Source organism: Pseudoalteromonas sp. SR43-3 (assembly GCF_014163875.1).
In the GTDB taxonomy this organism is placed as follows: Bacteria; Pseudomonadota; Gammaproteobacteria; order Enterobacterales; family Alteromonadaceae; genus Pseudoalteromonas; species Pseudoalteromonas distincta.
In genome coordinates, this window is the sequence record NZ_JACJEC010000006.1 from 181,083 (window position 1) to 222,140 (window position 41,058).

General features: G+C 39.3%; 35 protein-coding genes, 10 tRNA genes and 1 pseudogene. 20 read left to right on the forward strand and 26 right to left on the reverse strand.

Annotated features, from left to right (window positions below):
* Positions 1 to 49 precede the first annotated feature (49 nt).
* The 3 genes from H5088_RS10135 to H5088_RS10145 all read right to left on the reverse strand — a co-directional run bounded on the left by H5088_RS10135 (position 50) and on the right by H5088_RS10145 (position 458).
* A tRNA-Glu gene (locus H5088_RS10135) sits at positions 50 to 125 on the reverse strand.
* Positions 126 to 269: 144 nt separating this feature from the next.
* Positions 270 to 345: transfer RNA gene (locus H5088_RS10140), tRNA-Glu, on the reverse strand.
* Between the two features lie 37 nt (positions 346 to 382).
* Positions 383 to 458: transfer RNA gene (locus H5088_RS10145), tRNA-Ala, on the reverse strand.
* Between the two features lie 1,126 nt (positions 459 to 1,584).
* Here H5088_RS10145 and H5088_RS10150 point away from each other — a divergent pair.
* The 8 genes from H5088_RS10150 to H5088_RS10185 all read left to right on the forward strand — a co-directional run bounded on the left by H5088_RS10150 (position 1,585) and on the right by H5088_RS10185 (position 4,765).
* Positions 1,585 to 1,660: transfer RNA gene (locus tag H5088_RS10150), tRNA-Val, on the forward strand.
* Between the two features lie 152 nt (positions 1,661 to 1,812).
* Positions 1,813 to 1,888: transfer RNA gene (locus tag H5088_RS10155), tRNA-Val, on the forward strand.
* Between the two features lie 50 nt (positions 1,889 to 1,938).
* Positions 1,939 to 2,014 (forward strand) — tRNA-Val (locus tag H5088_RS10160).
* Positions 2,015 to 2,167: 153 nt separating this feature from the next.
* Positions 2,168 to 2,243: transfer RNA gene (locus tag H5088_RS10165), tRNA-Val, on the forward strand.
* Between the two features lie 48 nt (positions 2,244 to 2,291).
* A tRNA-Val gene (locus H5088_RS10170) sits at positions 2,292 to 2,367 on the forward strand.
* 32 nt (positions 2,368 to 2,399) lie between these two features.
* A tRNA-Val gene (locus H5088_RS10175) sits at positions 2,400 to 2,475 on the forward strand.
* A gap of 61 nt (positions 2,476 to 2,536) precedes the next feature.
* Positions 2,537 to 2,612 (forward strand) — tRNA-Val (locus H5088_RS10180).
* 506 nt (positions 2,613 to 3,118) lie between these two features.
* Positions 3,119 to 4,765, forward strand: coding sequence for a tetratricopeptide repeat-containing response regulator (locus H5088_RS10185; RefSeq protein ID WP_033020645.1), 1,647 nt, complete (start codon positions 3,119 to 3,121; stop codon positions 4,763 to 4,765).
* A 4-nt stretch (positions 4,766 to 4,769) separates the two neighbouring features.
* On the opposite strand, the gene msrB is transcribed toward H5088_RS10185, so the two are convergent.
* From msrB to H5088_RS10205, 4 genes and pseudogenes are all read right to left on the reverse strand, one after another.
* Positions 4,770 to 5,210 (reverse strand): peptide-methionine (R)-S-oxide reductase MsrB, encoded by a 441-nt coding sequence (gene msrB / locus H5088_RS10190; protein ID WP_024605441.1) that lies wholly within the window; start codon positions 5,208 to 5,210, stop codon positions 4,770 to 4,772.
* A 147-nt stretch (positions 5,211 to 5,357) separates the two neighbouring features.
* Positions 5,358 to 5,798, reverse strand: coding sequence for a hypothetical protein (locus tag H5088_RS10195; protein WP_138489371.1), 441 nt, complete (start codon positions 5,796 to 5,798; stop codon positions 5,358 to 5,360).
* A 2-nt stretch (positions 5,799 to 5,800) separates the two neighbouring features.
* Entirely contained in the window at positions 5,801 to 6,319 is a 519-nt protein-coding gene (locus H5088_RS10200; protein WP_138489372.1) for a DUF2919 domain-containing protein, read from the reverse strand.
* 9 nt (positions 6,320 to 6,328) lie between these two features.
* Positions 6,329 to 7,204, reverse strand: a pseudogene (locus H5088_RS10205) (helix-hairpin-helix domain-containing protein); the annotation flags it as partial.
* A 117-nt stretch (positions 7,205 to 7,321) separates the two neighbouring features.
* On the opposite strand from H5088_RS10205, the gene H5088_RS10210 reads away from it, so the two are divergent.
* From H5088_RS10210 to H5088_RS10225, 4 genes are read left to right on the forward strand one after another with little or no spacing between them, the layout of a single operon-like run.
* Entirely contained in the window at positions 7,322 to 9,484 is a 2,163-nt protein-coding gene (locus tag H5088_RS10210) for a hypothetical protein (RefSeq protein WP_182752805.1), read from the forward strand.
* A gap of 1 nt (position 9,485) precedes the next feature.
* Positions 9,486 to 11,468, forward strand: a complete 1,983-nt coding sequence (locus H5088_RS10215) for a hypothetical protein (RefSeq protein WP_165744960.1) — start codon at positions 9,486 to 9,488, stop codon at positions 11,466 to 11,468.
* Positions 11,469 to 11,470: 2 nt separating this feature from the next.
* Complete coding sequence (locus tag H5088_RS10220) at positions 11,471 to 11,998, forward strand: hypothetical protein (RefSeq protein WP_165744959.1); 528 nt, start codon at positions 11,471 to 11,473, stop codon at positions 11,996 to 11,998.
* Positions 11,998 to 13,359, forward strand: coding sequence for a site-specific integrase (locus tag H5088_RS10225; RefSeq protein WP_182671373.1), 1,362 nt, complete (start codon positions 11,998 to 12,000; stop codon positions 13,357 to 13,359). Before H5088_RS10220 ends, H5088_RS10225 begins: the two co-directional genes overlap by 1 nt.
* A gap of 552 nt (positions 13,360 to 13,911) precedes the next feature.
* Here the strand turns inward: H5088_RS10225 and H5088_RS10230 are convergent.
* From H5088_RS10230 to H5088_RS10240, 3 genes are all read right to left on the reverse strand, one after another.
* Entirely contained in the window at positions 13,912 to 14,361 is a 450-nt protein-coding gene (locus tag H5088_RS10230; protein WP_182671372.1) for an MbcA/ParS/Xre antitoxin family protein, read from the reverse strand.
* 88 nt (positions 14,362 to 14,449) lie between these two features.
* Entirely contained in the window at positions 14,450 to 15,883 is a 1,434-nt protein-coding gene (locus tag H5088_RS10235; protein ID WP_182671371.1) for a DEAD/DEAH box helicase, read from the reverse strand.
* A complete protein-coding gene (locus H5088_RS10240) occupies positions 15,880 to 16,404 on the reverse strand; it encodes a hypothetical protein (RefSeq protein WP_182671370.1) in 525 nt (174 codons plus the stop codon). Before H5088_RS10240 ends, H5088_RS10235 begins: the two co-directional genes overlap by 4 nt.
* Positions 16,405 to 16,504: 100 nt before the next feature.
* On the opposite strand from H5088_RS10240, the gene H5088_RS10245 reads away from it, so the two are divergent.
* The gene (locus H5088_RS10245) at positions 16,505 to 16,741 is read left to right on the forward strand and encodes a helix-turn-helix domain-containing protein (protein ID WP_024591386.1); all 237 of its coding nucleotides are present in this window, start codon (positions 16,505 to 16,507) and stop codon (positions 16,739 to 16,741) included.
* 218 nt (positions 16,742 to 16,959) lie between these two features.
* The gene (locus H5088_RS10250; RefSeq protein WP_259397740.1) at positions 16,960 to 17,817 is read left to right on the forward strand and encodes a transposase; all 858 of its coding nucleotides are present in this window, start codon (positions 16,960 to 16,962) and stop codon (positions 17,815 to 17,817) included.
* A 32-nt stretch (positions 17,818 to 17,849) separates the two neighbouring features.
* On the opposite strand, the gene H5088_RS10255 is transcribed toward H5088_RS10250, so the two are convergent.
* The 9 genes from H5088_RS10255 to H5088_RS10295 form a co-directional block, all read right to left on the reverse strand.
* Positions 17,850 to 20,057: a hypothetical protein gene (locus tag H5088_RS10255; protein ID WP_165744872.1), complete on the reverse strand. Its 2,208-nt coding sequence runs from the start codon at positions 20,055 to 20,057 to the stop codon at positions 17,850 to 17,852.
* A gap of 601 nt (positions 20,058 to 20,658) precedes the next feature.
* Entirely contained in the window at positions 20,659 to 21,390 is a 732-nt protein-coding gene (locus H5088_RS10260) for a MauE/DoxX family redox-associated membrane protein (protein ID WP_002963060.1), read from the reverse strand.
* Between the two features lie 28 nt (positions 21,391 to 21,418).
* Positions 21,419 to 21,931: a DUF305 domain-containing protein gene (locus H5088_RS10265; protein ID WP_010388415.1), complete on the reverse strand. Its 513-nt coding sequence runs from the start codon at positions 21,929 to 21,931 to the stop codon at positions 21,419 to 21,421.
* A gap of 133 nt (positions 21,932 to 22,064) precedes the next feature.
* A complete protein-coding gene (locus tag H5088_RS10270) occupies positions 22,065 to 22,583 on the reverse strand; it encodes a DUF411 domain-containing protein (protein WP_002963058.1) in 519 nt (172 codons plus the stop codon).
* A gap of 10 nt (positions 22,584 to 22,593) precedes the next feature.
* Positions 22,594 to 23,082: a DUF4440 domain-containing protein gene (locus H5088_RS10275; RefSeq protein ID WP_002963057.1), complete on the reverse strand. Its 489-nt coding sequence runs from the start codon at positions 23,080 to 23,082 to the stop codon at positions 22,594 to 22,596.
* Between the two features lie 23 nt (positions 23,083 to 23,105).
* Positions 23,106 to 23,999 (reverse strand): CopD family protein, encoded by an 894-nt coding sequence (locus H5088_RS10280; RefSeq protein WP_182752806.1) that lies wholly within the window; start codon positions 23,997 to 23,999, stop codon positions 23,106 to 23,108.
* An 11-nt stretch (positions 24,000 to 24,010) separates the two neighbouring features.
* On the reverse strand, positions 24,011 to 24,418 hold the full coding sequence (locus H5088_RS10285; protein WP_010558009.1) for a copper resistance CopC family protein: 408 nt from the start codon (positions 24,416 to 24,418) through the stop codon (positions 24,011 to 24,013).
* A gap of 22 nt (positions 24,419 to 24,440) precedes the next feature.
* The gene (locus tag H5088_RS10290) at positions 24,441 to 25,304 is read right to left on the reverse strand and encodes a copper resistance protein B (RefSeq protein WP_002963237.1); all 864 of its coding nucleotides are present in this window, start codon (positions 25,302 to 25,304) and stop codon (positions 24,441 to 24,443) included.
* Positions 25,301 to 27,124, reverse strand: coding sequence for a copper resistance system multicopper oxidase (locus H5088_RS10295; RefSeq protein ID WP_010388409.1), 1,824 nt, complete (start codon positions 27,122 to 27,124; stop codon positions 25,301 to 25,303). The genes H5088_RS10290 and H5088_RS10295 overlap by 4 nt, the downstream gene beginning before the upstream one ends.
* Before the next feature lie 166 nt (positions 27,125 to 27,290).
* Here H5088_RS10295 and H5088_RS10300 point away from each other — a divergent pair, with 166 nt between their 5' ends.
* Positions 27,291 to 27,977 carry a heavy metal response regulator transcription factor gene (locus H5088_RS10300; protein ID WP_010388408.1) on the forward strand — a complete coding sequence of 229 codons (687 nt, stop codon included), beginning with the start codon at positions 27,291 to 27,293 and terminating at the stop codon, positions 27,975 to 27,977.
* Positions 27,967 to 29,364: a heavy metal sensor histidine kinase gene (locus tag H5088_RS10305; protein ID WP_010388405.1), complete on the forward strand. Its 1,398-nt coding sequence runs from the start codon at positions 27,967 to 27,969 to the stop codon at positions 29,362 to 29,364. The genes H5088_RS10300 and H5088_RS10305 overlap by 11 nt, the downstream gene beginning before the upstream one ends.
* A gap of 313 nt (positions 29,365 to 29,677) precedes the next feature.
* Here H5088_RS10305 and H5088_RS10310 read toward each other — a convergent pair whose 3' ends face one another.
* The 7 genes from H5088_RS10310 to H5088_RS10340 all read right to left on the reverse strand — a co-directional run bounded on the left by H5088_RS10310 (position 29,678) and on the right by H5088_RS10340 (position 37,527).
* Entirely contained in the window at positions 29,678 to 32,791 is a 3,114-nt protein-coding gene (locus H5088_RS10310; RefSeq protein WP_182671364.1) for an efflux RND transporter permease subunit, read from the reverse strand.
* Positions 32,792 to 32,844: 53 nt separating this feature from the next.
* Entirely contained in the window at positions 32,845 to 33,783 is a 939-nt protein-coding gene (locus tag H5088_RS10315) for an efflux RND transporter periplasmic adaptor subunit (RefSeq protein ID WP_182752807.1), read from the reverse strand.
* Entirely contained in the window at positions 33,780 to 35,102 is a 1,323-nt protein-coding gene (locus H5088_RS10320) for a TolC family protein (RefSeq protein WP_182671362.1), read from the reverse strand. The genes H5088_RS10315 and H5088_RS10320 overlap by 4 nt, the downstream gene beginning before the upstream one ends.
* A 73-nt stretch (positions 35,103 to 35,175) precedes the next feature.
* On the reverse strand, positions 35,176 to 35,571 hold the full coding sequence (locus H5088_RS10325) for a hypothetical protein (RefSeq protein WP_182671361.1): 396 nt from the start codon (positions 35,569 to 35,571) through the stop codon (positions 35,176 to 35,178).
* Positions 35,572 to 35,658: 87 nt separating this feature from the next.
* The gene (locus tag H5088_RS10330) at positions 35,659 to 36,543 is read right to left on the reverse strand and encodes a cation diffusion facilitator family transporter (protein ID WP_058549644.1); all 885 of its coding nucleotides are present in this window, start codon (positions 36,541 to 36,543) and stop codon (positions 35,659 to 35,661) included.
* Entirely contained in the window at positions 36,536 to 36,895 is a 360-nt protein-coding gene (locus H5088_RS10335; RefSeq protein WP_058549645.1) for a DUF3703 domain-containing protein, read from the reverse strand. The genes H5088_RS10330 and H5088_RS10335 overlap by 8 nt, the downstream gene beginning before the upstream one ends.
* The gene (locus H5088_RS10340) at positions 36,892 to 37,527 is read right to left on the reverse strand and encodes a cation transporter (protein WP_182752808.1); all 636 of its coding nucleotides are present in this window, start codon (positions 37,525 to 37,527) and stop codon (positions 36,892 to 36,894) included. Before H5088_RS10340 ends, H5088_RS10335 begins: the two co-directional genes overlap by 4 nt.
* Before the next feature lie 81 nt (positions 37,528 to 37,608).
* On the opposite strand from H5088_RS10340, the gene cadR reads away from it, so the two are divergent.
* The 4 genes from cadR to H5088_RS10360 all read left to right on the forward strand — a co-directional run bounded on the left by cadR (position 37,609) and on the right by H5088_RS10360 (position 40,894).
* Positions 37,609 to 37,998: a Cd(II)/Pb(II)-responsive transcriptional regulator gene (gene cadR, locus H5088_RS10345; protein WP_182671357.1), complete on the forward strand. Its 390-nt coding sequence runs from the start codon at positions 37,609 to 37,611 to the stop codon at positions 37,996 to 37,998.
* Between the two features lie 474 nt (positions 37,999 to 38,472).
* Positions 38,473 to 38,889, forward strand: coding sequence for a LexA family transcriptional regulator (locus tag H5088_RS10350; RefSeq protein WP_182671369.1), 417 nt, complete (start codon positions 38,473 to 38,475; stop codon positions 38,887 to 38,889).
* On the forward strand, positions 38,874 to 40,133 hold the full coding sequence (locus tag H5088_RS10355) for a Y-family DNA polymerase (protein WP_182671368.1): 1,260 nt from the start codon (positions 38,874 to 38,876) through the stop codon (positions 40,131 to 40,133). The genes H5088_RS10350 and H5088_RS10355 overlap by 16 nt, the downstream gene beginning before the upstream one ends.
* Positions 40,134 to 40,213: 80 nt before the next feature.
* The gene (locus H5088_RS10360) at positions 40,214 to 40,894 is read left to right on the forward strand and encodes an HNH endonuclease (RefSeq protein ID WP_182752809.1); all 681 of its coding nucleotides are present in this window, start codon (positions 40,214 to 40,216) and stop codon (positions 40,892 to 40,894) included.
* The last annotated feature ends 164 nt before the right edge of the window (positions 40,895 to 41,058 follow it).

Sequence of the window (41,058 nt, forward strand, 5' to 3'; positions counted from 1 at the left end):
CAGGCGAGCTTTCTTAATAACACTGCACTTCCCTATTAAAATAAGTAAGTGGCGTCCCCAAGGGGATTCGAACCCCTGTTACCGCCGTGAAAGGGCGGTGTCCTAGGCCTCTAGACGATGGGGACACATAAATGTGTCACTAGGACAGTTGATAAGTTTAACTCACATCATGAGCTTTAAGGTAATTACGTTTAATACAAGTAAAGACTCGAGCTTTAATTGTGACGCTATTTTCTCGGTAAAACCGCCTTTAACTAATAAAAGTTAAGTGGCGTCCCCAAGGGGATTCGAACCCCTGTTACCGCCGTGAAAGGGCGGTGTCCTAGGCCTCTAGACGATGGGGACACAGAAAACTGCTACCCTAGGACAAAACACTAATTTTTGGTGGAGCCATGCGGGATCGAACCGCAGACCTCTTCACTGCCAGCGAAGCGCTCTCCCAGCTGAGCTATGGCCCCAACTTAATCAACACCCACCGTGATAAACACATCGTGTATCGCTTAGTGCGGGGCGCATTCTATGCACCACCCAAAATAAAGTCAACAGTTTTTTACCTAGCTTTATTTAAATGGTTTAATTTTCAACAAACTGGCTATCAAGCGTGCTAAAAAATACAATTTGAATAAGATTCAAGCCCTACTGCTTATAATAACATCACTATATTGCAGCGAATACTCAATAGCCCCCACTCCCCCATTTAATGAAACAAAATTGCATCAAAGCAAAGGTATACATTTATATGCAAATTAAACTTATCTATAAACTACCAATTAAGGCCCCGCCAATCGCCTTAATCTTTTAAAAGTTACAATTGCTTATAATAACCAAAACTTAAATGTGGGTTTGAGAGTACCCGCAGCCTTTACTTGCTTAATAACCAGCGTAACTCGTACTAAAAAATTCGATTATTGTTTGAAGAGCATTTTTAAAAGAGCACTGTTACTTCGTAATTCTATGTATAAAACTTCAAGGCGCGCTGATCTTTGGTGGGTGAAGCGGAAGCTTTGCTCGGCTTTTACTTGGCCCACTAGTTTACAAACCTCGCGCCGCGATTTAATCGTCCCTAGATTGAACAAATTTGAATCCACAAAGGTCAACACGCCCTAGTTATATGTGATCTATTTAGTCTTAACCCGAAGCTAGTAGCGAGGAATACGTATTTACGAGATGGCTAGGTTGGCTTATAAAAATAAAGTAAGTACAAAAATAGAGTTTAGAATGCTGAAATAGCATTTATTTTGGGAAGTTTAGATTAAATTCATTTTTAAAGGACCGCTCTATTCACTAAATAACTCGCCCTAATATTAATCGATCTTGCTCATAATCATAAAAACGACTCCAGTAAAAAAACAATGAGTATCGTAAAACTAAATTTAAGGTTAATAAAATACAATTCCCTACTCACTTTTAGGTGCTTAATTGAACTGCAATATCAAATTTGATGATAAAATAGACTTCAACCATATCCTATTGTTTATAAAACCTTCATTCAGCACATTTTTATCATTCAAGTGTTGACACATTTCCAACTCTATCTATAATAGCGCCCCACAACAACGCAGCAATGCAATGTTGTTTAGATGTGGGTGATTAGCTCAGTTGGGAGAGCATCGCCCTTACAAGGCGAGGGTCACTGGTTCAAGTCCAGTATCACCCACCACTTTTTAGTTAAAGTGTTCACATCTAAATTCTATATGGGTCATAAGCTCAGTTAGAAAATAGAGAGCATTACCGCTACTAACAAGTAACGGCAAAGTTCACTGGTTAAAGTCCAGTACTATTTATTTAATAGTAGCGTTTTAAATTATATGTGGGTGATTAGCTCAGTTGGGAGAGCATCGCCCTTACAAGGCGAGGGTCACTGGTTCAAGTCCAGTATCACCCACCACATATAAAACCTATTACTATATTAATAGTCGTGTTTTAAAATTGTAATATGGGTCGTTAGCTCAGTTGGGAGAGCATCGCCCTTACAAGGCGAGGGTCACTGGTTCAAGTCCAGTACGACCCACCATTCCTAGAATGGTGCATATTACAAAAAAATCTAAATGGGTCGTTAGCTCAGTTAGAAAAAAGAGAGCATCACCGCTATTTACAAGTAACGGCGAGGTTCACTGGTTAAAGTCCAGTACTATTTATTTTAATAGTAGAGTTTTAATTTATATGTGGGTGATTAGCTCAGTTGGGAGAGCATCGCCCTTACAAGGCGAGGGTCACTGGTTCAAGTCCAGTATCACCCACCACATATAAACCTATTATTATATCAATAGTCGCGTTTTAAAATTTAATATGGGTCGTTAGCTCAGTTGGGAGAGCATCGCCCTTACAAGGCGAGGGTCACTGGTTCAAGTCCAGTACGACCCACCATTCATAGAATGGTGCATATTAAAATGTAATTTGGGTGATTAGCTCAGTTGGGAGAGCATCGCCCTTACAAGGCGAGGGTCACTGGTTCAAGTCCAGTATCACCCACCAAATTACATCAAGCGGTTAATTGATAATAAAGAATTAAATAACAGGCATACCTATTATATGTGGGTGATTAGCTCAGTTGGGAGAGCATCGCCCTTACAAGGCGAGGGTCACTGGTTCAAGTCCAGTATCACCCACCACATATAAATACCATCAGATAACTTCTCTAGTAATAACTCTTTCTTTTCATATTAAATATATTTAAGAACTTTATAAAAACTCAATATAAAAATCGTATGTAATTAACTTAGTCGTAAGAAAAAGAGCATCACCACCCTTTACAAATAATGGCGAGGGTCACTGGTATCAAGCCAAGTAATCACCCACCACATATAAATACCATTAAACAATTTCTCTAGTAATAACTTTTTCCCATATTAAATACGTTTAACTCCTATTTTTACCTTAAATATATTTCATATTTTTATTAAAATCTAAATTACCATATCAAAGCACTCATCAAATATAGCGTTTCCATTTTACTTATTTAGTTTTTAATTATGCTATTCGGCTCAGTACTTTCGAAGTTAGATAAACGTATTAGACAAAGTTAAGTACCTAATAAATACAGCTATCATTTAAATTCCCTTGTAAGGAGTTAAACTGTTGATTATAGTCTGTGTTAAATACAATTACACTTAAGCCAATGCCAACTAAGATCTATTCAAAAGCCAAAATACTTATAGTAGAGGAGCAGCCACTTGCTCAAAGCTATATGAAACAATCGTTAGAAAGGCTTGGCTTTCGGCAGTTGCGCTTTGCTGATCATGCAAACTCTGCAAAAGAGCAGTGTTTAAGTGAAGAATTTGATCTAATAGTTTGCTCATTCAACTTAAACAAACACCAAGATGGCTACCAGCTTTATGAAGAGCTACGTGTTAAGCAGCTCATAAAAAGTTCGACTGGCTTTATTTTTATCTCAGCAGAAACAAGTGGCTCACTCGTTCATAGTGTTCTTGAGCTGCAGCCAGATGACTTTTTAGTTAAGCCTTTTACAGTACAAGAGCTTAAAACACGCATTGAACGAATCTTAAAGCGTAAACACGACTTACAAACAGTGTATTCATTAATTGATGATGGTAACGATTCAAAAGCTATTAAATTTATTGATACCGCTCTGGATAAAAAAAATAATAATTACAGTCCTATCCTACTTCGCTTAAAAGGCGATGCCCTACTTCGCTTAAAGCGTGCTCAAGATGCAAAAGACTTTTTTAAGTCTGTTCTCGATATTCAAAAATTTGCTTGGGCAAAAGTAGGTTTAGTAGAGGCACTTATAGCGAATAACGAACATATTTTGGCGCAGCGAATGCTCAAGACAATGTTAGAGCGCCAAGAAACTCGTTTAGTAGCCCTTGATTTGTTGGGCAGATTAGAAATAAAGCTAAATCAGTTTGAACTAGCACAAAGCTTTTTAAGTCAAGCAGCAGACATTGCACCGCGAAACATCACACGCCAAAAATCGTTAAGTAATGTGTCGCTAATTAATCACGACTACGAAAAAAGCTATTTAACTCAAAAAGATATAGCCACCTTTGCAAAGCACTCAATACACGACCACCCCGATGTATATTTAAATGCAGCACGTGCCGGTATCGACTTTGCGTTAACGACTGATCAAACTGATCAAATTCAACGAATTTCTAGACAAACAAATCAGTACATTAATGATTTAAAAAAACAGTTTCCTAATAATGCAAATCAAGCTCAAATTGATGTACTTAATGCACGACTTCATTACTTAAAAGACGAGCATCAAAAAGCGAAAAAGCTAATTGAGCAGCTTGATGACGACGATACTCATATCCGATCGGTTGATGGAGCACTTGATAAAGCAAAAGCATTTCATGAGCTGGGGTTTCATCAGAAGGCGCAAACCTTATTCACACAAATAATTAGCCACTGTGAAAGACACCCTGCAGTTAGCGACACAACTTACTTGCGTTATATTCAGCAGCAACAAAGTGAGCGACGCGATATTAAAATGGGTCCAAAAGAGCTTAATAACCATGCCGTTAATCAATTTAATAAAGGGCAGTTAAATACTGCGCTGGAAGCTTTTACGCAAGCATTTAGAGTAATGCCTCGCAATCAGAGTATTGCACTTAATTTATTACAGTGCCTATTTGATTCAACCAAGCAATCTGGCAGCTCATTTAATATGGATCTTGCTAGAAGATGCTACGCCCTTCTTGATAAAACTAAATTACAAGCAGATCAGACGCAGCGTTTAGATAAGATTTTACATATAGCAAAAGAAATGAATTTAGATATTCAAAGCGCTAGTAAATAAAATATTAGATCTTTTTCATTGCTGCGGCATTAACGCAATAACGTAAACCTGTTGGTAATGGGCCATCTGGAAAAATATGGCCTAAGTGCGAATCGCATACGTTACAAACCACCTCTATGCGCTCCATACCATGACTTGTATCGTTTACATAACCAATCGCTTCAATTGTTGCAGGTTGCGTAAATGACGGCCAACCAGTGCCACTATCAAACTTTTCATCGGCATCAAACAATAGATTATCACAGCAAATACACACATACTTGCCAGGTTCGAGTAATGTACAACTACCCGAGCTATCTGGGCGCTCTGTTCCTTTCTTACGTGTTACGTAATATTCATCTTCTGATAGTTGCATCCGCCACTGCTCGTCAGTTTTGACTACTTTTTTACTTGGGGTAGGATTGCCGTTGGTGGCAAAGTTAATAACATCATTCCACTTCAACATAATAGCCTCATTGAATAGTTGATTAACCGTACTTAATAAATTTATAAGAAGTACGGTTAATTATTACGTTATTTAATACACTAAAGATCAGCTAAAGAGTGTTGACCGTTTAAAACTAAAACTCGTTCAATTTTAAAGGTAATCTCCTCAGCTAAAGGTAATATTTTGTTTTTCTGAGTCGGTAAGTATTCGTTTAATAAAACTATCTAGCTCTGCTTTTTTTACAGGTAAACTAACACTCATTTGGCGCTCGTTATTACTGTAAATAATTAGCTCATCATCCTTTGTTGTTATGCGTTCAATACTCTCAATAACTAACCAATTTGGACCATGCTTTTTATCAAAAAATCCCATCAAACTAAAAAGTAGTAAATGTTGGGCATCTCGCTGAATAAAATCCTCTAGCCTATTTCTTGATTTAAATAAGGGCGTTAGCCTATAAACGCTTGAGCAAAAAACAAATACCCACAACCCAAATAGCGCTTTAAACCACATAGACTCTAAAAGCTCAGTGCTAATCATTAAAATAATAAGCACTAAGCCTATTAACGATATAGCTATCGCTATTTTTTTATTTACAGCGTCCACAACTAATCCCTTTTAAGTCGCTTTTTTTCTTCTGATGCTTTTTCTGTCGGCTCAGGCCAATCATTAAAAAAAACGGTTAAATAACGGCTTTTCACCAAATACCACAATACCCATAAAACAATCATCATTTGTACTGCTAAAAATGATGAAAATCGATAATGGCTATGCGCGGCTTGAATACTTAACCATGTTAAATCAACAACAGCACATACAATAAGGGGCCAGCGCATATGCCGCCATATTTTTGCTAACTTATCGCTCGCACTGTGTGAATCTCGTGGTCTGCGTAAACAAAATAAAATAGTCGGTATTATTGCGATACTTCCAATTGCTATTGCAATAAAAAAATCATTTTTATTTTTAAAAAATAACGACATTAAATCAAGTTCAGGCCTGCGACTTAAAGCCGCAATCACCCAAATAAAATAGCCACGTAATAGCACAAGCAAACTTAAATTAAATGCAATAGGAGTTCGGTAACTTCCGTACTTATCCCAGTATTCTGGACCGTATCGGCTCATTGTTGCGTCCTAACCATTATGCTTTTTAAGCAGCTCAATTAATTCATCTTCCGTGAGTATGTCGATACCTAAATCTTGGGCTTTAGTCAGTTTTGAACCCGCTTTTTCACCCGCGACTAACGCATCAGTTTTCGCTGATACGCTACCAGATACTTTAGCACCTAGCTGCTGTAAGCGTGCTTTTGCGTCATTACGATTAAGCGTATTTAGCGTACCAGTAAGTACATAAGTAAGCCCAGCAAGCGGTTGTTCTTCTTCAGAAGGTGCACTCAACGCTGGCCAGTTTACGCCTTGCTCTATAAGCGCATTAACAACTGCTAAATTATGCTCTTCATCAAAAAAGCCACGAACATGCGTTGCAACTATTTCGCCTACATCACTTACCTGCGTTAAACTATCAATGCTGGCATTTATTATATTTTCAAGGGTAAGGAAGTGATTAGCTAAATTTTGTGCTGTTGCCTCACCTGCTTCGCGAATACCTAATGAATATAAAAACTTAGCAAGCGTAGTGCCTTTCGCCTCTTCAAGGGCTGTTACTAAATTTTTGGCTGACTTAGGTCCCATGCGTTCAAGTGACTCAAAATGTCCTTGTTTTAAAATAAACAAATCAGCGGGTGTTTTTATAAGCTCTCTGTCTACCAGCTGATCAACAATTTTATCGCCAAGGCCGTCTATATCCAGCGCTTTGCGTGACGCAAAGTGTTTAATTGCTTGTTTGCGTTGTGCAGGACATACAAGCCCACCCGTACAACGAGCGACAGCTTCGCCTTCAACCTTTTCAACATGAGAGTCACAAATAGGACAAGTTACTGGAAATTCGATATCGCTGGCATCATCAGGGCGGCGCTCAAGTACAACTTGCGTTATTTGTGGGATTATTTCAAAGTGTCACTTTATATCATACATTTCAACTAGAATTAACCTACTCTATATATTTGACTTATACAATAATTGATACCATAGTTTTTCTAATTGAAATTTTCAAGTAGGGATTTTGGGATGTCAATCGAAGTAAAACTCAACTCGTTATCCGCCTCTCTATGCCCAGAGTCACACAGAGTGCTCGTTAAGTATGCCAGAAGTCGGGCGCGCCAAGGAAGGAACAACGTAATCAACTTAGTAGATACATACATTGGACTACTAGAATCCCCCATAAGAAATGGTGACGCTGCTGAACTAACAAAGGTTCTCGTATATATCCGCACACACCTGTGCCAAAACTACACAAACCATGTGGTTCTGACAAAACTCTCCGAAATTTACAACCTAATGTCACTATTAGTAAATAAAGGAATAATCACGGGCGACTTGCGCTTCCCTGAGAAGCCCAATTTTAACGCTAAATATAAAGTTTATAAGACTCAGGTAATTCCTACTAAGTATCTAAGCAAGATCAAGCCTAAAAAGTGCAGTGCTGACGAAGAATTCTACGATACGCTATCAAGAACCTGTTCTGCTAAAATAGTCGTGAGGTTAAAAGAGCATGTCTACAATTTCAAGATAGTAAAACACCACAGAGGTCCACTAAATGACTTTTTAAACTTTGTATATTTTGAGCACCAAAGATGGTACGAACATCCAAAGGTAATCGAAGGATCGCTACTTAAATTCAGGAACAACCTACTACGCAAGTTCTCCAGAAACTCTGCCTACGGAAAGTTTCAAAACGTAAAAAATGCCATTGAGGTCCTTAGGGACCATAATCTTATACCTAAGAATACAGACTTTCCAGACAACCTACGGAGGTGCACAAAAACCATGAAGGTTACAGTCAACAACCCTCTCCTATGTACCACTGACGTTTATGATGAACGAAAAAAAAACCTATTCAGAAACACACCTGATTTCATAAAAGAGCTAGCCGATGAACTTGACAGTAATCTAAAGCTCTTACTTAAAGAAGCAAGGAAAATAGTCTACGAAGCTTACCGAAAGTTTAAAGATCGTGACCTGATAATATCGAACAGTGAAAAGTCTGAATTCCTCAAGCATCCCGAGCTTCGAACATTGAAAACAGTCACTTCAAAAAATCATCGGGCATGGGAAAAAGAGTGCAATCCATTTTCAAGCGGAATTGCTTCAACCCCAAAAAGAGTAAGTAACCTTGTGGCTTACTTCGATCACTTTTATGACTGCTTCATAAATGGTACGGGGAAACACAACCTAGAAGGAATTAGATGTATAAATGAAGTTCAACAATACCTTGGATTAACAACTTCAGTAGCTTCCGCGATGCAAGTCATCATTGTTGAAGAGCTTGGTATCAACCCTTACTCGCTGTATAGGGTGAAAGTATATTCAGGTGGTCACGGGCATGAATTTATCCAAGTAACTGATGAAGGTTCTGTAAGACTCAGGGCCTTAAAGCCCCGAGCTAGACATGCTAAAACAAGAAAGGCTGAGGGGTCTTTACTCGATCTAAAAGATATCCCAGAACAGGATATTGATGCTGCGACCTGCCTAAAAATAGCACTTAGTATGACCTGTAGGGCGAGAGAAGTTACAAAACAAAGTGAGCTCTGGTTATGCTCTTCCAAAGATGGCGTCAAATACCGCACGCCTGGAGCCTTTCAAAATACATTAAAAACAATCAGAGCTAAGGCTGCAAAAAACAGCGACATATTAAATAATATCACACTAAAAAAAGTTCGCTCATCAAAAGGAGTTTGGATTTATTTAGACTCCAATGGTAACTCCTTAAAGGCCGCTAATTACTTTGGAAACACTGTAAAAACCACTCTTACAAGGTATATCCCTGATTACCTAGCTGAATTAGTGTATAGAGTAAAAATCAGAAACTTTCAGCACATCCTCTTGTTCATGGCTATAGCCTATGATGAATCACCAGAATACTCAATTGGGTTAACTATCGGAGAGTTTAGCGACCAAGTTACAAAAGCTTTCGACAATCCAGATATGGGGGGTTCTCTTTATGAGAGCCTTAAATCACAAGAGACAGAATATGAAACCTCTGAGGTTAAGTATTTTTGCGTATCATTTAAAAATATAGTGCTGGCATTGAAATATGCAAAGGATGGTAAAGAGCAAAGTCTTAAAGATGACTGTAGAGCTGCAATTTCTAAAATTTCTGAAGGTCCTCTCATCATGAAGCAACTTCTTAGACAAGCTGAGAAAAAACTTAACAGCATCGAAGAAGAGTGAAATGGAAAATACTGGATTACCCCCTTACAAAGAACTACATGACCCTAATAAATCAGCAACTATGAATAAGGTGGACAGCTACCCCAAACCCAGCTGGATGATGAATGAAAGTGTATTCGATACTACCTGGGTGATAGCAAAAACAGGGTATGCATTAGAAGATAACCAGAACCTTACTCGAAATCTTACTTTTGCCAGAGAGGTTTCTCACAACGAACTACTGACAGATAAAATCAACAAACCTTTACTTGAGGACGTAAGGAACAGCCTGCTCTACTTGAATACCAAAGGCAAGATAACAAGAGCTGAAAGAACCGGAGATATATTGAAAACTGCGTGTCACTTGATATTTCACGCAAATGAACTGCAAAAGCTAAAAAACCAGAAGCCTATAAGAACCTTGGCGGAAATCAGCTTTGAACACGTTAAAGATTATTTACTATCTTTCAAAGTAGAAAGGCTTGATTTTGATAAGTTATTGGAAATTATTCTAAATCACTGGAATTCAAAAGGCGATATAGATTGGGACTTACTAAAACGGTCAACAACACTTACAACCAGGCAGTTCGGAAGCCTAAAAAACAGGTTAATAAAATATTTAGAATGTAATCACGAAAAATTCCGCACTGAAATTGGTTATACAAAACATTACCCCAATGCTTACATTATTGAATTCGACGCAGATCGTGATTTAGTACCAAAAGCTAAAACCATATCAAACGAAATATCTAAACTTCACTGCCTTTACACAGCCAGACCTACTCAAAAGTACAAATTCAGGCACGCTGTACAGAAGCTCTTCTCAAGCGGGCACACCATTTTCAATGAAATGGTTGAACCCAAGAAAACCCCACTTATGCCAGTTGAAACGGCTCTTCATACACTGTCATCGGCACTCCACTTTATTCGCACTTATGGGCTAGCGTTGAGGGAATACCTTTCTTCGTTAAATAAGGAAGAGAGAGCCATAATAAACTCTAACGGAGCAAGAGAACATATTGATAATTTTATTAAATATCAACTTATGGCTTTTGAAAACACCTCGATACCTGCCGCCCTCAACGACCTAAATCTTACTTCATGGCGTCGTGAGAGTGAGAATTATAAAAACGATTTTAGCGACGGCATATCCGTAGCAACAGCTGTAAGGATATACATCGCCTCTATCTGGATACTTATCGCTAGTTTTTCTGCTGCCAGAACAACTTCACTTCTCACATTGAGACGCAATTGTTTTGTGCAATCACCAATAGATGGCTTATTTGATCTAATTTTGCGGATACCAAAAAGCTCAGAAAGATGGGAGCTTGAAGAGGTACACAGGCCAATCCCTGACCTAGTATATGATTACGGTTTAGAGTTTGCTGCATTTGTATGCGAAATTGAAGATAGACGTAGTTTAGTTTGTGACGATAAAGAATCGTACCTTTTTACTCGTACTCTCAATGCTCGTTCAAGCACCGCATCCACCTATACAAGAGAAACTAATGAACATCAAAAAGCACTTAGCAGAGACGCTCTAGACGATTGCTTAGATACATTTTTTGACTGGGTCGAGTCTCCAGTGATTGATGGAAAGAGATGGTACGCGAGAACACATCAATTTAGACGCTTCTTCGCAGTTCTATATTTCAATCTTACTGATGGAGAGGGGCTGGATGAACTCTCTTGGTTTCTGGGGCACGCCAGCTTAGACCAGACATTTCATTATGCTGAAATAGCTCCAACTGATGAATGGATTGAGGAAGCAGAGTTAGCTCTTGCTAGAATCGGAGCCTCTTTAAACAAACACATCAATGCTGATGAAGATATTCTCGCCATTGTTGATAAAGCTAGAAAAACATCGAATGTATCGACTGTAATAGAACCTCTTGTGCAAAAGCTAATTTCTGAACATAAAGAAAAAACCAACCAGGAAGTTCGCTTTTGTAGAATTGAAGGTGAGGAAGTTTTCTTTTATTTCTCTGGAAAAAAAGGATACTAATAATGTCTCAGTACAAGCCTGGAGAAACCTCAACTGAGGTAATAAACAAAAAGAACGACATTACCAAGTCAATTTTAAAGAAAGCCAATTTAATAGATGCAATTAAGTGTATTGATGATGTATACACATCCCTGAATATTAAAGGATATTCTATTGCGGAGTCAGCTGTTCACAAATGGAGCGATGATGAACTAGGCATCGTCTCATACTCATGGAATACAGCACACACCAAACACAACGCTCAGGCACTTAAAAAACTTCAAGCGGCGATCAAAAATGTAAATAAAAGACTCGCTGGAGGCCAAAAGGAATGTAAAAAGAGGCGGCAATATGAATCTACTGACGACACCACTGTTCAATTACGCAAAGAGAATGAAGAACTGAAAAATTCCTTAGCAGAAGTATATCGCGCTTACATGCATCTGATTGAAAGCTACCGAGAGGATAAGGTAATTGACGACGCCATTAGAAAACTAATCCTAGACCAAGCGCACATACTTGGAAAACAGCGTATTTGGGACGTTAAGTAATGTCGAAAGTTTTTATTGCCGACCAGCCTAACCTTGGTAGCATCTTAACTAGCAGCAGAATAGCTGAAAGGTCTAAATGCCAGGTCCCCCTGATTATAAAGGAAGGTGGCAGCTTTGATTGGAATGCGAACGCATTTCTTACCCATGTTGGAGGCGGCCCTAGAGTTTATAACGTAAAACCCCTTGCAACTACAGTTGTTAAAAAGGCATACAACTTAAATTTGTTCTGCTCTTTTCTAGAGCTAGAAAACACCAATATTTATGATGCGAATGATAGCACTCTCTATCACTTTGTTGAACACCTCAAAGACAGAGGTATATTTGACGACACAATAATAAAACACGTCAGGTTAGCTATTGAATACATAGTATATATATCTAACCGACAACCAGAGGTAATGTTAGCCAGCTGCGATAAAGATGACACTAAGAGTTACAAGGTAAACTATACGAAGAAGACTATAAAAAAAGGCCACATCGAAATACAATACTATACTCACCACTGCCTTGATGGCTTAATTCACATAAGTACTGATGTTGATTTCATTCGTGACCACGAGTTAGAGATGTGGCTTGATTCGATTAATTGCAACACGTTCCACCCCATTGTTGACGATTTTCTCCTAAGCAGATGGCAAGCATTCACCACTTTACTTGATATATCTGGCTCGAGAATTACCGAAATACATCAAATCACCAGATCAATGATTAAGGAAGCGGCCAAAGGCCTGCTTAGCAGCAAGCAGCACATCATTAGAAACATTCCTGTTGTGAAAGGTAAGTACAAAGGCAAAAAGCGCGAAGTTGAAACAACTCGGGACGATATCCAGATTCTACTTTGGCACATCGAAATGGTGGAAAATATATTTCCTGATATTAGCCACGATGCGATATTCGTTGACTCAAGGAACGGGAAGGCGCTCAAGGCCACATACTTAAAAAACTATGCTAAGAAAGTTATTAACGGAAGCAAATACTGCCGCCATCTCAGCCATGTTACCAACCACTCCTTCCGCCATAGGTTTATCACTCTAACAATAGCTAAGTCCATTAAAAAATTAGCTAAATCCGGAAGTTTTCATAACATTTTAACGGTTGCTGCAAATGCGTGCCGAAAAATCACTATGCACGCATCTACTGACACATTATCAACATACATTCACCTCGCCCATGAAACTAATCAACCTACTTCAAATCGAAATATAGAGGAAAACCAAGTATCAACTCAGGTTAAGATTAGAGTGAAACACATGCTCAAGGTTGCTGGCGCTCTAAACTCAAAAGAAATTAGTGAAAAGGAGGCTTTAGATTCTCTATTAATAACACTATCTGAGCTTCGTAAGTTTTCTACGCTTACTTAATGAGACTTAATCAATTCCAATTGGACATGTTAAGGATGTTTGGTCGTCGTATGCCAATATCCGGGTTACTTTACAAACTAGGAAACTCTACACTTTCAAAGTCACCAACTATGCTTCGGTAAATAGTGGGATCATTAAAATTAGCGACACTTTTACCTGTTAATATAGTTTCATAGCCATTTATAGTTATATTCCCAAATAGTTTTTAGTGCCATTAGATCCCCATTCGGAAGTTACGCCGATGCCTGTCGAATGTATGCCTTTGACCTGAAAGTAAGATTATATGTTGCTCTAGAAACAACCTCATCTTCTGCATTTCCAATACCATGGAGAAATAGAGACTAGCTAGCTTCATCACCAGCGATATCGGAGTTTTTCAAGGTTCAAAGACTATATCTGGAAAAAATGTGACTATCAGAGAAAATTTATCCATTAATAAGCTCATTAATTTCTAAAGTGATAACTTCTTGCAAAATCAAGCAATGAAGAGAGCTTCCCCTCAGGTATTGAAGTCTATTGATAGTGTGCTTCACGTCATAAGACACCTTCATTTTAGGCGTTATAGCCATACTTGAGTCTGTTTACGGTATTTTTAATTAATTCACGGCCAGCTATAGAATTCATAAACGTTAAAGGTTTTTTAGAGTCGAATTGGAGTGAAGGGGCGTTTAACCAAATATTAAAACGCTCTATATTTTCAAAGTAATCAAGACAAAAAGAGCAAATTTTTGCAATTTCAAATGCACTTTCACTCAAAGTGGTATTTAAAGACTTTAATTCTTTTTTATAGCGTACATATGAGCTGTTGCTAGTTCTAATAGCTGAAGAAAATACTCGTATATCCCAGCCTAACTCTATCCTTAGACGCTCAGCATTTTTGATATATACACCTTGATGTATAAAGTTAATTTGCTCTAGGTGACTTGAACTTTCACTGATCTTTCTATTGGTTAAAATCTCTATAAAGTCTATTTTTTTATGAATTTCAGAGAAGCTATACATAGCAACACCTTAAATTAAGTTATATTTCCTCGTGTAACTGAAATTGATGTTACCTGTAGAGGTCTACTTGAGGTAAATTCTAGCGTATTTACCGCAATTCACTTAACCCTAAAGCGATCGCTTCTTGTTGAAAACGGCCTGATATATTAATAATTCGCTCATAGGCACCGGTTAAAAAATGTTCCTCTGTCGCTTCAGGTCTATTGCTCATAACTGGCTGATCAAAAAAGTCAGCAAAGTTATCAAAATCAAACTGAGCTTTGGAGGTTTTTTTATTTTTCTTATTAAAGGTCATTTCACTTAAACCTTCATCTTCAGTAGGTTCTTCAGCAGTAGCTTTCATCTTTTCAAACTTAACTACATCAGCTTCAAATGGAACATCTTGATTAACTCTATACGCGTACTCTAAAAGCTTAGGTTCGGCAGGCATGTACATAATAGCTTCTTGGTTTTTAGAGTTTGTTACCCTCAGTATACGGCCCAATATTTGGCGATAATGCATTTCTGTTTTTATGTTTGTAAGGTGGCAGCAAACCTGCAAACGAGGGATATTTGTACCTTCGCTAATCATACCAACAGAAATAATCCACTTAGTTTGTGCATACCTAAACTGCTGAATAATACTTGTAGGTTCATTTTCTCGGTAGGTTACAACAGTGCTATCCTCGTCAAAGTGAGTTCGCATTAACATAGAGATTTGATGGGCATGCTCAACAGACGATGCAACAATCAACCCCGCTGCATCGGGGTTTATCAATCTAAATGAGATAAGCTTTTTTTGAGCGGAAGAAATTATGTATTTTATTACCGCTTCATTTTCAATAATTTCTTGATAAGAAACGCCAGAGTAGTTTAATAACGCTTTAAAGCAGTTAAATGTTTTGGTTTCAACGTCATCTACAACTGTAATATGGTTATTATCAACAGCTACTATTTTTGGAACCCGACACACATTATCTACAATAGCCTCTGAAAGCCCGTAAACGTAGTCACACGCTATTTTGTTGTTAGGCAGCTGGTAAGATGAAAGAACAATAGGTGCAGCATCAGAGCGCCAAGGAGTGCCTGTTAAGGCTAATGTGTACTGTGCTTTATTTTGAATGTTAAGTATTATCTGTTCACCCCATGCATTGGCATTGTCCATATTAGAGCCAGCACAATGATGAATTTCATCAAATATTACAAAAACACGATATCGTTCAAATAGCTGCCAAAAGTGCACATCTAAATACTGTAAGCTTTGATAGGTTAAAGCTCTACCTTTAGCGCCAATAAGCCCATCAAATCGTTCATTCGTTTTTAGCTGTAAGCTTTCCTTAAAGTCTTGAGAAACAATAGACGACGGTGAAAAACAAATGATTAAATCGACCATATTGTTTTTTAATAATTGATCGGCTAATTCTGAGGCCATTAAGGTTTTACCCGCCCCAGGAGTTGCCAAGGCTAAAAAGTGGCTATTGCCGCTCTGGTATTGTGTAAGCGCTAAATTAATACACTCGGTTTGCCATAGTCTTAGTTTCATATTTTCTCTATTTCTTCATTTTGCTTCAATAAGCCTTCAATCGCTCTAATCTTGCCAAGTATTCTTGTATTGTTGTCTCTCGCTTTGTTGTATTGTGGCTGAAGTTCATCTACCAGTTCGGGTGACTCCAAATAAAGCTCTTTATATGCCTCAGACTCCCCCATATTCAATAACAGCTCGGCTTTGTAATGGTTTAACTTACTAAGTAACAGCGCGTGTTTATCATCTGCCTTTTCTGTTGTTGCAATAGGTATGGCACTAGCTAAGTGAGTAATTGCCTCAACGTTAAAGCTCTTTGTTTTATTGAATCGTGTAAATCCTTTTTTATTTGATACCACCTTTTTCAACCAGCCTTTTTTAACAAGCTTGAGCAATTCAGCATATATATTTCGCCTAACGGCTGTAGGTACTAAAGAAGAATCACTTTTTAATGCTAAGTACGCCGAGCGGACATCACTTGTTGTAAAGTTATTAAAATTTGGTGCAACAATAATTTGAGCTACGAGAGGGTCAAATTTCAAAGTAAATCCTAATAAACTTCTTATAATAATGGGTATTATAGGGCGTGGTAGTTAAGCGCTCAACATGAAAATCTAATCATTTTGCCTTGAGGAAAATCAGGTGAGTGATTTAGTTAAACATTTTGGTGAAAAACTACGTGAAAAACGCAAAGAAGCAGGCTATTCGCAAGAAGGTTTTGCCGCCTATGTAGGTATAGAGCGTGGTAACTATGGAAAAATGGAAAGAGGTAATGTGAATATTAAGTTAGAAACATTATACAAGCTAGCTAATGCGTTAAATTGTGAATTTGAAGACATAATGCCACCAAGATTGATGTATAAACTTAACTTAGATTAATTAAAAGTACATCCAAGTTCTGCGAAATCAAATCAGGGCTTCTTAAGGATCTTTGCTCATATTCTACTGCCGATAGGTCACCATTCGGTGTATGAAACCGTTCTAAGTTGAAATAGTACATATTTGCCGTTACATCATTTCTCGTATCCTAGCGGCATTGTTTGCGCTACTTATAAAACTGTGGCCAAATTTTATTGACCACTACAAAGTCAGCAGCTATGCGAACGCTGTCTCAGCTTGTTGAATATCGCCGAAGTTTAGTGCAAGACAGTGTCGATTTATCCAATAAAATAACAGCGACATTAAAGAATTATTACCCACAGGTACTTGAATGGTTTAAAGAAAAGGACACGTATATATTCTGCGACTTCATTCAGAAGTGGCCGTCACTCACTGCGGTTAAAAAAGCAAGAAAACAGACTTTACTCGACTTTTTTGAGAGTCATAACTCACACTATTCCACGGTCAATAATGCACGATTAGACAGTATTAAGAATTCAATGCCATTAACTCTGGATGAAGGCGTCATTGTGCCTAATCAAATTCTCGTTGAAGTGCTTATTACGCAATTTAAAGTGTTATTAAAAGGTATTGAAAAGCTCGATAAAGCAATAAAATCGGCTTATAAAGCCCAGCAGGATAAAAAGATATTTGATAGCTTACCCGGTGCAGGTCCACAACTCGCCCCACGTTTACTTGTTGCTTTTGGAAGTAATCGTGCGCGTTACAATGATGCTGCAGAGCTTCAAAAGTACGCGGGTATAGCGCCTATTATTGAGCGCAGTGGTCAAAAGATGTGGACTCATTGGCGTTATAGTTGCCCCACTTTTTTAAGGCAAACATTTGTAGAATGGGCAGGCTTTTCTATTCGTTATTCATTTTGGGCTAAAGCGTATTATGAGCAACAAAAAGCCAAGGGTAAGCCGCACAACAGCATTATTAGATCACTGGCATTTAAATGGATAAGGATTGTATTTAGGTGTTGGAAAACGAATACACCCTACGATGAATCAACGTATTTAGCAGCATTAAAACGCAGAGGCTCACCACTTTTAAAATTTGCAATTAATAGCTAAATTTTACTAGTCGTCCACCTCAGGGCGTGTTGTTATAGGGCTGGCTCACTTTCTTGGGGAACAGACACAGCAGACTCTAACTCTAATATTTCTGAATACAACGTGGTCAAGTGTTCAATAGTTAAATCTAATATCGGTTCATACATAAAAGAATTAAGGTGAATATTAGAGCTGACAGTAATACTAACTTTCTCAAGGGTTTTGATAGCATTACTATCTGGCAATTCTTTTACATATGACTTTATTAATGCGCCAAATTGATTCTTTGATTGACACCAATAAGCGTCGTTTTCTTTTATTTTACGCATTTCTTCAATAAGAAAAATTTCAGAAGTCATTCTAATAGCAATTGATAAAAGAACTTTATCCTCTAAATTAAGGCCATCGTGATTGGCCCTATTCTTGATCTCGTTAGCTTTAGAAAATAGTAATTCTTTAAATGAATTTGTATTGTTAGTTGGGTAGGTTGTGCCAAATAATCGATTATAAATTTCATAATACTCCCCAATTGTGATTTGGGAGGTATCTTCTTTCCAGTGAAGCAAGCTAGTCAGCTTTAAGTAGTCAGGATCATCTTCACCTTTTATGTATTCAAGAAGATTTCTTGTAAAAGGTACAGTTGCGCATAAGATAAAATCACTACTTGTTATGTGCTCTTTCCACTTACCAATAAAATAATTTTTTATACCTTCAGCTTTTGATAGTTTTATGCCATCAGCCGTTCTACTAGCCATTAAGCATCTTTCATAATGTACGAAGCTATTTGATAAAGTCCTGAAGAAATCAAAATTATGGGTCAAAATTAATTGTGAAAAATACTCTACTTTTGATATATCCTCAAGATATTGAACAATTGCATGCTTATTCTTATAGTCAAAAGAATCCGCAACGTCGTCAATAATAAAAAGTGTTGGCGCTGACTTCCTTTTTCTATCTTCGACTTCAAAGATAAAATTAAGAAGATAGAGTGCACGCTTCTCTCCTTGGCTTAAAGACTTTATTTCACTTCTGGTACAATCTATTCGATCATCACCATCTTTAAACGTGAATTTTAATTTTGCTTTATCTTTTCCTAAAGCAGCTTCAACTTGGTTGAATAGTGACAAAGTGAATGGCATATCCACAAAGCGGTTATTAAAAAGCTCTATAGCTTTAGACCAATTCGGTGCTTCTGTTGCTGCGTCTAATTCGATTTGTCGTAGCTCAGTCTGATTGGCAGAGAATGCTTCTAGAAATACGTCAGTATCTGGACTGTTTTGAATATAAAAAGCCCACAAGCTCCTCTTGAATTCTACTTGATTCTCAGGCTTAACATTATGTAAAAGCAAATCAACTTCTGTTGCGGAAATACTTTCCAATAATGAAATCAACGCTTGAGTTTGCGCATTTTTAGATAAGTTACCTCTTAACTTTTTAAGCTCAGCATCACTGTCGATTGATTCATGCACAATTTTCATCTTTTCTTGAAGCTCTTCGTAATCAATTGAAGAAGCATCACCTTTTAGGTGAACTTTATGCCCACCTGCAAAGTACCCTTGGTTGTTTAAGGTGTTAAAAGAAGTATCAGCTTTTACAGGGTTAAAAACTCCGCGACTATAAATAGAACCTGTCTGATTAAAAAGCTCTTGATATCGTTGATTAAACTCATTAGATTTTGATAAAAATTCAGGACTCTCTAATATCGCAATAGCTTTAGGGTCAAAGATATCATTATAAATAAAACTTCCTAAATCATCTCCAATGACAATTTCTTTTGCTAACTCTATCGCTCTTACAAAATCATCTGCGTGAAAGTCATTTATCAGTTTATTTTCGACATCATCTTTTTTTATTTTTGATTTTTTTTGGAGTGATGTACCAAGCTTTGATTTCAGCTTATTAATATTTGAAATTAATGAGTCATATCTAGCCTTACTTTCCTGATTAATAAGAATATTCGTTACAGCTTCATTATCAGAGTTTATTTCTATTTCAGATTTAAGAACGTATATTTGTTCCTTTTGGATATCGACATTATCAACTTCAACAATACAAGTTGTTTGGCGATTAAAACGCTCTTCTTTTGGTTTTTCACCTTTTGATAAAGCATCAAAAGTTCTAGAAAACGATGTTTTCATCAATCCATTTGGGGCATAGATTGAGTAAGCTTTAGCTTTTCCTCGGGCATTCGACAAATCAAAAGCTTCATCTAATGAAGAAATACCGTAACAGTTTTCAAGACGTACTTTAAGGTTATCCATAACTCATCCTTTTAATTATTCACTGAGGGTAGGTTAATCATCTAGCCCTATAACAGCTTATTGAACACCATTTTAGCGGTTCATAACACACTAAAACGGCGTATATTTCATACCCTGATAATTTCACCAAAAATTACTTTTGTAAACGAGTAATTAAAATAGCTAGGAATTGATCTTGTTATTTTGCACCAAAACGGCGTTTAATAATGTTGTCGCACAAAATTAGCCTTCTACTCAAATAAGCAGGAATAAATTTAACTTTTTAATGTCCGCTTATCGCTCTAAGCGGACTAGAAAAATTTCACAAAATTTATTAATTAAATTTATAAATTCTTAAACACTAGGATGATTAAAAATTTATTGCCAAAAGAATTCTGGAATCAAATTTAGATTAGATCTATTTAATAAAATTAGAGGGCTAGTGCTTTTTTAAATCATGCAATTGATAAAAAACTTTAGTCTCGTTGTAACTTCAAGATACCTTAGAGAAGCCAGAGCAAATTGATGGCATTTTAAGTTCAGGCAGAACCAGACTCAACTACTGAATCTGGTTCGTGCTATAAATAAGCTCGTCATCATATTTTTAAATTAAAGCTGTTATTTACCTAACAAACATCCAAATACCGGCAGCTATCATAAATAAGTTTTCTGTTAGAGAGATAAACCCTAGTGGTACGTTACTGTCACCGCCTACACACGCACATTTTAACTCTCGTTTATCTATATAGACTGCTTTTATCACTGAAACAGCACCAACCCCACCTATGAATAATGAAATAGGGGCAATAATATAGGCTGGTAACCCGGCTATCATTCCAATGCCAACAAATGCTTCTAAAAATGGGTAAACATAAGCGTACCTGACTACTTTCATAGCGACTAAGTCATAGGTTATAAATGAATTAGTAAAGCTAAATAAGTCTTGAAGCTTTTGTATTGCTAACACTGCCATTGTTAGGGCTACAAACAGTTCAGCGGTTTGCATTGATAATAAGCTATTATCCGATGCAAAACTAAATGCCACACTAAGCAAAAAACTAACCGAAAAAATCGCAATCACGGGCGTGTAAGTTGTACCTTCTTGGGCTGCTTGTGGCTTATTAAAGTAATCACGTAAATCGTCGTAGCCACCTATACGTTTATTATCAATAAATGCTTGAGGTGTAGTTTCTACACTGTGTTGTTTTTTAAATTCATCTGTTTGCTCTCGAGAAGTTAAAAGCTGATCATCAACTGTATATCCCTCTCGCTCTAGTAGGTCTTTCGATTTTAAACCAAACGGACAAATATGCTCATCTGTTGCCATTCTAAAAAGTTGGGCTGATTTACTCATGCTTTACTCCTTATGTTATGCGGTTTATTTATTTATTTGAATTGAAATCTGGAACAGCTCTTAATTGTGCTTGAGCATTGGTTTGTGCAATGCCGTTTTGCTCTATATCTTTTAGGAGCCATTGCATTTCTTTTATTTCTCGCTCTTGGGCTTCAATTATATTTGTAGCAAGCTTTTGAACGCGTTTATCTTTGATTTTTGCCCTGTCACTGGTGAGTATGGCAATTGAATGATGTGGGATCATCGCCGACATCCATGAGCTATCATCAACAGTCACTTGTGAGCGAACTAAAAATAAACTTCCTGCAAATACGGCAACACTAGCAATGAGTACTGTTATATTTTTCTTTTTATCTTTATACATATTGAGCATGAAAAGTAGCATTATCACTGCCATCGTGGCTCCCATATAAAGCGCCATATAAGTACGAGTTTCACTAAAATAAACATGACTAAGTTGGTAGGTGTTCAAATACATCAATACAAACATGGTTATTGTGGATGTTGCTATCATTAAAAAAAATTTTGAATAGTGTGACATTGTATTGCTCCTTAAAAGTTTTGTATTTTGTTTTTACATGTGAGTAATTTTTACACTATCAAGCTCACAAATCAGTGTTTCCTGTTGTGTAAAATGGGTATTTAACAATTAAATCAAAAATTATGCCGTTAGGCTAAAATTGCTCGCTGGATTTACTTATGTATCTGTAGGTTTCTTCATTTGAGTTGTCAGTGAGTAGTTCAATATTATATTTGTGAAATATACCCTCCATTTCCATTCCGGGAGTGCCAATAGGCATGGCTGGTACACTTAAGCCTGTAATGTGCGGAGCGTGTTGCCCAGATAAAAACTGTTTTATATGTTTAACGGGAACATGACCTTCAAATACAAATCCATCGGCTGACACGGCTGTATGGCATGAGCGCATATTAGGTTTTATTTGATACTGAGATTTAATCGACCCCATGTCATTAACGTTAATTGCTTTTGTTTGAATATTGTTTTCACTCAAATGAGCAATCCACTTATTACAACATCCACAATTTTTACTTTTATAAACGGTAAGCTCAATTTCAGGTTTTTCTGAATTTTCATAGATTATTGATGTTTTATGCTGTTTTTCGATACTCATTGCCGAAAATGACATAGTTAATGATAAAAAAAACGCTGAGGTAATGTAGATTACTCGCATTGTTAACTCCTTAATTAGACCAGTGAATATGAGTGATTTTCCAACCTTTATCGGTGTTTTTTAATGTGATTGATTCCATTCCCGTAGACTTAATATCTTTCCCTTTATACTTTCCTTGAGTTTTACTTCTTGAAATTGAGTAAGCTATGTCTCCATTTGTGTGAACTTGATGCTCTAGCAGTTCACTATCAACTGCACTTAAGAATTTCATATCCGCTATCATATGATGGTTCGCGTATACATCTGCAGAACGCTCAACAATTCCGCCTTCAAAAATGACGACATCGTCGGCCAGTAATTTACGGGCACCTTTGGCATCGCCTTGTTTTAGGGATGCATGAAATAAGCTAACTGCCTTTGCAGCTTCGCTATCAACATTAACAAAGACCCAGCCTTTTTTTGTGTGCTCTTCATGGGTGTGTGCGTTCACAGCAAAAGAACTAACAGCGCTAAAAATTAGTAGCAATAAAATTTTTAAATTAGAGGATTTAATTAACATACATTTTCCTTTTTTATTAATCGTTAAATAGGCGGACCAACAAGTGTTGTAATAAGTACAAATAGGGCAATTAATATTTCAACAGTGATCGAGCGTTTTAATATACTTATATGGTGTTGTTGAGTGATTTGCGGGACTAAAAAAAGCTTATGCCATGCACCTAGTAACAGCATCGCGCTGACGAGTAACAGCTTTAATAAAATTAGTTGCCCATAATTTGATGTAAACAATGCAGAAAATGACTCTAGGTACTGCAGGAGCAGAGTTAAGCCCGAAATAAGTAGTACAAATACAATAACAATAGCGAGTTGACCAAAGTAATGCATTAACCGCTTTACTTCACTGGTAGGTAGTAAAGTGCAGCTTTTGTAAAGCGGCCACAATGACCCTAACCAGCTCGCAATGGCAATAAGGTGAAAGGTTAAAATACTTTTCACTAACCCATTTTCATTTGCACTGTGCCCAGTAAAAGTGAAGCTATAAGCGATAAACCCAAGCATGATTAGTATAACGGCAACGTTTTTATAACCTGCTACGTTATCATCTGATTCCACACTCCACATACATGCGCTAATTAGAGCAATAATAAGCGCTGGTATTCTAAACGTTGCTTGGTCACCTATGACTGATTGCCAAACAATTTCAAGCATAAAGGGGTCAAACATTCCCATAAAGCCTGATTCAGCCATTGCTCCAGCTTCTATTGGTACTTGTAAAAGTGCAGCAATACTACCTGTAACTACACACGTAATTTGCCAACGTTTTAAGAACTGATAAAAGCTAATTAAGTGATGCCCTGCAACATTGCTGTTGCCACACATAAAGCGCATTAATAAAGTGCCCGCAAGCCCTGAAATTGCGATATAGCTTGCTAGTTTTAATAATAGTAAGAGTACTGACCATTCACTTAATTGCATTATGTTGCTACTTAATGATTATGTTTGCTGTGGGTATTAGATTGTTCTTGCATCATCTTATGCGATTCACTTTTGTGTACCATAAATCTAAACGTGTCGGTCATTTTATGTCCATCACCACCCAGTGCTGTCCATTTAACCGTGTAAGTGCCTTGGACTAAGCTCGGCAATGACCAACTAAAGTCTGTGCTTGGGGTAGAGCTTGGTTTGAAATCAAAGTTTATTGATTTATTTTTTTCATCTTTGATGATGACTTTTGCTAGCCTTACTTCACCACCAAAAGTTAACGAAAGTTGCTCTGGGCTTTTCATTAACATGGCTTCTTGCGCAGGTGTTGATTGCTTGAGTGATATATGCGCTGATGCGGAAAATGTAAGTACTAAACCTAAAATAGCTACTGCAGAATTAAAAAACTTCATAATTACCTCTTATTTAAAATGATTAAAACCAAAATTTAATACCCGTAACAAATGCGGTGTTGTTGCTACTTTGTCCACTTGATGTGGCATAGTCGGCGGTATTGCCAAATTTATTGCTCCATTCAACGCCAATATAGGGCGCAAACTGGCGTGTAAATTCATAACGAACCCTAAAGCCAATCGCGCTGCTTGATAGGCCACTTCCAAGTTCGTTTTGTTTATCGTTTTTGCCATAAAGTGTAATTTCGGCTCGCGGTTGTATAATTAGCTTTTGCGTGAGTAATAGTTCGTACTCTGCCTCTAACGTAAATGCGGTATTGCCTCGCTCACCTACGTATGCTGTCATATCAAGTTCAAACCAATAAGGGGCTAAACCTTGTAAGCCAAAAGCCAACCATTGCCGATTTTCACCTTCTTTATTGTAATCAAGACGAACACCTGCTTGAGTATCCCAATATGCTGATACGGCGTGACCCCATAAAATATCGGTTTGGTTTTCTTCAATACTTCCTTCGCTGAAATCACCCTCGGTTTTAATTACCAATCGATCAAAGGTAGTGCCGTACCATGCTTGTAAGTCAAATACACCTGCGTTTGCTTGCTCGTTATATTCAAGACGATCGCCTAGTAATGCGTAAAATGGATGCTCATCAGCGAGTGTTAATCGCTCATTGCCCTCAAGCGCATATGGGCCTTCTGTTAAAGTTGTTCCCGCAGAGTAAGCATGGGGGTCTCTTGCATCTTTAGGTGCACTTCCTCCTTGTGGTTGCATCTTAGCGCTATTCATTTGTGCCATTTCACTTTGCGCTAATAAAGGGAAACTAATTAATGAAGCCCCTGTTAACATTAATAAACCTAATGATTTAGATAGTTTTAATTGTTTCATGATACGACTACCTCTCTAAACATACCGGCATCCATATGGAATAATAAATGGCAATGCCAAGCCCAGCGACCTACATCGTGAGGGGTGGTTAAAAAGCTGATTCTTTGTGCGGGTTGAACAGGTATCGTATGACGTCGCACTTGCACATCACCTTGCTCGTTTTCTAAATCACTCCACATACCATGCAAATGCATAGGGTGCGTCATCATGGTATCGTTTTGTAAAATAACTCTTAAACGTTGGTTATGCTTCATATGCACTGGCGTGCTTTTACCAAATTCTAAGCCATCAAATGACCAGCTATAACGCTCCATGTTTCCGGTTAAATGCAGCTCAATTTCAGCTTCTGGCTCTTGCTGGTTAGTGATCCCTTCAAGTGAGTGTAAATCTGCAAGTGTTAAAACACGACGACCATTTTTACGTAAACCAATACCAGGATCATCAAGATTTGTTCTAGGCATATCAACGCGCATATCAACTGAAGCTCCATACTCCGTTTTTGCATGACGCACTTTAGAGCTGGCAACCGCTAATGGGTTTTCAGACATACCATGTTTGCTATGATCCATCGCCATTGCACCGTGGCCCATAGCGCTATGATCCATTTCTTTAGAGTTCATACCTGACATGCCTGCCATACCAGCCATTGCAGAGTGCTCACCGCCGTGGGTCATATTGCCCATCATATCGGTCATCGTTAACCATTCAACAGGGTCAAGTGCAGGTACTGGCGCATCAATATTAGGCGAGCTTGATAAAGTTCCTTTTGCGTAACCAGAGCGATCCATACTTTGAGCAAAAATCGTATAGGCATCATTTTTAGGCTCAACAATTACGTCGTAGGTTTCACCAGGGCCGAATCTAAATTCATCAACTGTCACTGGTTCAACGTTTTGCCCATCTGCTTGTACAACCGTTAGTTTTAACTCGGGGATACGCACGTCAAAAAAGCTATTACTAGAGCCATTAATAAACCTTAACCTAAGCTTTTCACCGACTTTAAATAATCCACGCCAGTTTGCCATTGGAGTACTACCGTTCATTAAAAAAGTCATTGCTGATGCAGATAAATCAGCTAAATCTGTAGGATTCATTCGCATCTGATTCCACATTTTTCGGCGCTGTAGAGCATTTGAAATACTGCTGCTTGAAACGTCATCGAAAAACTCTGGGACAGTGGGTTGATTGAAATTAAATACATCACTCTGTACTTTTAATTTACGGAACAGCGCCATTGGGTCATCATCAGTCCAATCAGATAATTGAATAACATGCTCGTTATCTGCACTAATAATATCGTTTTCTCGCGGTTCAATAATTAATGCACCGTACATGCCTGTCATTTCTTGAAAGCCACTATGTGAGTGATACCAATATGTACCGCTTTGTTGCAGTTTAAATTTATAAACAAAGGTTTCGCCCGGCATAATGCCTTTAAAGCTGATACCTGGTACGCCATCCATTTGATACGGTAAAATAATGCCATGCCAATGAATTGAACTCGGTACTGATAACTTATTTGTTACTCTAATAGTAACGTCATCGCCTTCTTTGAGGCGCAAGGTAGGAGCGGGTATAGATCCATTGATAGTTGTCGCCATACGTACTACGCCAGTAAAGTTAACCGGCGATTCATCTATAACCAGATCAATTACTTCGCCGCTAAGTTCGGGCACAGTGCCTGTTATTGTTCCTGCTACTAAAGATGATGCAGCATGTAATACACTCGGAAAAGCAGCAAGTACACCTCCTGCAATTAAGCCTTGAACAAATCGTCTTCGTGGTGTGCTAACCTGTTGTGATGACTTTTTAAACCCCATTTCCTTACTCCTTCATAGCAGAATATGTATTGAGTATAGAAAATAGACCTGTCTTCAACATGACGCGAACATTACAAAGTTGTAATCTTGGTGTCATGTTGCTGTAGTGACAGATACTGCATAATATTTGCAGAGGTAGTTGTTAGGACTTTAATGAAGGAATTGTATGCGCTTATTAGTTGTTGAAGATGAAGCAAAAACGGGAGATTATTTAAAACAGGGACTAAGTGAAGCTGGTTTTCAGGTTTCTTTGGCGCGCAATGGTCTTGACGGTCATCACCTAGCAATGACCGAATTATTTGATGTAATAATACTTGATGTCATGTTACCTGACGTATCCGGTTGGAAAATTTTACAGTCGCTACGTGAAGCAGATAACAAAACCCCAGTACTATTTTTATCTGCTCGCGATAGCATAGACGATAGAGTAAAGGGGCTCGAACTTGGTGCTGATGACTATTTAATAAAGCCTTTTGCTTTTGCTGAAGTTTTAGCAAGAGTACGCACTCTTATTCGCCGTGGTGCAGTACAAACAGTTGACGATATACTGATCGTTGCTGATTTAGAAATGGATATTCCAAAGCGAAAAATACAACGTGCAGGCAAGCGTATTTTATTGAGTAATAAAGAGTTTAGCTTACTTGAACTATTGTTACGGCGCGAAGGTGAAGTACTGCCACGTTCGTTAATTGCTTCTCAAGTATGGGATATGAATTTTGATAGCGACACCAATGTGATTGATGTTGCCATTCGTAGGCTAAGAGCAAAAGTTGATGATGACTTTACTATTAAATTAATTCATACAGTTCGCGGTATGGGCTATAAATTAGAGGTTGAAACTGATGGCTATTAAGTCACGGCCTTTATCACTTACGATGCGTGTTGTGTTGTTTGTGGCTGTAACCGTTATTGCGTGCTTAACTTTAGTTGCCACCTTAATAAATAGTTCGATAAAACATCATTTTTTCCAGCAAGATAGTAGTGAACTGCATGTTATTAATCAATCTATTGAATTAGTTTTAAGACAACACTATAAATCAAACCTGAAATTTAAAAATGAATTATCTAACGCTGTAGCGGGTCATCACGGTGTTTACTATCAGGTAAATACCGCAAAAGGAGATCTCATTTTTCAAAGCTCTGAACGAGATTTTAGTGATTTTGTAATGAGTGCTAAGGCTTCAACTGGCTTTAACCGTAACAACATTACCTCATGGCAAAATGATACCCACACCTACCGAGCTCTGGTGAGTAATTTAAGTACTGAGCAACAGCAATACAAAATTACTACAGCGATAGACATGAGCTTTCATTTACACTTTCTCAATCAATTTCAACAAAGCCTTTGGGCCATTATGTTTGGCTCAGCGGTACTCATTTCATTGGTGGCTTGGTTTGCTGTACATCAAGGATTAAACCCTTTACGAGGTTTAAGTCAGAAAATACACGATATCCAAACTAATAAAATGGATGTAAGGCTCGATGAAAATAAAGTGCCTATTGAGCTTGTTAATATGGTGCAGTCGTTTAACTCAATGCTCGACAGGCTCCAGGGTGAATTTATTCGCTTATCAAATTTTTCTAGTGATATTGCTCATGAACTACGAACTCCACTAACGAATATAATTACTCAAACACAGGTTGGATTATCTAAAAAAAGGCAGTTGGAAGAGTATCAAGAATTATTATTTTCTAACTTAGAAGAACTCGAGCGATTAACGAAAATGGTTAGTGATATGCTTTGGCTCGCCAAAACTCAAAACGGGCTAATTAAACCAGTTCAAAACACTCTAAAAAGCCATGATGAAATTGAAGTGTTATTTGAGTATTTTGACGCTTTGGCTGAAGACTCATTGATTGCATTTAATAAAAAAGGTCAAAACCTTTGTTTTTATTGTGACAAATTACACTTTCGTCAATTATTATCAAACTTACTATCCAATGCAATTAGGTACGCTCCAAAAGGCTCATCAATCACTGTAAACAGTGAAATGACCACCGCTGAAAAAATATGCATTTCAGTGATTAATACAGGGGAGAGAATACCTTCTGAGCATTTACCTTATTTATTTGACCGCTTTTATCGACCTGATAAGTCGCGGCAACGACACAGTGACGGAGCAGGTTTAGGGCTTGCAATAGTTAAAGCTCTAGCGCAAGCAAACGGTGGAGATATAGAGGTCAGTTCAAATAATCAAACTACCAGCTTTAAAGTTTATTTAAATTTAGTTAAAAGCTAATTATTAAAACCAATAACTCAATGTTTGCTTGTAGCTCTTTGGCGAAGTTCAGCTAAGTGCCAATTGCAGTTGTTGAGCAGAAATTCTCTGACGGTCTGCTTTGAGCCTATAAGCGGACAGTCGAACGTTAGACCTGACTGTTAAATTTGTGTCATTTGCAGATCATCATTCGACCTTGATTGAATTGGTGGTAATTGTAGTATTCCGGACAATCAGCTTCTTATTGGTGAATATACAGTTCAGTAATCATTTTCAGTTGTTTTAAATTTCCAGACGAAGAGCACCGTATTTTCTGCAATACGGTGCCCAACATTCACTCCTTAGTTAATTTCGAGTGCATCATCCGATATAAAATAGGCAAAACGACCAATGTTAGGATGGTGGACGAGATGATCCCGCCAATCACTACCGTTGCAAGCGGTCTTTGCACTTCAGCGCCAGTCCCGACATTCAGTGCCATGGGGATGAAACCTAAACTTGCTACCAGTGCCGTCATCAGAACCGGACGCAATCTTGTGATAGCTCCATCAACGATTGAGTTAATCAAGTCACCTGTTTCTAGTACTCGCTGTTTAATAAATGACAACATCACTAAGCCGTTTAGTACCGCAATACCAGAGAGCGCAATAAACCCGACTCCGGCAGATATAGACAGTGGCATGTCACGCATCCAGAGTGCGAAAACACCTCCTGTTAAGGCTAAAGGCACACCAGTGAAGATGATCAAGGCATCACGAAATGAGCCAAACACCACCACTAGTAACACAAGTATCAGGAAAAGCGTGGCCGGCACCACGATAGACAGTCGCTGACTGGCACTTTCAAGCTGTTCAAACGTGCCGCCATAATCCAGCCAGTAGCCTGCTGGTAGAGCTACCTGTTCGGTTATTTTGATTTTGGCTTCGTCAACAAAACTCCCCAAGTCGCGCTCTCTGACATTGGCGGTAACCACGACTCTGCGCTTACCGTTTTCTCGACTGATTTGATTGGGAACAGACGAATAACCCAGCGTAGCGACTTCTGATAACGGCACAAATTCCCCATCGGACGTAATAATAGGAGTGCTGTCAATGGCATCTAAGTTTGTGCGGATACCTTCATCAAATCGCACAAGCAACTCGAATCGTCTATCTCCCTCAAAAATTAAGCCTGCGGTATTACCCCCGATAGCTGACGCCAACCACTCCTGTAAATCGGCGACGTCCAATCCATAACGTGCCAACTCGACTGGCTTGGGGTTAATAGTGAAGATAGGGATATCATCGACCTGTTCAAGTCGTGCATCCGCCACGCCGTCAATTGATTGCAAAACTGTTAAGATGTCGTTTGCAGAGGCAACAAGCGTGGTTAAATCATCTCCGAAGACTTTTATACCAAGATCAGCCCTTACCCCACTAATCAACTCGTTAAAGCGCATTTGGATAGGTTGGGTAAACTCATAGTTATTACCTGTCACCGCTTGTAAGTCTCGCTCAAGGGTTTCCACGAATTCAGCTTTTGATAGGTCAGGATCAGGCCATTGCGCTCGTGGTTTTAGCATCACAAAGGTATCGGTTACGTTGGGCGGCATCGCATCGGTAGCTACTTCTGCGGTACCGGTTTTCGCAAACACTGTGAGTACCTGTTCGTATTCCATCAAGGTAGATTCAAGTGTTTTTTGCATTGCGACGGCTTGTTCAATACCTGTGCCCGGTATTCGCATGGCGTGCAGTGCGATGTCTCCTTCGTCAAGCTGGGGAACAAACTCAGAGCCTAATCGCGTTGCCAACCATAAGCTGCCCACTACCAGCACGACTGAGCCGAAAAGCACTATCCAGCGTAATTTCAGTGCAAGATTAATGATAGGACGATAGGCGGATTTAGCTGCAACAATAATGAAGCTTTCTTTCTCACTGACTTTACCTGCCATAAACATCGCGACTGCCGCCGGTACAATGGTAATGGAGAACAGCATCGCTGCTATCAGCGCCATGATGACCGTTGCCGCCATTGGTTGGAACATCTTGCCCTCAACGCCTGTCAATGAGAACAGCGGGATATACACGACAGTAATAATCAATACACCGAATAAGCTAGGACGAATGACTTCGTTGGTCGCTTGAAAAACCAGTTCTAGCCGCCCTTTTAGTGGCAAGACTCCACCTGTGCGTTTCTGAGACTCGGATAACCGCCTGATACAGTTCTCTACGATGATCACCGCACCATCGACAATTAATCCAAAATCCAATGCCCCAAGGCTCATTAGGTTGGCAGACACACCGGTATTGACCATCCCAGTGATGGTCGCCAACATCGCTAGCGGTATAACTGCCGCAGTGATGAGCGCGGCGCGAATATTGCCAAGCAATATGAACAAGATCACTATGACTAATAACGCACCTTCCACTAAATTCTTCTGAACCGTTTCGATAGCTTTATCGACCAGTAGGGTACGGTCGTAGACTGGCTCAATGACAATACCATCAGGCAAGCTGGATTGAATGTCCTTCACCTTTTTGGCTACGGATTGAGCAACGGCTCGTGAGTTTTCGCCGACTAGCATCATTGCTGTACCTAAAACGGTCTCTTCACCCTCCTGCGTTGCCGCACCAGTTCTCAGCTCCTTACCAATAGCCACACTGCCAATGTCTTTCACCGCAACGGGGACAGTATTAATGCGTTTTATTACCACATTTTCGATATCGCTAAGTGTTTGAAGTTGACCTTGTGAGCGCACCAGTATTTGTTGCCCATTTCGCTCAACAAACCCCGCCCCCTGATTGGTGTTGTTTCGCTCCAGAGCACGATGGATATCGCTTAGACTAATGTCAAAATTCAGCATAAGCTGTGGTTCAGGATTCACATGGTATTGCTTAACATAGCCTCCAATGGCGTTGACTTCAGTGATCCCCTTAACCAGTGCGAGCTGCGGTTTTACAATCCAGTCGTGTATCTCGCGAAGCGCCATTGCATTGTAAGGCTCACCATTTTTTTGCATCGCATTTTGCTTGGCTCGCAAGGTATACATGTAGATTTCGCCCAACCCAGTAGCGATAGGTCCCATTTCAGGCGCTAACCCTTCTGGTAGCTGACTTTTGATTGCGCCTAATCGCGTATTGATGAGATTACGCGCAAAATACAGATCAGTGCCTTCATCAAATACCGCTGTTACCTGAGACAGGCCGTAGCGTGATAAAGAGCGGGTGTAGGACAGGTCAGGTAATCCCGCCAGTGCTGTTTCTACTACGAATGTGATCCGCTGCTCGGTTTCCAAAGGCGAATAGCCCGGTGCTTGTGTATTGATTTGCACTTGCACGTTAGTGATATCGGGTACCGCATCGATAGGTAATTTTTGATAACTGAATATCCCCATGCCCAGCACAAGGAAGATCAACATCAGCATTATCCCTCGTCGCTCTATGGATAAACGTAATATGGATTCAATCATGTGTTCGTCCCCCAATAACTGAGACGCATGACCAAGTAAATAGCATTGAGTTATTAGTGGTCATGACCGGCCTCCGACTTTTCTAAATCGGCTTTAAACAGGTAGCTGTTCTGGCTGACAATCACATCTGCAATGTGCAGACCTGATAACACTTCAATATTGTAGTTATCTTGTTGACCTAAGGTAACGGGCACGGGACGGTATTCATCACCTTCTTTGACAAACACGACAGAAGCCCCTTCAAACTCTTGAATCGACGCTTTAGGCACCATCATGGCGACATCAAGTTTGTTGATTGTGACAAGCCCTTTGATAGCCGCGCCAACCGGCCACTGACCTGAGGTATTAGCTATTTTGGCATACGCCAATACATACGGTTTTTCATCTGGCGAGGGTAAGATATGCTGGATAGTGGTTTCTAACGATGAGCCTGCCACACTAAGTTGAACACTTTGCTGCTCTGCAATATCAGAGAGCTGTTGTGGGAAGACTTTAAGCTGTGCCCACACGTCATCATAGTTTGCGATTGAAAATAACACTTGGCCATTAGATAACTCGCCTTCATTGGCATGTCTGGCAATCACGGTGCCTGAAAACGGCGCGGCAACGGGATAACTTTTCAGGCTTTCGTTGGATTCAACTACCGCCAGTGTCTCGCCTTTTTTAACTTTTTTACCTAAATTTGCATTGACCTTGGTCACCATACCGTCGAATCGTGCACGCACATGACTCAGTGAAGCAGGGTCGGTCACGATATTTCCGTAGACAGTGGTGGTAATATTGAGACTACCCGTTTGCACACTTTGCGTCATTACGCCCATTTTTTGCGCCATGCTATCTGACATGAATACGCGTTCATCCTTATGGGCTTCCTCTTTACCATGTTCGCCTTCTGATGCTTGTATTGTGGTGCTTGAAAAAAATCCCAACGCACTGCAAACAATGAAAACTAACAGAGCGTTTTGCTTCTTATTTAATATATTTTTGTTCATTTTGTTTTTCTCGAAAAAGAGGTGTTGATCGTATCCACAAGTGGCTGTGCAGTCAGTGATTCGATATCTGCACCGCGCTGATGAGCTTGCTTCGCTGATTGAATTAAGGCTTGTTTGGCATTGAGTAGTTCTTGACGTGTACTCACCCATTCAAGGTAGCTGAATCGACCGTTGATATAGGCTTGTTCTACTAATTCCAGCGCTTGAACTAAGGGTGGGATAATAGAGTTTTGCAGTGTATGTACATTGAGCAACGCATTGTTTCTGACCATCAAGGCCATATTTAGCTGATGGTATAGGTTTTGCGTCGCTGACTCTTTTTGTTGTTCCAGCTGTGCCTGAATTGCTCGCTGCTTTTGGTACTCGCCAAGATTTCGGTCACCGGCAAACAGAGGCATACTCACGCCTGCTACAAAGGCTGTTTCATCTATGCCATTCATGCGCCTGATACCGGCCGTCCAGCTTAAATCCGATTGATTAGCTGCTTGAGTAAGGCGGACTTGGGAAGCCTGCAATCTCGAACCTTGCGTATAGACCTCAAGATTGGGACTGTCCAATAGAGTGGTGAAAAGCGCGGTTAACGAAGGAGACGATTGCAGCGCAAATAAGTCACCCTCCACATCAGTAAAAGTGGGATCTTTTTCCCCCCACATAATAGCCAGACTATTTATCATGCCTTGCTTAGTTTGCTGTGCCGTCACCACATCCAGTCTAGCTCTTGCTAGCGCTGCTTCAGCGCGTTTCTGTTCAAATGCAGGGGAAGCACCTGCATCCACGCGTCTTGTGACAGCCTGATAGGTATATCGAGCAAGTGTTTCTGCCTCTTGTTGCGCGTCAATTAACGCTTGTTGCGCCAATACATCGATGTAGCGACGTGTCACTTCAGCCAGTACATCCAAGGTGTGCACTTGTTTTTGCGCTTCGACTAAGGTGGATTGCGCCTTAGCAAACGCCTTACGTGAGTTGAGTTTATTGCCCAATTCAATGACCGACGACAATGTGAGAGTCAACTCGGTGTCCTTAATGCCAGAGACCTCGCCTGTTCCTAAGAAGTTTTCCATTTCAATGCCTACGTTGAGGGCTGGTTTGAGAGAAGCAGTTTTAATTTCTCCCTCAATCGCTTGTTGCCTATATGTGAACTCATGCAACTCGGGTGAATTCGCTAATGTTCGCTGTATGGCGCTTTGCAAGGTCATTTCGCGATTGGTGATACTGTTTGTTTGTGCTACTACCACGGTGTGTGTTGTCAAAAGAACAAGCATCGTGAAAATCACCCAAGCGTGCACACGCATAGGGCGACTCAATGAAAAATGCATCATTGTTTTATTCCTAAATTATCAAAAAAATATATATCGCCAAACTGTTGGCGAACGGTGTTTGATTAGTTCAGGGTTATGCTTTAGGTGGGCGTAGTAATTGCGTGATCGGTGCATCTATTACTTTTGATAAGTAATAGAAATTGTGATGGGTGGCAACAGAATCGAGTTCGATACCATTGGTGCTTACAATCCATTGGGCATGGGTTCCGTGACAATGGCCACAGTGGTGGCAATCAGCAGGATTGTGAGATTTATCTACGGGGACGTTATCAGCATCAGGTTGTTCGCTAGATTTTAGTTGAACCTGCGCATGTTCAGTAGCGATGTTATCGCCCAATTGATGTTCGTGTATTTCATTTAGATGTTGTGAGTCGACAGTATGAGAATCCAATGTATTGGCGACAGCAGAAAACGACTGAAACAAAATCAGCGAAATCAGCAGGTAACTTGTCACCCTTACACTAAACATATCTATCTACTCTCATCTTTTTCATATTAACAGGTAATCGAACTAAGACCAATCGACCAACCTAAACAAAGTATTTCAATCATTACATTACTCATCACGACAATCTTCATTGGCAAATTCAATTTCAATGGTAGTGTGCACAAAATCAAACTCATCAAGACCTTGGCGAAGTTCGTCTTTAAGTGTTCTCAATTGAGAAACCGAAACATCTTGTTTCAACTCCACATGTGCCGTCATGACGCTATGTTCACCGTCCAAAGACCAGATATGAAAATGATGTATATCCGCCACATCATCAAATGACATGAGTACTTTACGCACTTCCTCCATCTGCTTAGCATCGGGCGTGGCTTGCAGGAATAACAATAAGGTTTCTTTTAGATTTCTAACTACATTGAATAAAATGAATAACGTGAAGCCAATGGATAAGATAGGATCTAAAATTGGCCATGGCTTAAACATCAGCACGATCGATACGATCAGCACTGCCACCCAACCCAAAACATCTTCAAGCAAATGCCAGTTTAAAATACGTTCGTTTAAGGAATTCCCTTCGCTAAGTTTATACGCAGCAAATCCATTAACGGCGATGCCAAAAATTGACAGGAGTATCATGCCTTCGACTTGCGGCATTTCGGGTGCAGAAAGCCTTGGGATAGCTTCGAATAAGATCCATATTGAGCCAGTCGTTAACACTAACCCGTTAATCAATGCACCAAGAAGTGAAAAGCGTTTATAGCCATAGGAAAATGTATTGGTTGCTTGTTTATCACTGAGTTTATTTAAGCCCCAAGCGGTGCCAATGGATAAACTATCGCCCAAATCATGCACTGCGTCGGCCATAATAGCCGTGCTGTTTGTCAGCCACCCGCCGATAAATTCAATGATAGTGAACACGACATTCAAGAAAAATGCCCAGCCAATACGTTTTGATGCGCTGTTATCACTGTGACTGTGGTTATGATTATGCATGGTTGATTTTGTCCAATATCGCTTGATTTTCAGCACTGATTGGCAGTCGCTTAAAGGGGCTGATGTCAGTGCCACCTGTATTCCCTTTAGGTACAAGGCCGATAGCTGTTTTGGTTGCAGCACCAACTATTCTTATTACTTGTCCAAAAACGGCTCTCCAATCTTTGTTTAGAAGACCGTGTCGCAGCATTTTACAATGAATTAAACAATGATAATAAGTAGAGTGCTGACCAATTACATGCGCATCCTCCAGCGCTGCAAATGCCTGCCTCTCATTATTGTTAGACATTGCATCTGAGTAATCTGTTAATTTGGAATCGATATGTGGCTTAACCGCTTTGTTGTATGTCATAGTGGATCACCCGCTTTACCTTTCTGTACTTCGCTATTAAGTACTTCCTGCTTGGCATCTTTGAGGATCATCCACGCTCCGCGCAGCACGACAATCGACACAATACAGCCGATAACCAAATCCGGTACTCTGCTATCAAGCCATACCACTAAAACTCCGGCGATAATGACACCCATGTTGGCGATGACATCGTTGGCCGAAAAAATCCAGCTGGCTCGCATATGTACTTCGTCGTTTTTATGATTACGAATGATCACCAAGCAAACGACGTTTGCAATTAGTGCAATGAACCCCATTCCTATCATTAGTGATGAGATAGGCTCACTGCCCAAGAATAACCTTCTGGTAATATCAATAAGAATAATTACGCCCAGCAATAGCTGAAAGTAACCACTGATTTTCGCAGCTTTGGCTTTGTGAAGTATAGATTTGCCCACAGCATAAATACCTATGCCGTATACAACGGCATCCGCTAGCATGTCCACAGAGTCTGCTATTAAAGCAGTAGAGTCAGCCAAAATACCCACGGTCATCTCAACGAAAAACATCGTCGCATTGATGCCGAGCAGCCAATACAGAACCCGTTTTTGTGAGGCATCTTTGATTTCCACTTCACAGCCGCAACCACTCATTGTTCAACTCTTATTCCCAAAACTATAGGTACAGTGTAAAGTCTATACCTAGTATAGAGTCAACAACACAAAGGCACGTTTATGAAAATAGGTGAGCTATCAAAAAAAAGTGGGTGTTCTATTCAGACGATCCGTTTTTATGAAAAACAGGATTTGTTTGAGGCTTGCAATCGCAGTGAAGGCAACTACAGAATTTACGACGCATCATCGTTGAGAGCACTGCGATTCATTAAACAATGTCGCTCATTAGATTTGACCATAATAGAAATTAAACAGCTGTTGGATACAAAAAATAATCCCGATAAAAGTTGTTCTAGTGTGAACAATTTGATCCATCAACATATGGTTGACGTCACGCATCGCATTGCAGAGCTTGAGGAGCTAAAGGCTACCCTATCTGAGATAGCCTCGGCATGCACAGATGATAGAAAAGTTAAAGAATGTGGGGTATTGCAGTTGCTTGAAGAGTGATACTTATATCTACAAGTCTTGTAGTTTACGTTTGCCTAAGGTTTCATAATTGTACATGGTTCGCTAATTGATATTAGATAAAGAATAAATAGCTATGTCCGCATTTTTGGGCTAAGCAGTCGTTCGACTGAGGTAGGTCGAATGTCCGTTGATCGCTCTTTTGAGGCATTCGCCTCAACACGTTTTGGGGCAAAAACGAGTTTACCCCTCTTCCGCTTTCTTATAGTTTGCTCAAAAAACCGCCTTTATATTAATAACTAAATAGGCTTTTAGGCCAGTCTTTAATTAAGATTATTCCACAGAATAGTTTTCACGAAACGGTGACACCTCATTAAAGATGATATCTCGATAACTCATTGTTTTGCTGAAGTAAGAACGATATTAGCTTAGTTAAGCTCTCATTTAACATTTAAATTTCTTGGTAAGCGTTGCAAGCTGAATTATACTGTACAAATAAACAGTGTAGAGGTGCGTATGTTTGTTATTCCAATTTTTATAGAGGCCGGTATTACAGGATTTGAGTCTCCTGCAGCAGAATATACAGAGCTTGGAATTTCACTCGATGAACTCATAATAAAGCACCCTAATGCGACATTTATCGGTTTAGCATCGGGTGAATCAATGCAAGATGTAGGGATTTTCGATGGTGACTTACTCGTTGTAGATAGAGCTGAAAATGTGAGTACTGGCGATGTGATTGTTGCGAGTTATAACGGGACTTTTGTGTGTAAAATAATAGATAAAAAAAACCGTTTACTCATTTCTGCTTCTAAAAACTATCAGTCTGTTTATATCTCTGAAAATGATGACTTTAAATTAGAAGGTGTTGTTACTTCGAGCATTCGTCTTCATAAGAATAAAGCCGAGCTGAGTCGATGTTTGCCCTCGTAGATGCTGTTGCTTTTTATGCGAGTGCAGAAAAGGTCTTTGACCCCTCTATTCGCTTTAAACCAGTTGTGGTTCTAACAAATAACGATGGGTGTATTTGCGCCATATGCCCTATTGCCAGAAAGCTGAACATTCCAAAATTTCAGCCTTACTTCAAAGTTAAAAACTACCTAGAACAACATAATGTGGTTGTTCGCTCATCAAACTATGAGCTGTATGCTGATTTGAGCGATCGAATGATGACGGTTATAAACCGCTTTTGTGATGACCACTATGTTTATAGTATCGATGAGTCTTTCCTTCGTTTTACTGGCTTCACTAAAATCATTGATGATTGGGCCGACTATGGACAAACAATACGCCGTGCTGTTTGGCGTGAAACCGGTCTACCCGTTGGTGTTGGGTTTGGTACGACACCTACGCTAGCTAAAGCCGCCAACCATGCAGCTAAAAAGCTGTCCGGCTATAACGGTGTTGCAGTTATTAACGATGAGCATTCTCGCCAAGCAATACTGACGCGAATGGATGTCACTGATGTATGGGGCATAGGCTCCCGTTTAGGAAAGAAACTTAAATTCATGGGGATTAACACAGCTTGGGAGCTCGCTTGCCAAAATCCTAAGGCCATGAGAAGAATGTTCAGTGTTGTCGTTGAGCGAACAGTCAGCGAATTAAACGGTATCGCGTGTTTAAGTTGGGATGAAGTAAAGCAGAATAAAAAAGAGATATACTCTACAAGAAGCTTTGGTGAAAGAGTCTGTGATATAACAACACTAAAATCAGCTCTCGTTACGCATGCTGCCATTGTTGGCCGCAAACTGAGGGATCAGCACTCTTTAGCAAAACGTATCGTTATATTTGCTGCCAGCTCACCTCACGAAGAATTTTATTATAAAAAATCACTTCTATATGAGTTTCCCATACCGACATCGGATACCAGTGTTATGGCTAAAGCCGTCTCTGACGTCATAAATGATATTTTTAAAGTAAATACGCGCTTTTATCGCTGCGGTATTGGTGCAATAGAATTAGAGAGTGAGATATTCCAACAAGCTGACATGTTCTCTGTCAGTGAAGATAAACCAAGGATGATGGAGTGCTTAGATGCTATAAATAAACGATATGGCGTGGGCACTTTATCAATCGGCAGTGAAAAGCTTACACAAACGTGGAATATGAAGCGTGCTTTCTTATCACCTCACTACACAACACGTTGGTCAGACATCCCCATTATAAAATGCAATTAAATCGGTTATTGTATATTTATCAACCATAGCTTTAGACAGTGACGTTATTGGTTAAATAACGTCAGGTATAAGGAATTTTAATGAAAGCGCTAATATTAATACTAACTTTGATGGCCTCCAGTAGTGCCTCAGCTCACAGTGGTCGAACGAATTCAGAGGGTTGCCATAACGATAAAAAGCGAAACGAGTATCACTGCCATAGCAGTAAAAGCAAGCCAACATCCAGTTCGCCAAATATAATTAAACCAGTGCCAAAAGGCTTCGCAATTGGCTCGCTTACTTATAATAGAAAAGATTGGCCACATTGGGTTGATGCCGATAATGACTGCCAGGATGCAAGAGCTGAAATACTCATTAGAGATTCAAAGTCACCAGTTAAATTTAAACGAAATAAGCCCTGCAACGTTTCTTGGGGTGAATGGATAGACCCATACACTGCTCAAACATTTTATAAAGCCTCAGATATCGACATAGACCATATTGTACCTTTAGCCCATGCCCATGAAATGGGGGGTAAATACTGGACTCGAGATCAAAGAAGAGCATTTGCCAACGACTTTGAAAATCTCTTAGCTGTAGAAGACAACGCAAACCAATCTAAAGGCGCTCAGCCACCACATAAGTGGATGCCCCGAAATAAGCACTTTCATTGCGATTACCTAAATAAATGGAAATACATAAAAGGTAAATATGGGCTCAAAGAAAGTTTTAACGAAAAAACGTTTATCAACAATCTAATTAGTTCAAATGGTTGCAACTAAAAACATATGCGCCTAACGTAGACATCTCTAATTTGTAGTAGTGTGATTACCAAGGGATTATGTCGGTCTAATTACCGAGCGACTTTGTCGTAAATAGCATATCAGCCAGTTACTAAACTGGCTACCTTTTATGCCGATTCAGCCAGAGCATTAGATTTTTCGAC

Coding starts and splice junctions, on each gene's coding strand:
- H5088_RS10260 (WP_002963060.1), bottom strand. CDS start 21,390: ATGAGTAAATCAGCCCAACTTTTTAGAATGGCAACAGATGAGCATATT.
- H5088_RS10360 (WP_182752809.1), top strand. CDS start 40,214: ATGAAAGCGCTAATATTAATACTAACTTTGATGGCCTCCAGTAGTGCC.
- H5088_RS10270 (WP_002963058.1), bottom strand. CDS start 22,583: ATGCGAGTAATCTACATTACCTCAGCGTTTTTTTTATCATTAACTATG.
- H5088_RS10220 (WP_165744959.1), top strand. CDS start 11,471: ATGTCTCAGTACAAGCCTGGAGAAACCTCAACTGAGGTAATAAACAAA.
- H5088_RS10185 (WP_033020645.1), top strand. CDS start 3,119: ATGCCAACTAAGATCTATTCAAAAGCCAAAATACTTATAGTAGAGGAG.
- H5088_RS10330 (WP_058549644.1), bottom strand. CDS start 36,543: ATGCATAATCATAACCACAGTCACAGTGATAACAGCGCATCAAAACGT.
- H5088_RS10225 (WP_182671373.1), top strand. CDS start 11,998: ATGTCGAAAGTTTTTATTGCCGACCAGCCTAACCTTGGTAGCATCTTA.
- H5088_RS10250 (WP_259397740.1), top strand. CDS start 16,960: ATGCGAACGCTGTCTCAGCTTGTTGAATATCGCCGAAGTTTAGTGCAA.
- H5088_RS10350 (WP_182671369.1), top strand. CDS start 38,473: ATGTTTGTTATTCCAATTTTTATAGAGGCCGGTATTACAGGATTTGAG.
- H5088_RS10255 (WP_165744872.1), bottom strand. CDS start 20,057: ATGGATAACCTTAAAGTACGTCTTGAAAACTGTTACGGTATTTCTTCA.
- H5088_RS10315 (WP_182752807.1), bottom strand. CDS start 33,783: ATGAACAAAAATATATTAAATAAGAAGCAAAACGCTCTGTTAGTTTTC.
- H5088_RS10230 (WP_182671372.1), bottom strand. CDS start 14,361: ATGTATAGCTTCTCTGAAATTCATAAAAAAATAGACTTTATAGAGATT.
- H5088_RS10300 (WP_010388408.1), top strand. CDS start 27,291: ATGCGCTTATTAGTTGTTGAAGATGAAGCAAAAACGGGAGATTATTTA.
- H5088_RS10335 (WP_058549645.1), bottom strand. CDS start 36,895: ATGACATACAACAAAGCGGTTAAGCCACATATCGATTCCAAATTAACA.
- cadR (WP_182671357.1), top strand. CDS start 37,609: ATGAAAATAGGTGAGCTATCAAAAAAAAGTGGGTGTTCTATTCAGACG.
- msrB (WP_024605441.1), bottom strand. CDS start 5,210: ATGTTGAAGTGGAATGATGTTATTAACTTTGCCACCAACGGCAATCCT.
- H5088_RS10325 (WP_182671361.1), bottom strand. CDS start 35,571: ATGTTTAGTGTAAGGGTGACAAGTTACCTGCTGATTTCGCTGATTTTG.
- H5088_RS10340 (WP_182752808.1), bottom strand. CDS start 37,527: ATGAGTGGTTGCGGCTGTGAAGTGGAAATCAAAGATGCCTCACAAAAA.
- H5088_RS10320 (WP_182671362.1), bottom strand. CDS start 35,102: ATGATGCATTTTTCATTGAGTCGCCCTATGCGTGTGCACGCTTGGGTG.
- H5088_RS10285 (WP_010558009.1), bottom strand. CDS start 24,418: ATGAAGTTTTTTAATTCTGCAGTAGCTATTTTAGGTTTAGTACTTACA.
- H5088_RS10295 (WP_010388409.1), bottom strand. CDS start 27,124: ATGGGGTTTAAAAAGTCATCACAACAGGTTAGCACACCACGAAGACGA.
- H5088_RS10210 (WP_182752805.1), top strand. CDS start 7,322: ATGTCAATCGAAGTAAAACTCAACTCGTTATCCGCCTCTCTATGCCCA.
- H5088_RS10235 (WP_182671371.1), bottom strand. CDS start 15,883: ATGAAACTAAGACTATGGCAAACCGAGTGTATTAATTTAGCGCTTACA.
- H5088_RS10290 (WP_002963237.1), bottom strand. CDS start 25,304: ATGAAACAATTAAAACTATCTAAATCATTAGGTTTATTAATGTTAACA.
- H5088_RS10200 (WP_138489372.1), bottom strand. CDS start 6,319: ATGAGCCGATACGGTCCAGAATACTGGGATAAGTACGGAAGTTACCGA.
- H5088_RS10265 (WP_010388415.1), bottom strand. CDS start 21,931: ATGTCACACTATTCAAAATTTTTTTTAATGATAGCAACATCCACAATA.
- H5088_RS10280 (WP_182752806.1), bottom strand. CDS start 23,999: ATGCAATTAAGTGAATGGTCAGTACTCTTACTATTATTAAAACTAGCA.
- H5088_RS10355 (WP_182671368.1), top strand. CDS start 38,874: ATGTTTGCCCTCGTAGATGCTGTTGCTTTTTATGCGAGTGCAGAAAAG.
- H5088_RS10305 (WP_010388405.1), top strand. CDS start 27,967: ATGGCTATTAAGTCACGGCCTTTATCACTTACGATGCGTGTTGTGTTG.
- H5088_RS10275 (WP_002963057.1), bottom strand. CDS start 23,082: ATGTTAATTAAATCCTCTAATTTAAAAATTTTATTGCTACTAATTTTT.
- H5088_RS10310 (WP_182671364.1), bottom strand. CDS start 32,791: ATGATTGAATCCATATTACGTTTATCCATAGAGCGACGAGGGATAATG.
- H5088_RS10215 (WP_165744960.1), top strand. CDS start 9,486: ATGGAAAATACTGGATTACCCCCTTACAAAGAACTACATGACCCTAAT.